Source organism: Pseudomonas sp. Pseusp9, from assembly GCF_059491265.1.
This window is the reverse complement of the sequence record NZ_CP168500.1, coordinates 4,256,292-4,313,162: the sequence shown is the minus strand read 5'-3', so window position 1 is coordinate 4,313,162 and position 56,871 is coordinate 4,256,292. Positions and strand designations below refer to the sequence as shown.

48 protein-coding genes, 3 tRNA genes, 3 rRNA genes and 6 pseudogenes (2 of these 60 running past the window's edge) are annotated in these 56,871 nt (G+C 56.4%); 31 read left to right on the top strand and 29 right to left on the bottom strand.

The window, feature by feature from the left end; all coding sequences use genetic code 11:
- Positions 1-401 (top strand): annotated as a pseudogene (locus ACEN8E_RS19440) (nucleoside hydrolase) (it extends 627 nt beyond the left edge of the window).
- A gap of 54 nt (positions 402-455) precedes the next feature.
- Here the strand turns inward: ACEN8E_RS19440 and ACEN8E_RS19435 are convergent.
- Entirely contained in the window at positions 456-647 is a 192-nt protein-coding gene (locus ACEN8E_RS19435; RefSeq protein WP_495589496.1) for a hypothetical protein, read from the bottom strand.
- 132 nt (positions 648-779) lie between these two features.
- Here ACEN8E_RS19435 and ACEN8E_RS19430 point away from each other — a divergent pair, with 132 nt between their 5' ends.
- Positions 780-1,085, top strand: a complete 306-nt coding sequence (locus tag ACEN8E_RS19430; protein WP_495589495.1) for a hypothetical protein — start codon at positions 780-782, stop codon at positions 1,083-1,085.
- Positions 1,086-1,252: 167 nt separating this feature from the next.
- The gene (locus ACEN8E_RS19425) at positions 1,253-1,573 is read left to right on the top strand and encodes an I78 family peptidase inhibitor (RefSeq protein ID WP_085716627.1); all 321 of its coding nucleotides are present in this window, start codon (positions 1,253-1,255) and stop codon (positions 1,571-1,573) included.
- Positions 1,574-1,643: 70 nt separating this feature from the next.
- Here the strand turns inward: ACEN8E_RS19425 and ACEN8E_RS19420 are convergent, their stop codons facing one another.
- Complete coding sequence (locus ACEN8E_RS19420; RefSeq protein WP_003179963.1) at positions 1,644-1,856, bottom strand: cold-shock protein; 213 nt, start codon at positions 1,854-1,856, stop codon at positions 1,644-1,646.
- Positions 1,857-2,148: 292 nt separating this feature from the next.
- On the bottom strand, positions 2,149-2,448 hold the full coding sequence (locus ACEN8E_RS19415; protein ID WP_008016384.1) for a hypothetical protein: 300 nt from the start codon (positions 2,446-2,448) through the stop codon (positions 2,149-2,151).
- Between the two features lie 383 nt (positions 2,449-2,831).
- Between ACEN8E_RS19415 and thrS the strand changes: the two genes are divergently transcribed.
- From thrS to ACEN8E_RS19370, 9 genes are all read left to right on the top strand, one after another.
- Entirely contained in the window at positions 2,832-4,754 is a 1,923-nt protein-coding gene (thrS, locus tag ACEN8E_RS19410) for a threonine--tRNA ligase (protein WP_495589494.1), read from the top strand.
- Positions 4,754-5,305 carry a translation initiation factor IF-3 gene (gene infC, locus ACEN8E_RS19405; protein WP_172435703.1) on the top strand — a complete coding sequence of 184 codons (552 nt, stop codon included), beginning with the start codon at positions 4,754-4,756 and terminating at the stop codon, positions 5,303-5,305. Before thrS ends, infC begins: the two co-directional genes overlap by 1 nt.
- A gap of 60 nt (positions 5,306-5,365) precedes the next feature.
- Positions 5,366-5,560, top strand: a complete 195-nt coding sequence (gene rpmI / locus ACEN8E_RS19400; protein WP_002553160.1) for a 50S ribosomal protein L35 — start codon at positions 5,366-5,368, stop codon at positions 5,558-5,560.
- A 28-nt stretch (positions 5,561-5,588) separates the two neighbouring features.
- Entirely contained in the window at positions 5,589-5,945 is a 357-nt protein-coding gene (gene rplT / locus ACEN8E_RS19395; RefSeq protein ID WP_007905879.1) for a 50S ribosomal protein L20, read from the top strand.
- A gap of 109 nt (positions 5,946-6,054) precedes the next feature.
- Complete coding sequence (gene pheS / locus ACEN8E_RS19390) at positions 6,055-7,071, top strand: phenylalanine--tRNA ligase subunit alpha (protein WP_007992477.1); 1,017 nt, start codon at positions 6,055-6,057, stop codon at positions 7,069-7,071.
- A 26-nt stretch (positions 7,072-7,097) separates the two neighbouring features.
- On the top strand, positions 7,098-9,476 hold the full coding sequence (gene pheT / locus ACEN8E_RS19385) for a phenylalanine--tRNA ligase subunit beta (protein ID WP_495589493.1): 2,379 nt from the start codon (positions 7,098-7,100) through the stop codon (positions 9,474-9,476).
- 3 nt (positions 9,477-9,479) lie between these two features.
- Positions 9,480-9,782 carry an integration host factor subunit alpha gene (ihfA, locus tag ACEN8E_RS19380; RefSeq protein WP_002553164.1) on the top strand — a complete coding sequence of 101 codons (303 nt, stop codon included), beginning with the start codon at positions 9,480-9,482 and terminating at the stop codon, positions 9,780-9,782.
- Positions 9,763-10,119 (top strand): MerR family transcriptional regulator, encoded by a 357-nt coding sequence (locus tag ACEN8E_RS19375; protein ID WP_003179985.1) that lies wholly within the window; start codon positions 9,763-9,765, stop codon positions 10,117-10,119. Before ihfA ends, ACEN8E_RS19375 begins: the two co-directional genes overlap by 20 nt.
- 89 nt (positions 10,120-10,208) lie before the next feature.
- A tRNA-Pro gene (locus ACEN8E_RS19370) sits at positions 10,209-10,285 on the top strand.
- Positions 10,286-10,354: 69 nt separating this feature from the next.
- On the opposite strand, the pseudogene ACEN8E_RS19365 reads toward ACEN8E_RS19370, so the two are convergent.
- The 3 genes and pseudogenes from ACEN8E_RS19365 to ACEN8E_RS19355 all read right to left on the bottom strand — a co-directional run bounded on the left by ACEN8E_RS19365 (position 10,355) and on the right by ACEN8E_RS19355 (position 14,504).
- Positions 10,355-11,532 (bottom strand): annotated as a pseudogene (locus tag ACEN8E_RS19365) (tyrosine-type recombinase/integrase).
- 515 nt (positions 11,533-12,047) lie between these two features.
- Positions 12,048-12,689, bottom strand: a complete 642-nt coding sequence (locus ACEN8E_RS19360; RefSeq protein WP_495589492.1) for a phiTE_072 family protein — start codon at positions 12,687-12,689, stop codon at positions 12,048-12,050.
- An 858-nt stretch (positions 12,690-13,547) separates the two neighbouring features.
- A complete protein-coding gene (locus ACEN8E_RS19355; protein WP_495589491.1) occupies positions 13,548-14,504 on the bottom strand; it encodes a DNA cytosine methyltransferase in 957 nt (318 codons plus the stop codon).
- A gap of 84 nt (positions 14,505-14,588) precedes the next feature.
- Here ACEN8E_RS19355 and ACEN8E_RS19350 point away from each other — a divergent pair, with 84 nt between their 5' ends.
- On the top strand, positions 14,589-14,819 hold the full coding sequence (locus ACEN8E_RS19350) for a hypothetical protein (RefSeq protein ID WP_495589490.1): 231 nt from the start codon (positions 14,589-14,591) through the stop codon (positions 14,817-14,819).
- 178 nt (positions 14,820-14,997) lie between these two features.
- Here ACEN8E_RS19350 and ACEN8E_RS19345 read toward each other — a convergent pair whose 3' ends face one another.
- The 3 genes and pseudogenes from ACEN8E_RS19345 to ACEN8E_RS19335 form a co-directional block, all read right to left on the bottom strand.
- Entirely contained in the window at positions 14,998-15,444 is a 447-nt protein-coding gene (locus ACEN8E_RS19345; protein WP_495589489.1) for a phosphate-starvation-inducible PsiE family protein, read from the bottom strand.
- Between the two features lie 180 nt (positions 15,445-15,624).
- On the bottom strand, positions 15,625-15,981 hold the full coding sequence (locus tag ACEN8E_RS19340; RefSeq protein ID WP_495589488.1) for a hypothetical protein: 357 nt from the start codon (positions 15,979-15,981) through the stop codon (positions 15,625-15,627).
- A gap of 81 nt (positions 15,982-16,062) precedes the next feature.
- Positions 16,063-16,383, bottom strand: a pseudogene (locus tag ACEN8E_RS19335) (hypothetical protein); the annotation flags it as partial.
- On the opposite strand from ACEN8E_RS19335, the pseudogene ACEN8E_RS19330 reads away from it, so the two are divergent.
- A pseudogene (locus ACEN8E_RS19330) lies at positions 16,381-16,662 on the top strand (lysis system i-spanin subunit Rz); the annotation flags it as partial. The pseudogenes ACEN8E_RS19335 and ACEN8E_RS19330 sit on opposite strands and share 3 nt — an antisense overlap.
- A gap of 345 nt (positions 16,663-17,007) precedes the next feature.
- On the opposite strand, the gene ACEN8E_RS19325 reads toward ACEN8E_RS19330, so the two are convergent.
- From ACEN8E_RS19325 to ACEN8E_RS19310, 4 genes are all read right to left on the bottom strand, one after another.
- The gene (locus ACEN8E_RS19325) at positions 17,008-19,044 is read right to left on the bottom strand and encodes an LTA synthase family protein (protein WP_495589487.1); all 2,037 of its coding nucleotides are present in this window, start codon (positions 19,042-19,044) and stop codon (positions 17,008-17,010) included.
- A gap of 32 nt (positions 19,045-19,076) precedes the next feature.
- Positions 19,077-19,688, bottom strand: coding sequence for a hypothetical protein (locus ACEN8E_RS19320; protein ID WP_495589486.1), 612 nt, complete (start codon positions 19,686-19,688; stop codon positions 19,077-19,079).
- On the bottom strand, positions 19,685-20,983 hold the full coding sequence (locus ACEN8E_RS19315) for a sialidase family protein (protein ID WP_495589485.1): 1,299 nt from the start codon (positions 20,981-20,983) through the stop codon (positions 19,685-19,687). The genes ACEN8E_RS19320 and ACEN8E_RS19315 overlap by 4 nt, the downstream gene beginning before the upstream one ends.
- A 1,338-nt stretch (positions 20,984-22,321) precedes the next feature.
- The gene (locus ACEN8E_RS19310) at positions 22,322-23,008 is read right to left on the bottom strand and encodes a tetratricopeptide repeat protein (RefSeq protein WP_495589484.1); all 687 of its coding nucleotides are present in this window, start codon (positions 23,006-23,008) and stop codon (positions 22,322-22,324) included.
- A 354-nt stretch (positions 23,009-23,362) separates the two neighbouring features.
- Between ACEN8E_RS19310 and ACEN8E_RS19305 the strand changes: the two genes are divergently transcribed.
- Entirely contained in the window at positions 23,363-23,962 is a 600-nt protein-coding gene (locus tag ACEN8E_RS19305; protein WP_495593411.1) for a hypothetical protein, read from the top strand.
- 465 nt (positions 23,963-24,427) lie between these two features.
- Here ACEN8E_RS19305 and ACEN8E_RS19300 read toward each other — a convergent pair whose 3' ends face one another.
- The 4 genes from ACEN8E_RS19300 to araD1 all read right to left on the bottom strand — a co-directional run bounded on the left by ACEN8E_RS19300 (position 24,428) and on the right by araD1 (position 30,016).
- The gene (locus tag ACEN8E_RS19300; RefSeq protein WP_495589483.1) at positions 24,428-26,008 is read right to left on the bottom strand and encodes an aldehyde dehydrogenase (NADP(+)); all 1,581 of its coding nucleotides are present in this window, start codon (positions 26,006-26,008) and stop codon (positions 24,428-24,430) included.
- 37 nt (positions 26,009-26,045) lie between these two features.
- Positions 26,046-27,602, bottom strand: coding sequence for a UxaA family hydrolase (locus tag ACEN8E_RS19295; protein WP_495589482.1), 1,557 nt, complete (start codon positions 27,600-27,602; stop codon positions 26,046-26,048).
- A gap of 28 nt (positions 27,603-27,630) precedes the next feature.
- Entirely contained in the window at positions 27,631-28,956 is a 1,326-nt protein-coding gene (locus ACEN8E_RS19290; protein ID WP_495589481.1) for an MFS transporter, read from the bottom strand.
- A gap of 61 nt (positions 28,957-29,017) precedes the next feature.
- Complete coding sequence (gene araD1, locus ACEN8E_RS19285; RefSeq protein ID WP_495589480.1) at positions 29,018-30,016, bottom strand: AraD1 family protein; 999 nt, start codon at positions 30,014-30,016, stop codon at positions 29,018-29,020.
- Between the two features lie 105 nt (positions 30,017-30,121).
- On the opposite strand from araD1, the gene ACEN8E_RS19280 reads away from it, so the two are divergent.
- On the top strand, positions 30,122-31,039 hold the full coding sequence (locus ACEN8E_RS19280; protein ID WP_495589479.1) for a LysR family transcriptional regulator: 918 nt from the start codon (positions 30,122-30,124) through the stop codon (positions 31,037-31,039).
- A 433-nt stretch (positions 31,040-31,472) separates the two neighbouring features.
- Here the strand turns inward: ACEN8E_RS19280 and ACEN8E_RS19275 are convergent, their stop codons facing one another.
- The 3 genes from ACEN8E_RS19275 to ACEN8E_RS19265 form a co-directional block, all read right to left on the bottom strand.
- Positions 31,473-33,431 (bottom strand): methyl-accepting chemotaxis protein, encoded by a 1,959-nt coding sequence (locus tag ACEN8E_RS19275; protein ID WP_495589478.1) that lies wholly within the window; start codon positions 33,429-33,431, stop codon positions 31,473-31,475.
- Between the two features lie 345 nt (positions 33,432-33,776).
- A complete protein-coding gene (locus tag ACEN8E_RS19270; protein ID WP_495589477.1) occupies positions 33,777-33,986 on the bottom strand; it encodes a hypothetical protein in 210 nt (69 codons plus the stop codon).
- A gap of 336 nt (positions 33,987-34,322) precedes the next feature.
- Entirely contained in the window at positions 34,323-34,748 is a 426-nt protein-coding gene (locus tag ACEN8E_RS19265) for a hypothetical protein (RefSeq protein ID WP_495593356.1), read from the bottom strand.
- 293 nt (positions 34,749-35,041) lie between these two features.
- On the opposite strand from ACEN8E_RS19265, the gene ACEN8E_RS19260 reads away from it, so the two are divergent.
- Together ACEN8E_RS19260 and ACEN8E_RS19255 are read left to right on the top strand one after the other, a co-directional pair.
- Positions 35,042-35,518 (top strand): hypothetical protein, encoded by a 477-nt coding sequence (locus ACEN8E_RS19260; protein ID WP_495589476.1) that lies wholly within the window; start codon positions 35,042-35,044, stop codon positions 35,516-35,518.
- 352 nt (positions 35,519-35,870) lie between these two features.
- Positions 35,871-36,125 carry a hypothetical protein gene (locus tag ACEN8E_RS19255; RefSeq protein WP_495589475.1) on the top strand — a complete coding sequence of 85 codons (255 nt, stop codon included), beginning with the start codon at positions 35,871-35,873 and terminating at the stop codon, positions 36,123-36,125.
- 118 nt (positions 36,126-36,243) lie between these two features.
- Here the strand turns inward: ACEN8E_RS19255 and ACEN8E_RS19250 are convergent.
- Positions 36,244-36,575 (bottom strand): annotated as a pseudogene (locus tag ACEN8E_RS19250) (hypothetical protein); the annotation flags it as partial.
- A 97-nt stretch (positions 36,576-36,672) separates the two neighbouring features.
- Between ACEN8E_RS19250 and ACEN8E_RS19245 the strand changes: the two are divergent.
- The gene (locus tag ACEN8E_RS19245) at positions 36,673-36,918 is read left to right on the top strand and encodes a hypothetical protein (protein WP_495589474.1); all 246 of its coding nucleotides are present in this window, start codon (positions 36,673-36,675) and stop codon (positions 36,916-36,918) included.
- 33 nt (positions 36,919-36,951) lie between these two features.
- Here the strand turns inward: ACEN8E_RS19245 and ACEN8E_RS19240 are convergent, their stop codons facing one another.
- Positions 36,952-37,209 carry a hypothetical protein gene (locus ACEN8E_RS19240; RefSeq protein ID WP_495593355.1) on the bottom strand — a complete coding sequence of 86 codons (258 nt, stop codon included), beginning with the start codon at positions 37,207-37,209 and terminating at the stop codon, positions 36,952-36,954.
- A gap of 85 nt (positions 37,210-37,294) precedes the next feature.
- On the opposite strand from ACEN8E_RS19240, the pseudogene ACEN8E_RS19235 reads away from it, so the two are divergent.
- Both ACEN8E_RS19235 and ACEN8E_RS19230 read left to right on the top strand, forming a co-directional pair.
- Positions 37,295-37,510 (top strand): annotated as a pseudogene (locus tag ACEN8E_RS19235) (hypothetical protein); the annotation flags it as partial.
- Positions 37,511-37,581: 71 nt separating this feature from the next.
- Positions 37,582-38,313: a metallophosphoesterase gene (locus tag ACEN8E_RS19230; RefSeq protein ID WP_495589473.1), complete on the top strand. Its 732-nt coding sequence runs from the start codon at positions 37,582-37,584 to the stop codon at positions 38,311-38,313.
- Positions 38,314-38,558: 245 nt separating this feature from the next.
- Here ACEN8E_RS19230 and ACEN8E_RS19225 read toward each other — a convergent pair whose 3' ends face one another.
- The gene (locus ACEN8E_RS19225) at positions 38,559-38,771 is read right to left on the bottom strand and encodes a hypothetical protein (RefSeq protein ID WP_057396413.1); all 213 of its coding nucleotides are present in this window, start codon (positions 38,769-38,771) and stop codon (positions 38,559-38,561) included.
- A 380-nt stretch (positions 38,772-39,151) separates the two neighbouring features.
- On the opposite strand from ACEN8E_RS19225, the gene ACEN8E_RS19220 reads away from it, so the two are divergent.
- Both ACEN8E_RS19220 and ACEN8E_RS19215 read left to right on the top strand, forming a co-directional pair.
- A complete protein-coding gene (locus ACEN8E_RS19220; RefSeq protein ID WP_495589472.1) occupies positions 39,152-39,673 on the top strand; it encodes a DUF3016 domain-containing protein in 522 nt (173 codons plus the stop codon).
- A gap of 1,583 nt (positions 39,674-41,256) precedes the next feature.
- Positions 41,257-41,487 carry a hypothetical protein gene (locus tag ACEN8E_RS19215; RefSeq protein WP_495589471.1) on the top strand — a complete coding sequence of 77 codons (231 nt, stop codon included), beginning with the start codon at positions 41,257-41,259 and terminating at the stop codon, positions 41,485-41,487.
- Positions 41,488-41,632: 145 nt separating this feature from the next.
- On the opposite strand, the gene ACEN8E_RS19210 is transcribed toward ACEN8E_RS19215, so the two are convergent.
- A complete protein-coding gene (locus tag ACEN8E_RS19210; RefSeq protein WP_495589470.1) occupies positions 41,633-43,024 on the bottom strand; it encodes an aldehyde dehydrogenase family protein in 1,392 nt (463 codons plus the stop codon).
- Positions 43,025-43,124: 100 nt separating this feature from the next.
- Between ACEN8E_RS19210 and ptrR the strand changes: the two genes are divergently transcribed.
- The 7 genes from ptrR to rrf all read left to right on the top strand — a co-directional run bounded on the left by ptrR (position 43,125) and on the right by rrf (position 52,194).
- Positions 43,125-44,003, top strand: a complete 879-nt coding sequence (gene ptrR, locus ACEN8E_RS19205; protein ID WP_057396399.1) for a putrescine utilization regulator PtrR — start codon at positions 43,125-43,127, stop codon at positions 44,001-44,003.
- A 77-nt stretch (positions 44,004-44,080) separates the two neighbouring features.
- A complete protein-coding gene (locus ACEN8E_RS19200; protein WP_495589469.1) occupies positions 44,081-46,285 on the top strand; it encodes an OsmC domain/YcaO domain-containing protein in 2,205 nt (734 codons plus the stop codon).
- 697 nt (positions 46,286-46,982) lie between these two features.
- A 16S ribosomal RNA gene (locus tag ACEN8E_RS19195) occupies positions 46,983-48,519 on the top strand.
- Between the two features lie 81 nt (positions 48,520-48,600).
- A tRNA-Ile gene (locus ACEN8E_RS19190) sits at positions 48,601-48,677 on the top strand.
- A gap of 30 nt (positions 48,678-48,707) precedes the next feature.
- A tRNA-Ala gene (locus ACEN8E_RS19185) sits at positions 48,708-48,783 on the top strand.
- A 245-nt stretch (positions 48,784-49,028) separates the two neighbouring features.
- Positions 49,029-51,920, top strand: a 23S ribosomal RNA gene (locus ACEN8E_RS19180).
- 158 nt (positions 51,921-52,078) lie between these two features.
- A 5S ribosomal RNA gene (gene rrf, locus ACEN8E_RS19175) occupies positions 52,079-52,194 on the top strand.
- Together the 16S, 23S and 5S rRNA genes with 2 tRNA genes alongside form the textbook arrangement of a ribosomal RNA operon.
- A 199-nt stretch (positions 52,195-52,393) precedes the next feature.
- Here the strand turns inward: rrf and ACEN8E_RS19170 are convergent.
- From ACEN8E_RS19170 to ACEN8E_RS19160, 3 genes are all read right to left on the bottom strand, one after another.
- Positions 52,394-52,807 carry a VOC family protein gene (locus tag ACEN8E_RS19170; protein ID WP_495589468.1) on the bottom strand — a complete coding sequence of 138 codons (414 nt, stop codon included), beginning with the start codon at positions 52,805-52,807 and terminating at the stop codon, positions 52,394-52,396.
- Positions 52,808-52,896: 89 nt separating this feature from the next.
- Entirely contained in the window at positions 52,897-53,556 is a 660-nt protein-coding gene (locus tag ACEN8E_RS19165) for a TetR/AcrR family transcriptional regulator (RefSeq protein WP_429372999.1), read from the bottom strand.
- Complete coding sequence (locus ACEN8E_RS19160; protein WP_495589467.1) at positions 53,543-54,394, bottom strand: 3-hydroxybutyryl-CoA dehydrogenase; 852 nt, start codon at positions 54,392-54,394, stop codon at positions 53,543-53,545. Before ACEN8E_RS19160 ends, ACEN8E_RS19165 begins: the two co-directional genes overlap by 14 nt.
- A 163-nt stretch (positions 54,395-54,557) precedes the next feature.
- On the opposite strand from ACEN8E_RS19160, the gene ACEN8E_RS19155 reads away from it, so the two are divergent.
- Complete coding sequence (locus tag ACEN8E_RS19155; RefSeq protein ID WP_495589466.1) at positions 54,558-55,610, top strand: AraC family transcriptional regulator; 1,053 nt, start codon at positions 54,558-54,560, stop codon at positions 55,608-55,610.
- Here the strand turns inward: ACEN8E_RS19155 and ACEN8E_RS19150 are convergent.
- Together ACEN8E_RS19150 and ACEN8E_RS19145 are read right to left on the bottom strand one after the other, a co-directional pair.
- Positions 55,589-56,545: an alpha/beta hydrolase gene (locus ACEN8E_RS19150; protein WP_495589465.1), complete on the bottom strand. Its 957-nt coding sequence runs from the start codon at positions 56,543-56,545 to the stop codon at positions 55,589-55,591. The genes ACEN8E_RS19155 and ACEN8E_RS19150 overlap by 22 nt on opposite strands.
- Before the next feature lie 123 nt (positions 56,546-56,668).
- Positions 56,669-56,871, bottom strand: the final stretch of a protein-coding gene (locus tag ACEN8E_RS19145; RefSeq protein WP_495589464.1) for an NAD(P)H-quinone oxidoreductase. Its footprint extends 796 nt past the window's final position; 203 of the gene's 999 nt are visible here — the last part of the coding sequence; its start codon lies beyond the right edge, outside the window — the gene reads right to left on this strand; it ends in the stop codon at positions 56,669-56,671.

Genomic DNA, 56,871 nt, shown 5'->3' with positions numbered 1-56,871 from the left:
TCAAGAGTGGTGTGAAGCTGACCTACCTGCCGCTGGATGTAACCCACAAGATCCTTACCAGCGAAGCGCGCCTCAAACAAATTGCTGCGCTGAACAACCAAGCCAGCCGGCTGGTGGGTGAGATTCTCAATGAATACATCAAAGGCGACATGGAACACTTCGGTATTCCTGGCGGCCCGGTGCATGACGCAACTGTTGTCGCTTACCTCCTCAAGCCGCAACTGTTCAGCGGTCGCTCGGTCAACGTGGTGGTCGACAGCCGCGAAGGACCGACCTTTGGACAAACCATCGTTGACTGGTATGACGGCCTGAAAGCGCCAAAGAATGCCTTCTGGGTTGAAAACGGCGATGCCCAAGGCTTCTTCGATCTGCTGGTCGAACGTCTGGCCCGACTGAAATAGGCATCATGTCCCGCAGGTGCCTGCCTGCGGGTTTCACTCCCGCCTGCTGACGGCTCAGGCCTTTGAGTCCGACAGGTGTTTCTCGAAAATCTGCTCGATGAACGATTGGGCGGCTTCGGTTCCAAGGTCCCTGACCAGCAGGTCGATACCGATAATGGCAAGCTCTTCCGTGCTGCTTGGACTGTAGGAGCTGTGGCCGTCCTGCCACTTGGCCTTGATGTCGGCGTCGATGCTTACGGTGGTCATGTTGGCACTCGTGAAGTCAGGGAAGTCTGAGTGCCGAGTTAACCATTTTGCGGGACTTTTGACACGCCGACTTAGGCAGGAAAGGAGGGCTATGCGACACTTGGTCTTTGACCGATATTCAAGGAACGTGCTGTGCAGATCGATCTGAACTCTCTGGATGGCCTGACCCTTGAGGCCGTGCGTCAGTTGCTGGCCGGCGCCAGTGACGATGAGCACACTCAGTTGCGGGTGACCAAGGGAGGCATTGCCTATATCTCCTCGGGTGTCGTGGGCGGTACCGATATCGACGGGTTGTTGTTTCGTCTCGAAACCTGGGCCAAGGGCTCCGGTTATGTTGGGCGAGTTGCGGCCAGCGATGAAGTCTGGGTCATGCAAATATTCAATGCATTGAAAGAAAACTGGCCCAATCCGCCTTACGACTATATCGACGTCTATTGAACGTCGTTCATATTCAGTCACGATTCAGTGGACAAGGGGAGGGCGTTGCTCAGGCAAAATCGCGACTCAAGCGGATTACGGGCGGGGTGCTGGCACTGCCTGTGAAACCAAACGCCAGTCTGGTGGTCGCACGATCTCTGCATAATTTTTGAAAAAAAGGAGGCTTCATGCCTTGGAAGCTCGCGTCATTGGGTACTTTGTTGGCCGTTGCCACGCTGGCCGGTTGCAGCACTGCCTCTACGGAGTCGGCAACCGCTGATGTAGCGACGACTGACACGGGACACAGCCGCTGTGAAGCGAAGGCTGCCGAGTTCACCATCGGCAAACAGGCATCGCCGCAGCTGCTTGAGCAGGCGCGTACCCGCGCCGGGGCGCAAAATGCACGGTTCCTGCTGCCAACCGACATGGTGACGCTGGAGTACCGTTCCGATCGCCTGAACCTGAACACCGATGCCAACAGGGTGGTTACCCGCGTCAACTGCGGCTGATCCTTCGGCTTTTGATTCACCCATAAAAAACCCCGTCACATGGACGGGGTTTTTTTAGTGCGCCTGGATATTACTCTGGGCGAACTTGAGCAGCTTGCATACCCTTTTGGCCTTTCTCAGCCACGAAGGAAACAGTCTGGCCTTCTTTCAGGCTTTTGAAACCGTCGCTTTCGATAGCTTTGAAGTGTACGAACAGGTCGTCACCGCCACCTTGAGGAGTGATGAAGCCGAAGCCTTTTTCATCGTTGAACCATTTAACGGTGCCGGTTTGGCGATTAGACATGGTGTATCTCCAAGAAACATATATTTTCAGTAGTACTGTGCTGCTCAGGCCAACTGGGCACACCCGGGTATCATAGTCGAAATGTTCGCTTTGGGAGCCCCCCAGACGTGCTGTTTGCTTTCATATTGCACGTCTTTCACCCTCGTGAATGGCTGTGAGCCCCGGTTTCAGGGGGTTTGCGCTACAAAAGAGGGGAGTAAAAAAACCCGTAAAAGCTGCGTAAATTATGCAAATCAGCCGATATCCGGCTGTATTGGGCCCCTGGATTCCTCAAAAAACGCCCTGCGAAGCTCTATTTCTGGACTCTGCACACCGAGATTTCTTTCAGGGCACGCTGGCCGAGTTCAGCGCTGGGCGGGTTGTTTTTGTCCATCAGTTGCGCGATCTCTTGTGTGGTGAATTTCTTTTCCAGCACGTCGGCGCCGCATGCGCAGTGTTTCTTTGCTTCGGCCGGATTGATACTTTGGCTTGCGGCTTTTGTGCAATCGCCCATGTACTGCGCTTTCACGCCCGCTGGCCAAGCGGCGTGGGCGCTCAGTGGCAGCAACAGGGCAAGTGGGGCGGCAACGGCAAAAAGACGGATAAGGCGCATGACATGAACTCCTTGGGATCGGTATCTGTGGCGATTCTCAGCCAATTTGAGGCGGCTCGTACATCTCAAGTTCACTCTGCGCCATAAAAGCGAGGAAATCTTCGCGGTCTGAATGGGGGCAAGTCGATAACCGCTCATCTGTGCTAGCATGCCTCGCTCGGGCGTTTGCAGGCTCCGGCGGACCCATGGTCCCGGTAGCGGCAGACGCGCGATTAACCCTGATTTGAATCCCAGTCACTCTGGTTCGGTTTCCCGGTTGGCCGCAAGGCTCCTGCCGCTGTAAGGCAGGCGTTCGTCATTGAATGGCCTGGACCGGATCTTGTACTGGCTCATCCCAACCCACGTGACCTTTGGTAGGGGTCACCACTAGGAGAGGAGGCGCCATGCCAACTATTACTCTTCCCGACGGCAGTCAACGTTCATTCGATCACCCGGTTTCCGTAGCCGAGGTCGCCGCATCCATCGGTGCAGGCCTGGCCAAGGCCACCGTTGCCGGCAAGGTCAATGGCAAGCTGGTCGACGCCAGCGACATCATCGACAGCGATGCGTCGCTGCAAATCATCACGCCAAAGGATGAAGAGGGGCTGGAGATCATTCGCCACTCTTGCGCCCACCTGGTTGGCCACGCGGTCAAGCAGTTGTACCCGACCGCCAAAATGGTCATCGGTCCGGTCATCGACGAAGGTTTCTATTACGACATCGCCTTCGAGCGTCCTTTCACCCCGGACGACCTGGCGGCCATCGAACAGCGCATGCAGCAGCTGATCGAGAAAGATTACGACGTGATCAAGAAAGTCACTCCGCGCGCCGAAGTGATCGAAGTGTTCACGGCCCGTGGCGAAGACTACAAGTTGCGCCTGGTCGAGGACATGCCGAACGAGCAGGCCATGGGTCTGTACTATCACGAAGAATACGTCGACATGTGCCGCGGTCCGCACGTGCCGAACACTCGCTTCCTGAAATCCTTCAAGCTGACCAAACTGTCCGGTGCCTACTGGCGCGGTGATGCCAAGAACGAGCAACTGCAGCGCGTCTACGGCACCGCATGGGCAGACAAGAAGCAACTGGCGGCTTACATCCAGCGCATTGAAGAAGCCGAAAAACGCGATCACCGCAAGATCGGCAAGCGCCTGGGCCTGTTCCATACCCAGGAAGAGTCGCCGGGCATGGTGTTCTGGCACCCCAATGGCTGGACTTTGTACCAGGTGCTCGAGCAGTACATGCGCAAGGTTCAGCGCGACAACGGCTATCTCGAAATCAAGACGCCGCAAGTCGTTGACCGCAGCCTGTGGGAGAAATCCGGGCACTGGGCCAACTACGCCGACAACATGTTCACCACGCAATCGGAAAACCGCGACTACGCGATCAAGCCAATGAACTGCCCTTGCCACGTGCAGGTGTTCAACCAGGGCCTGAAAAGCTACCGCGAGTTGCCGATGCGCCTGGCCGAGTTTGGCGCGTGCCACCGTAACGAGCCATCGGGTGCCTTGCACGGCATCATGCGCGTGCGCGCATTCACTCAGGACGACGCCCACATCTTCTGCACCGAAGAGCAGATGCAGGCCGAGTCCGCTGCGTTCATCAAGCTGACCATGGACGTCTACGCCGACTTCGGCTTTAAAGAAGTCGAAATGAAACTGTCCACTCGTCCGGAAAAACGCGTCGGTTCCGACGAGCTTTGGGATCGCGCCGAAGCGGCATTGGCTGCAGCCCTTGATAGCGCGGGCCTGCCGTACGATCTGCAGCCGGGCGAGGGTGCGTTCTACGGTCCGAAGATCGAGTTCTCGCTGAAAGATTGCCTCGGTCGCGTCTGGCAATGTGGTACCCTGCAGCTCGATTTTAACCTGCCTGTCCGTCTGGGAGCCGAATACGTCTCCGAAGATAACAGCCGCAAGCACCCGGTCATGCTGCACCGGGCGATCCTGGGGTCTTTCGAGCGTTTCGTCGGAATTCTGATCGAGAACTACGAGGGTGCATTCCCGGCGTGGCTGGCTCCGACCCAGGCAGTGGTGATGAACATCACTGATAAACAGGCAGATTTTGCCGCCGAAGTCGAAAAAACTCTCAACGAAAGCGGGTTTCGTGCCAAGTCTGACTTGAGAAATGAAAAGATCGGCTTTAAAATCCGCGAGCATACTTTGCTCAAGGTTCCTTATCTCTTGGTTATCGGAGATCGGGAAGTCGAGATGCAGACTGTCGCTGTGCGTACTCGTGAAGGTGCTGACCTGGGCTCGATGCCCGTCGCCCAGTTCGCTGAGTTCCTCGCCCAAGCGGTTTCCCGGCGTGGTCGCCAAGATTCGGAGTAATTATTATTAAGCGTGAAATGAGACAAGATAAACGAACTGCACCGAAAGCCCCGATCAACGAGAATATCTCGGCACGCGAGGTTCGGTTAATTGGGGCTGAAGGTGAACAGCTCGGGATTGTGTCAATCGAAGACGCGCTTCTTAAGGCTGAAGAGGCCAAGCTGGATCTGGTGGAGATTTCCGCCGATGCAGTACCACCTGTTTGCAAACTGATGGACTACGGCAAATCGATCTTCGAAAAGAAGAAGCAGATTGCTGCGGCCAAGAAAAACCAGAAGCAGATTCAGGTTAAAGAAATCAAGTTTCGTCCAGGGACGGAGGAAGGGGATTACCAGGTAAAACTGCGCAACCTGGTACGTTTCCTGAGTGACGGGGACAGGGCCAAGGTATCCTTGCGATTCCGCGGCCGTGAGATGGCCCACCAGGAGCTGGGGATGGAACTCCTCAAGCGAGTTGAAGGTGACTTGCTCGAGTACGGTTCGGTCGAACAGCATCCTAAGATGGAAGGACGCCAGCTGATCATGGTCATCGCCCCGAAAAAGAAGAAGTAATCAACAGGGCACGGCAGGCCTTCTGATTATGTTTATCAACTGAATGCGGAGTATCCGAACATGCCAAAAATGAAGACCAAAAGTGGTGCTGCTAAGCGGTTTCTGAAAACTGCTAACGGTATCAAGCACAAGCACGCTTTCAAGAGCCACATCCTGACCAAAATGTCGACCAAGCGTAAGCGTCAACTGCGCGGTAGCAGCTTGCTGCATCCGTCTGACGTGGCAAAAGTCGAGCGCATGCTGCGCCTTCGTTAATTTTAGTCAAGAATAGAGGAAGTAACTCATGGCTCGTGTAAAGCGTGGCGTCATTGCCCGTAAGCGTCACAAAAAAATTCTGAAACTTGCTAAAGGCTACTACGGCGCTCGCTCGCGCGTATTCCGTGTTGCCAAGCAAGCGGTAATCAAGGCAGGCCAATACGCCTACCGTGACCGTCGTCAGAAAAAACGTCAGTTCCGCGCTCTGTGGATCGCTCGTATCAACGCTGGTGCTCGTATCAACGGTCTGTCCTACAGCCGTTTCATCGCCGGCCTGAAAAAAGCGTCCATCGAGATCGACCGTAAGGTTCTGGCTGATCTGGCAGTGAACGAAAAAGCGGCGTTTGCTGCGATTGTCGAGAAAGCTAAAGCCACCTTGGCTTAAGTACCCCCGACAGTCACCCGGCCTCGCATCTGTGGGGCCAGGTGTTAAACGTCATAAATAGGGGAAGAGCCTTCAAGCTCTTCCCCTATTTTGTATCTGGAGTCTGTACATGGAAAACCTGGATGCGCTCGTCTCTCAAGCTCTAGAGGCTGTGCAAAGCGCTGAAGATATCAATGCCCTGGAGCAAATCCGGGTTCACTACCTTGGCAAGAAGGGTGAATTGACTCAGGTGATGAAGACCCTGGGGAATTTGCCGGCAGAGGAGCGTCCGCAGGTCGGTGCGCTGATCAACGTTGCCAAGGAGCGTGTCACAGAGGTCCTTAATGCGCGCAAGGCATTGTTTGAAGAAGCCGACCTGGCTGCCAAACTCTCTGCCGAGTCCATTGACGTGACCCTGCCTGGCCGTGGTCAGACCTCCGGTGGTCTGCATCCGGTCACCCGCACTCTGGAACGTGTCGAACAGTTCTTCACCCGTATTGGCTACGGCATCGCCGAAGGCCCTGAGGTCGAAGACGACTATCACAACTTCGAAGCGCTCAACATCCCAGGCCATCACCCGGCCCGGTCGATGCATGACACCTTCTATTTCAATGCGAACATGTTGTTGCGCACCCATACCTCGCCGGTACAGGTCCGTACCATGGAGTCGAAGCAGCCGCCGATCCGCATCGTCTGCCCAGGCCGCGTATACCGTAGCGACTCCGATATCACCCACTCGCCGATGTTCCATCAGGTCGAAGGCCTGCTGGTCGATCGCGACATCAATTTCGCCGACCTCAAAGGCACCATCGAAGAGTTCCTGCGGGTGTTCTTCGAAAAAGAACTGGCCGTGCGTTTCCGTCCTTCGTACTTCCCGTTCACCGAGCCATCCGCTGAAGTCGACATGGAATGCGTGATGTGCAGCGGTAAAGGCTGCCGCGTCTGCAAGCAGACCGGCTGGCTCGAAGTGATGGGCTGCGGCATGGTTCACCCGAACGTGCTGCGCATGTCCGGTATCGACCCGGAAGAGTTCTCGGGCTTTGCCTTCGGCATGGGCGTTGAGCGTCTGGCCATGCTGCGTTACGGCGTGAACGACTTGCGTCTGTTCTTCGACAACGACTTGCGGTTCCTCGCGCAATTTCGCTAGTCGTAACGAATTCTTAGGAGAGCAGGATGAAATTCAGTGAACAATGGCTGCGTGGCTGGGTCAGCCCGCAGGTAAGTCGCGACGAGCTGGTTGCTCGTCTGTCGATGGCCGGTCTTGAGGTCGATAGCGTTACGCCGGCCGCCGGTGTTTTCAGTGGCGTGGTCGTTGGCGAGGTGCTGAGCACCGAGCAGCACCCGGACGCCGACAAGCTGCGCGTGTGCCAGGTCAGCAACGGTTCGGAAACCTTCCAGGTTGTTTGCGGTGCGCCAAACGTGCGCCCGGGCCTGAAGATTCCTTTCGCCATGATCGGCGCCGAGCTGCCAGGCGACTTCAAGATCAAGAAGGCCAAGCTGCGTGGCGTTGAATCCAACGGCATGCTGTGCTCGCAAACCGAGCTACAGGTTGGTGAAGGCAATGACGGTCTGATGGAGCTGCCGGCCGATGCGCCGGTGGGTGAGGATTTCCGTGTTTACCTGGATCTGGAAGACGCCAGCATCGAGGTCGATCTGACCCCGAACCGTGGCGACTGCCTGTCCCTGGCGGGTCTGGCTCGTGAAGTAGGTGCGCTGTATGCCGCGCCAGTGGTCCGTCCGGTGGTGGCTGTGGTTCCTGCCGCGCACGACGAAGTGCGCTCGGTAGAAGTGCTGGCGCCCGCCGCGTGCCCGCGCTACCTGGGTCGTGTGATTCGTAACGTCGACCTGTCCCGGCCTACGCCGCTGTGGATGGTTGAGCGCCTGCGTCGTGCAGAGGTGCGCAGCATCGATGCTGCCGTCGATATCACCAACTACGTGATGCTGGAACTGGGTCAGCCGCTGCATGCATTCGATCTCGCCGAAATCAACGGTGGCATCCGTGTACGCATGGCCGAAGAAGGCGAGAAGCTGGTGTTGCTCGACGGTCAGGAAGTCAGCCTGCGTAGCGATACGCTGGTGATTGCCGACCATTCCCGAGCGCTGGCCATTGCCGGTGTCATGGGCGGCGAGCACAGCGGTGTTTCCGCGACCACACGTGATGTGTTCCTTGAAAGCGCCTTCTTCGACCAGATCGCCGTCGCTGGCAAGGCCCGTTCCTATGGCCTGCACACCGACGCCTCGCATCGCTACGAGCGTGGCGTGGACTGGAAGCTGGCCCGTGAAGCCATGGAGCGCGCCACTGGCCTGCTGCTGGAAATCACCGGTGGCGAAGCTGGCCCGATCGTCGAAACCGTCAGCGAACAACACCTGCCGTCGATCGCGCCGATCACCCTGCGCGCCCAACGCATCACCCAGATGCTGGGCATGGAAATGGATTCGGCCGAAGTCGAGCGTCTGCTCGGCGCTTTGGGTCTGACCATTACTGCCGATGGGGCAGGGCAGTGGCGCGTTGAAGTACCAAGCTTCCGTTTTGATATCAGCCTGGAAGTCGACCTGATCGAAGAGCTGGCCCGTCTGTACGGTTACAACCGTCTGCCGGTTCGCTACCCGCAAGCCCGCCTGGCGCCACAAGCCAAGGCTGAAGCGCGCAGCGATCTGCCTGAACTGCGCCGCCTGCTGGTTGCCCGTGGTTATCAGGAAGCGATCACCTACAGCTTCATTGATCCGAAACAGTTCGAGCTGTTTAATCCGGGTGTGGAGCCGTTGTTGCTCGCCAATCCGATCTCCAATGACATGGCTGCCATGCGTTCGTCCTTGTGGCCGGGCCTGGTCAAGGCGCTTCAGCACAACCTGAACCGTCAGCAGGATCGCGTGCGTCTGTTCGAAAGCGGCCTGCGATTCGTTGGCCAGCTCGAAGGCCTGAAGCAAGAGCCGATGCTGGCGGGTGTCGTTTGCGGTAGCCGCCTGCCGGAAGGCTGGGCGCAGGGTCGCGATACCGTCGACTTCTTCGACGTCAAGGCCGATGTCGAAGCGGTTCTGGGTTTTGCCGGTGCGCTGGATTCCTTCACTTTCGTACCGGGCAAGCACCCGGCGTTGCATCCGGGTCAAACCGCGCGCATCGAGCGTGAAGGACGTCTGGTCGGCTTCATGGGCGCTATCCATCCTGAATTGTCGAAAAACCTCGGTCTCGACCGCCCGGTCTTCGTCTTCGAGCTGGTTCTGGCGGAAGTGGCGTTGGGCAAAATGCCTGAATTCCACGAGTTATCGCGCTTTCCTGAAGTGCGTCGTGACCTTGCACTGATTGCGCACAAAGATGTTGCAGCCACGGCTGTACTGGACGTAATCCGTGAAAATGCAGGCGAATGGCTGACAGACCTCAGGCTATTTGACGTGTATCAGGGTAAAGGCATTGATCCTGATAGAAAAAGCCTCGCAGTCGGCTTGACCTGGCAGCATCCATCGCGCACTCTTAATGACGATGAGGTGAATACCGCAACGCAAAACATCCTCACCTCGCTCGAACAAAGGTTGAACGCCACGTTAAGGAAGTGACGTATGGGGGCTCTGACGAAAGCTGAGATGGCGGAACGTCTGTATGAAGAGCTGGGCCTGAACAAACGGGAGGCCAAGGAATTGGTCGAACTGTTTTTTGAAGAAATCAGGCACGCGCTCGAAGACAACGAACAAGTCAAATTGTCCGGTTTCGGCAATTTCGACCTTCGGGACAAACGCCAGCGGCCTGGCCGCAATCCGAAAACGGGGGAAGAAATCCCGATCACGGCTCGCCGTGTGGTCACCTTTCGTCCAGGGCAGAAGTTGAAGGCCCGAGTTGAGGCTTATGCTGGAACCAAGTCATAACGACGAGCTCCCCGTCATCCCGGGCAAACGCTACTTCACCATTGGTGAAGTCAGCGAGCTGTGTGCGGTCAAACCACACGTACTGCGCTACTGGGAGCAGGAGTTTCCTCAACTCAACCCTGTCAAACGCCGCGGAAACCGCCGGTATTATCAGCGCCAGGACGTGCTGATGATCCGGCAGATCCGCGCGCTTCTTTATGATCAGGGGTTCACCATCGGCGGAGCGCGCCTGCGCTTGTCCGGCGATGAAGCCAAAGACGACACAACCCAATACAAGCAAATGATCCGCCAGATGATCGCCGAGCTCGAAGATGTTCTGGTGGTGCTCAAGAAATAAATTCCTGCTTTTAAATACTTCCAGTTTTCAAAAGCTTGCGATATATTCTTGAGCGTTCCTCGAGATGAGGAACAGGTTTCACGCCTAGTCGGGGCGTAGCGCAGTCCGGTAGCGCACTAGCATGGGGTGCTAGGGGTCGAGTGTTCGAATCACTCCGTCCCGACCATATTATTCAATGACTTAGCCCAATCTTTTCAGGTTGGGCTTTTTCATTGGTGGGGAGTTTTTCGGGACTTCATCCAGTTTTCCTCTTCAAGATCGTCAGCACCGGCCCCCGAGAGTCAGTTGCTGATACCATATTTGCAGCCTCAATCAGCTGCCCGAGCTCAGCGCCCGAGTAGTGACTGGTGATACTGCCATTCTTGTGGCCCAGAAGTGCCTTGCGGTCCTCCTGTGTGACACCTGCCGCCCGAAGGCGACGGCCAAACGTGTGTTTCAAGTCGTGCACCCTGATGGATGCATACCCAGGGTGAGCGGGGCGAAGGTTTTCCTCCTGCCAGAGTTTCGCCGCTCTCACCCGCGCCTTCTTCCAGGCCGAGTCGTTCATTCGATGCATAGCGTTTCCGTTGTAAGGAAAACCCAGTCCTTACACATGCCACGCTGCTTGTCGATGATCGACTTGGCCACGCTGTTCAGCACGACCAGTCGCTCATCGCCATTTTTCACACCTGAACGCTCGTTTTGGCCGCCAAAGTCGGACGGGATCAGGAACACGCTGGTGCCCAGTTCAGGTACCGAGATTTCCCAGTCCCACCTCAATTTGCAGACCTCCTGCTCGCGGCAGCCCGTATTCACTTTGAACAGGGCCATCGTTTGCAGGTGCGCCGGCAATTCTCCGAAAAGGATCGATTGCTCTTCCCATGTCATAGGGTCGGGCTCGCGAACCTTCTTCTTCAGGTCCAGCTTGGCCAGCATTGGCACCGAATCAAGCCAGGGCCTGCGCTCTTCATCCCGCCACTTCCTTGCACAAAGCGATAGAACCCGAATTACCCGCTCGATCGAGATGTTGATCGTGCGAGGCGCCACCGGCTTCAACTGCTTCCCGTCCGGCAACACCATTCCTTTCAAGCGATCTTTTACGAACGGCTCAAGTGCCTGGTCATCGATATGCGTCAATGGCAGGTCCTTGAGGTAAGGGTGAAGCTGCTTCAGGTGATGCGCCGTCAACTTGATCGAGGGCTGGTCCTTGCTCTCGATCAGAAACCTTGTCGCCGCTTCCTCCCAGGTTCTGGTGCGGCGTACGCCATATACCTTCTGCTGTCGAATCTGCTCCAGCCGGTGAATCAGGTACTGCTCGGCCTCTTGCCGGTCACTAGTTCCAGTGCTCTCTCGAAGGCGCTCGCCTCGGAACACTTTGTCGATTTGCCAGACTCCACCTTTCTGGTAGAGGCCAGAGATCGCTTTTCTCGCCATGGTTTACCTCCTGTGGCCTCACCCTGGCGCTCGCTGCGAGGGCGATTGTTGTCCTGATTCACGGTCTTTTCAATCGACTTGCTCTCGATGCAGGCGTCTGCCCATTCGTCGAGCTCGATACGATCAAACGCAACACCCTGTTTCCCGATAGGAAATTCACGAACGTTTGGCCTGACTGTTTTGTTGAATTCGTCCCGGCACATGCCGAGATAGCCTGGTGTATCCATGAATCGGATGAACCTCGGCGGGATGCTTGAAGCTTTTGCTGCTGTTGCGTTACCCATGGTGGGATTCCTTAGACGAATGCCACCGTCGCTCCCCGTTCATTGGCAGGCCGGTAGGTGGATTGTGAAATCAGATGAGGGGCCTCAGGCGAGCTGAGCGGGTGAGCTACGGTTTATTGGTTCGCCTCGCCAGTTGCGTACACGCTCTCTCCCCTGAGGTGACTGGTGGGGTGAGCCCTTAGCGCCGCGGCCCCTTGTAGCTGTACACGTAGGCGAACCAGGCGAGGGCGATCATGGCGTCACCTGCTGCTGTTCTTGACGTAGCGCCTGTTGCACTGCATCGACAACCCGGCGTAGGTACGTGAACTTGTGGTTTTCTTCGACAGCCTTACCATCGATGGGGTAATGCCATTCCTCGCCGAACAGCTCGGTCAACAGCCTGCTGTGGTGCCAGCATTCGTTTGCGTTCCCGATGCTGCGCAAATCATCGACCTCATGCCAAAGCTCGCGGGCTTCGTCCTGGCTCAATTCGCCAAGCTCCCAGTCGTGGCGCCCGGTTTGTTGCCGCCGGCGTTGGACGATGCACTTCTTGGCCAGGGTATGCAGCGCGTCTCCGCTGAACACGGTGGAGCTGATCCCGCGATCCAGGCAGTTCAGGACATAGTCCCAACCGCATTTCGCGACGAACTCCGCAACGGTGCGCGGGCCCAAACCGCCCCAATAAACATTCCAGCTCTTGTCCCAGCAGTTGATCGTGATCTTGCCCTGGGCGGTCTGGTAGTTCAGATCGGATTCGGTGGGGCAGTCCCGGCGACCGAAGTCCTCGAGGAACACCGTGATCGGGTCGAGCCGTGGCGCGCCGGTGATCACCAGCTTCGTGACAGTCGAGCGCTCAACCTTCAGCGGATCGGCCGGTTTGTTTTCTGTGGGCATGGGGCGTCCTATGCCGGGGCATGCCCGGGCGGTGGATGATGAGGGATCAGCTAGAATCCACCGCTCAGCCAACCAGAGCGGTGCAACGAACATGAAGTTCGAAGAGACACAGAAGGGAAATCCTCACAGACTGACTATCAATCAGCATGTATTTCCAAAGGCAAGCATCAATAGGTTCACAAATGCCGATGGAGTAATAAAGGTCTTTAGTTACAGCGCTGGAAAAGTGCTAGCCATAAATTCCAACAATAATCTGTTTTGCGCTAAGCGTGTATGGGATCAAAAAACTGAAACCGGAATCGGCAAGCAAATTGAAGACAGATTTCAAAATTTGGTCGATGGTATTCAGAGTGGATCCGTTAGTGTCATTGGATACTTCGAAAAATAAGTCGTTGAAGAACTTTTCTCGTTATGGAGGAGTCGTCAGAGGTTTAAGATTGATGGGCTTCCAGATTTGAAGGTAAATGGTAGATCGGGGGACACGCTGACCAAGGATCAGCAGGAGGTTTTGGAGTGTAAACATACGATCTTCCTAAGAGAAGGGGTCATGCCTGGAAGGTTCGCCGCGGGAATTCACGTCGTTGGTTACCTGGATGCCTTTCGCCAAGATAATCGCTACATGGAGTGGGGTATCGTTCGTGCAGGTGAAGGCGAATTCATAGTGCCAGATTGCTTTGAAGATATGATGATAATTCCCGTGTCACCGACGCTGTCTATTGTTGCGGATCAGCCAAACTCTATTCTTACCCGCAGCGAGGTGGCAGTTATTAACCAAGTAGCTATCGATCGCTCAACTAACTACTACTTTGCGAGAAACCTATCGGCATGCCCTGTTTACCGCGATAGGCCGCCTAGTCTTCAGCGGATGTTTGCGCAATAGATGAAAGAGGGGCAGGCGGCTGCTTTCAGTGCTTCAATGATTCGCTGCCCGGCTAGCGGCGGAACCGCATTACCAGCCATGTGCATGGTCAGTCGATGGTTGTCAGGGCGCTTCGTGTTAGCCGGGAACGACATGGCGGCAAGGGCCTCGTTCGCTGAGAGCATTCGTATCTCATCGCCACGCACAAGGGCCCACCGGTCAAGCGTGGTGATGGTTCCGATCGGGCGGTTGATGTCGCGCCCAGTTAGGCCCGAGCCTTTACCGTAGTAAGGCATGATGAAGTGTTCGCCGAAGCGGTCTCGGCCGTTGCGCACTCGATCAAGGGTTGCCTGAGCACGGCCAGGCTTCTCGATGGGTGACCAGCGGCCGCCGTCGAAGTCTAGGAAACTGGCGGCTGGCACATGTTGGCGCCGGTGCAGCTGGAGCATCAGCGGCGCCTTGCTTCGGGTGCGCACCAGAAACAGGCGCACGCGGTGCTGGGGCACGCCGAGATCGGCGCAATTTACGACATGGGGCGCGATCATGTACCCCAGCGCGGCCATGGCCTGCGACCAAGCTGGGTACAAAGTCCAGTCCGTGAACTCTTCGACGTTTTCGACCAGCACCACTTCCGGCCGGTGAAACTCTGCGGCCGATACCACGGCCCAGGCTGTCGACCGAGACGCATCATGCTGGGCATTGCCGGACTTCTTGCCGTGTGGCTTCGAGTGGCCCTGGCAACAGGGCGAGGCGAGCATGATGTCGTGGGACGGGACCTTAGGCCAATCCGCCTGGTGCAGGTCTTGGCAGATGTGGATAGCTTCGGGGTGGTTGGCGCTATGCCACTCAACCGCGACCGGCCAGTGGTTTGCGGCCCAGATAACGTCGATGCCGGCATCGCGGGTACCGGTAGACCATCCGCCGAGACCGGCGAACAAATCGATTGCTGTGGGCATTGTTGATCCTCGCCGGCTGGCGTGATTCGTCGAAGTGGGCTATTGGTTGATGACCCGGCATGTCGCTGGATCAGGGAGGAAAAAATGGTCAAAAAACCAAGCAATAAGTTGATTGCAGAAGTTTCGGGCTTGACTGAGGGCGAGGTGGGAACCTACCTGTGTCAGCTAGATCAACAGCCGAGCGGCGATTGGTTGGCTTATTTCGGTAATGAGATAGAAAAAGCTTCTGCAGTTTGTCAAAAACTCAATAAGGCAAAGACGGTCACGATCCCCTTACAGCTGGCCAACAATTGGTACGACAGAGGCAATGGCTAACCTCCTGAGCATGGCGTGATTCGTTGAAGTTGGGGGGAGGCGTTGGCGGCCGGCGTCGGAGGGTCAGATGTCGACGCACTCCGCATCGATGAAAGCCATCTGCTTCATCGGGAAATTTGTGCAACGGAATCGATGTATTTCACCAGAAAGGGAAAGCCTTTTCAGGATCTCTCCAGAGTTAATCCCTCGTCGATGGCGTCGTCTTGCATCGAACCAAAAAGTAACCACCCGTTAATGCCAGAACCACTGAGGCGACGCCGATGAGCGTACTTCCCTCCATGTGCTCTACGTCCAAATTAATTACGTGGCGGCCTACGGCGATGACGGCTACGGCCAAAATAGTCTCTAACCGAATGCGATGCGATTTGAAATAAACACGCAGTGTTTCCATAAGCTCAAGCCCGAGAATGATGAGCAGGACGCCTGAAAAGGCGGTCTGTACCGACTTCACAAGCTCAGGGACGGTCTCGATGTTGTTGATGCGCTCGACGATATCGGACCCGAACATAACCCAAAGCTGAATGACCATCGCTAAAATCACCACCATCAGCAGGATCTGAGCGGCCACCAATATACTTTGTTCGAACCAGTAGGTGATTTTGGAAGCTAGGTTTCCAATTTGCATGGTCGATAAGATTCCTAATTAGGGCGTGTCCAGGACAACCGGCCAATTACTCGGGCGCTTAATTGCGTTCTCCCAAGCGATGGATAACACTGGGAGTGTAGTCAATATCGAAAAATCATTTCGAAGAGCGACGGTCTCAAGGAGCAGGCCATCACCTGATTCATTTTGATCAGGAGTTCATCAGATCGGCGTGATGACCTCATCCCCCGGCTCGCGCTTCAACTCGGCCACGCTCTGCTCGTGAAATGCCCGCGATACTTTTGCGATTGGCTCGTAAGGTGTCGTGACACAGCGAAGCATCCGGGCCTGCGTCTCGAAATCGGCATTGATCAGGTTGATCAGCAGACGCTGGTGGATGTCTTGCTGGTTGTTGATGCCATGGACCTTCATGACCTTTTTCAGGTCGGGCTTGAACACACCGGCCACCTCAACCGTGAACTTCTCGATGCCTGGCGCGGCATTCCTGGCCGATTCCTTCTCGCGCTTCTTGCGCTGCTTGATGGCTTCCGCCGTCAGCTCCTGCTGTTCCTCGGCCATGGCCTTCTTCTTCAATTCCGTGGGCCGGTAGATCCAGCCATGTCTGTCGTCGGCGCTGGCGCACCTGGTTACTGATGCTTCTCATGCTGCCCTCTGCTGACTCCAGACACCCACGGCGTCGAACACCCGTGCGGCCTGCTCTTCAGTCAGCGATATCTCGGCGGGGATGGCGATCCAGCCCGAAGCGACTCGATGATTCGGATTGCTCTCGGCGATCAAGTCTTTGTAGGTTTCCTCGATCACGTCTTCGAGGTGCGCGGCCAGATAGTTGCCTTGGGGAGCAACCTCTACTGATTTAGTGTAGCGGTGCCCTAATTGATCGCGACACTGGACGCTGAGATAGATCGTCCAGTGGTGAGCAAAGTCGCAGACAGCATCGGCGATGCGCTGGCCGGGCGGTATGAGGCTTTGACCAATGCACAAAAAGATCAGGCTCGCCTGCGCGATCGCCTTGCCACTGCTGATGTGCGGCTGTCAGTCCTCCTGAATGCAAGTTCAGCCGGTGGCTGTGCAGTGCCTTCCGATACCGGCGCCGGCAGCGTGGTTCATGGAGGAACGCGCGCCCGACTTGCCCCAGCGCATGCTCAACGAATTATCGGAATCACCGACGTCGTCGATCGAGGATTGATTGCCCTAGCGGCCTGTCAGGCCTACGCCAAAGAAGCCGCAACACCGAAGTGAAAAGAGCGGCCGGGTCGGATGCATCAGCATCCGCCCCGGCCGCCGTCCCCGCAGATTGTTCCTGATGGCAGGGAGGGAGTAGATCAGAGCTTGGTGTCGCGAGCCTCCATGGTGAATCCAGCATGCTAGCGTGCGCGCTTGGAGGAAGATGGTGTGCGGTCTGCGGGATGTCGAAGAAAAGGGGTTATGCACATTCGGCTTGGGGGAATGAAGTCGCCGCTGGGACCAGTTCCGGAACCAGCGGGTTCATTTCTGTGCGTTACTAGTGATTACTCAAGCCAACTTACCCCAGCAAACACGGATCACAAGCAATCATGAAGATGCATTTCATACCGCATCGTGATGCTACTTGCGCACGTTTTGGTACAGCATCAACCGTGAGGTTTCATGCATGGCGCGGGTCAACGCTGACAGCCGCTTGAACTCTTCAGGGTGTTGCTCGGCGACGTTGTCCAGCGGTGTCGGCGAGGCGAGGTCATGGAGAGTTGGTGAGCTGCCGTCGTGTTCCATCTGTACCAAGTAGTGCTGAGTCACGCCGGCAATCAGCGGGAACGTGCCTTCACGCAACACCAATGGCACCACGCGTTCGCCTTCGGGCGCAGGCTGCTGAATATCACGGCCCATGCCACTGTTGCGAAACCCAAGGCCGGCCATACCCGCCACGGTTGGTAGCAAGTCCACCAGGCCGACGGCTTCCTCGACCTTGCGCGTCCCGATCATGCCTGGCGCGTGGATGATCATCGGCACCGCGTTGCTTTCCAGACCCAGTTGCTCGTAAGCCGGTGCCAAGAAGGGGATCTGGGCGATACGGGTGTTGTGGTCACCGAACAGCACGAAAATGGTGTTTTCGTACCAGCCGCCGGCCTTGGCAATTTCTATCAAGCGTCCGATGTTGAAGTCGAGCAAACGCACGGCGTTGTATTGTTCGACACTGCGCGAGCCTGCGGCCTGGACTTCCTCCAGGGTAGGGTGCTTAACCTCGAATCCGTCGTTGCTCTTTGGAATCGTAAAGGGGCGATGGTTGCCAGCCGTTTGTATATAGGCGAAGAACGGTTTGTCCTTGGGCAGCGCTTGCAGGATCTGGTCGGTCTCCTTGAACAGGTCCAGATCCGAGATCCCCCAGACATCCACTACTGGGGATTTCCAGTCCCGCTCTTCGTACAGGCGAACTCCGTCGATACTTTGCTTGATCAACGCATTCATGTTGGCCCAACCGGAGTTTCCGCCAATGGTGTAGATTTTCTCGTAGCCGGTGAAGGCATTTATCAGCGTGTTTTGATTGGTGATCAGTGGATTACGCGTCGCGGTATCCTGTCGAGTAACGTCTGGCACCCCGCTAATGCTGGCCCACACTGTTTTTGCGGTCCCCGTCACAGGCACGTAGAAGTGCTTGAAGAACCAGCTTTGCGTGGCTAGGCGATCGATATTTGGCGTCGGATTAATCGGGTTGCCATAGGCCCCGACGGCGCTGGTACCCAACGACTCAAGCATGACGAACACTACGTTCGGTGGCCGCGATCCCGATACTTTGTAGGGCTGTGGCGCCTGGTGGCGGACGAGGTTCAGGGTCTGTGGGTCGGGTTGGTCGACGCCCAGATAGTTGGCCATGACCGCGTAAAGTTCGCGCACTTTCGCTTCGTCATAACGCGACTGGCCGACCTTGATGGTGTCGTAGAGGAAAATCACCGGGTTCAGGCCCAATGCGGCGATCTGGTTATTGCCCGAGAAGAACGCATCGCTCCAGCGCAACGGCACCGGGTTTTCAAGATTCAAGTGTTCGACTCGACCCAAAATACCCAGCAGCACCAGCACGACCATCAACGCACTGCCCCATGTTACGGAGAGCGGGTGAATGACTTTGCCGGGGCGGTCTAGCGTGACGCGCTCCAAACGCACCAGGGCCAATGTCACGAGCGCGATGGTTGCCAGCCAACCCAATGAAATCCAGACAACCGGGTAGGTTTGCCAGACCATATCACGGGATATTTGCGCATCCTCGATGAAGCGCAATACCGTGGCGTTGATCCTCACGCCGAGGTACGCGTAATGGCCAAAATCGATGATGTAGATCAGCAGCAGAGCGCCGAGGGCGACGACCAGATACACCCGGGCAATGCAACGAAGGAGGCGGCTGCCGATCAGGTTCCAGCGAGGGAACCAGGCCAACAACGCCAATGGCAGCATGACCAGAATGGCCAGGCGAAAGTCGAAACGAAAGCCGATGCCCAAGGTTTCCAGGATGGCATTTTCGTCGCTCAGGGCTTTGGCTTCGAAACCGGAAAAGCCGAAAAAGAACACCACCCGCAGGAGTGCAAACAGCACAAATGCGATCGCTGTTGCGCCCAGCCAGTATTGCAACCGTCTCGATTTCAGCCAGCCCATCGACGTTTCCCTATTAAGAATTTCGTTAAATTTCAAGCTGGTCTGGTTCGCGTTGGGCCGCGCAGCGTGATGAGTCGGCGATACCCCCATCGCGTCGCAACAATCAGCAGTGCCAGACAGCAATACAGGCCCAGCAGCGGATCAATCAAGTAATCCCAATAATTGTGGGAAGGTTTGATCCCCGCGATAAAGGCCAGGGTCGCACTGGTCAACAACACGACGCCCAGGTAATTGCGCAGGTAAAACAGACTTAATGTCAGCAGTGCGACGACAAATAACAGAGGGCGCGGGCTGAAACCCCGCCGGTAGGGATCCAGATCGCTCAAGCCCAGCGTTGCCGGGTATAGCACCAGGGCCATTACGGCGAAGAGGATCAGCACGCCGGTTTGATCATGCTGCACTGGTGGCAACACATTCAGTCGACGTAAACAGCCCCACCCCATGAACACCAATGAGGTGATCGCAAGGTCATCCATGTGGCTGCGTAAGTAAGCGGCCAGCGAAATCCCGTCCAGGGGTATAAAGCTGGCGGCCAACAATGCAATCAACAGCACAATGCGCCAGACCCTGCTCAGGCCAAAAGACGGCAGGACCAGGAAGATGATCATTGCAAAGCTGACATGGGCTTGCCACAGACTAATCATTTGAGACGCTCTGACAGCCACGCATCGTTAAAGGTAACGTGTTTGATGAAGGTGTTGTTCCAGGTATAAACCAAGTGATACATCCCGTCGGGGCTGCGGATGAAGTACGGGTATTCATACTCAAACTCACACCCTTCGCTTTTGCAGACGCGTTTGTCCAGGTTGCCGAGGAATTGCGCCTCCAGCGGTTGGCGGAGCTTGCCACTGGAATTGCGGAACTCTTTGCCAATGAGTTCCTTGTAGGCGAGAGGCGAATACGGATCGCCTTCGGGATCCGGTGACTTGTCCAGATCGTGCACCGAGCGCCAAACGCCCATTTTTGCATCGGTGGCATAAAGGCTGAGCTTGAAGCGCCCCTCTTGCAGGTCATTGAGCGCTACCAGTAGTTCGTGTTCAGGCGTCGCAACGGCCGCCAACGAGGAATTAGGGTTGGAAGGCGCGAGCGGATGAGGCTCGCTCCAGGTTTGCCCGGCATCCTCGGTGCTGCTCGCCAGGACTCGGTGGTGTGTGTCGCCGGCATAGCGCAACAAGGCGATAGCGCGCTGGCCGTCCAGCGGAACGACTGCGGGTTGCAATGAATTATTACCATGGCTGATTCGGTATTTATCGATCACTTCACCGTCTGCGCTCAAGTACAGGTACTCGGCAAACTTACCCAGAAATTCGTGGTAGACCGGCAAGCCAATGGAACCGTCGACATGGAACACCGGTGCTGAACGGACCAGGGTGCTGATGTTCAGGAAGGGTGAAGTTATCAATTGACGCGGTGCTGACCAATTCACACCAAAGTCGTCTGAAACCATCACATTGACCGCACTACCGGCCCAGCCGCCCATGGAGACAGAGACGAAGAACAGCCACAGGCGGTTGTCCGGCGCTAGTGCTACGACCGGGTTGCCCAGTTTGCGGATGTATTTTCGAGTGCTTTGCTGGGTTGATTCCCGGGTCGCCATGACCTGCTCTTCACCCCATTCGCCGGTGCTCACGTTGAAGCGGGCGGAGCGCACCTGCACATCGGCGGCGCCTTCGCGAGTGCCCGCAAACCAGACCGCCATCAGGCTACCGTCAGGCAAGGCAGTAATCGCCGAGGAATGCACAAAGTCCACTAGCCCGGAGGAAGCGAAACGGCTGGTATAAATGGGCTTGGCTGTTTCATCTGCCTTAGGTAAAACCGGACTTGTCAGGGCAAAGGAAGAATGCTTGGGGGGAGGGTGGGTGAGCCATGCACCCGCAAAGAGGCAAGTAAGGGCCAGGTAAACACCTAGGGCAGGAATGCTGGGGAGCTTTATGCGCATAATTTGGGCGTTGGCATCTCATGGCCAGATAAAGTGCAACAAGCTAACACTCGGTAGTACAAGATCGGACTTTATGAATTTCTATTCTGTAAGCAGTTGTTTTAAAGGTGCTGCCCTGGCGGCGAACAAGGACTGATTGAGTCGCTGACACTACCGGGTTAGATGGCTTGCGCATTTATCCAAGATACTCGTCAGCCATCTCTACCGCTGGTCGCAAAGCTGGGCTTGAACAAGGGGAATCAGAAAAAAGCAGAATGAACGCTTAGCTCGGTTGGTACTGATAATCGTTTCTCTAACCTCTATGCAGTTGAGCGCAATGGTATCTGTAAGATTGGCAACGTGATCGTGTCACTCTAGGTGGTGGGCCGGGCGTAGCAAATTTGTGGTGCAGACGATGGTGGCGCTGGCGTTTGGGGGCCGCCGGGCACGGCAGGCGTCGATGTCGCGCTGTTCCGACAGTAAATGGATTGTCTCAGTTCGCCGACATCGTAGTGAAAATTTTGACGCCTAGGCATTACCGTCTTCGAGGAGTTGGATTCCGAAGACCTGTCGTCGGCGTGGCTAGTGAGGCGAACGCTTCTCCTGCTCTTGGTTTCGGTCGAAAACGCCCCCCACTCTTTGTCCCTGACCGCTTCCATTTGATGAAGGCAGCCGCAGCCCACTAATTGGGGACTCAGTACTATGTGTAAGGACAGTTGCCCCCCACTTATGGGGAGTTCTCCCTGAGGTTACCGGGCCGAAGTAGCGGTTTTTGTCGCCTTTGACATGAGGTCTACAGCTGCCCTACCCACTGGCTTGGTTATTGCTCCGATGCGCGTATTCAACAATCGCTGAATGATCGATTGGAGGTTAGAACCTTGTGGAAACATCCTCTACTTCTAGGCATAACTTGTGGGGTTGCGATCCTTTTTTTCGGTATGGCTGTGAGCATTATCCTTATGCAGTGTCAGCTGAGATAACTATTCGAGCCAAAGCAATATCGTCGACGGCGTAACCGGTTGCGAGCTGAAAGGCATCTCAAACGTCCGTTTTTGGCCGATTTCTGCCTGTCACGACCGACCGAAATCGACCCTTATCTGCTGATTGGAAAAGGCAGAAACCGGCCATTTTCTGGTCAGTTGTGACAGGTACAACCTTGCCCACGTGCCTCTCTGCGGAGCCTCCTTCCCAATGCCAAATCTATCGCATTTCATGTCGCAGATTATTGCGCACCTACGACACCGTCGCGCGACATCGCAATGCCTTTACCGCCAAGTCGGAGTAAGTCGTCGTATGAGTTAGGAGTTACGCAACGATATATCAGAAATTCCAAACTAATTTTTGGGGCGTCCGCTTTACTCAGTGCCTTGGCTGGTATTTTTCAAAATACTGACCCGCTAGCTTTTGCATTGCTTCAAGTTGGGATTTGGATAGTTGTTTAGCCTCCAAATCTCGATAGTTACTGGCGGTGGAAAATCCGTTTGCAGTAGCAACCGAAAACCAGACGTACGCCAGGCTATGATCTTGGGGGACGCCTGAGCCCTTGGCGTAGCTGAGGCCGAGAAAATACTGGGCATCGGTATAGCCCTGCTCAGCGGCCTTACGGTACCAAGCCACTGCCTGTTGATCGTCCTTTGCCACGCCTATGCCGTCGGCGTAGCTATGGCCCAGGGTGTCCTGGGCAATGGCCAGGCCCTGTTCAGCGGCCTTACGGTACCAAGCCACTGCCTGCTTGGTATCCTGCGCCACGCCCTTGCCCAGACGGTAGCTGATGCCGAGCATAAACTGGGCATCGGTATATCCCTGCTCAGCGGCCTTACGGTACCAGTCCACCGACTGCTTAGTATCCCGTGCTACCCCCCAGCCGTCGGCGTAGCTGTTGCCAAGGTTGTACTGGGCAGCGGCATCGCCCTGTTCAGCTCTTTGCTTAATTGCAGTGAGTTCCTCGGCGGAATGCACAGTGCTGGCCGACTGAAGCAAGCACAGTGCCAGGAAGAACGAGCGTGCACAGTGCCTGTAAGGGGAGGGGGCGTCCGACTGGTTCACGTCTAAGCTCTCACTGAATAACAAAAAAGCCAGTTAATGGATCGTCGCGGAGTGCACTCGAGTGAGCGCACTGTGCGCTGAATCGCGTCCACGTATAGGAACCAGAAATTTATCATAAGCGCCGATATGCGCAGTCTCGTTTGCTGACCTTAGCTCGGTTTACCAGTCGATTTCGCCCCTTGACCACAGGCAGAAAACGACCCATTGCAGACGTTCGCTAACGACTGCAAATTGCCGATTTCGGCCTATCACGACGAGCCACAATCGATCCAAATCAGGTAGTCGGGGCGTAGTGACAGCGGCCCAACCGTTGATGGTGATCGTGCCCAAGGATCACCGGTTGAAATTGAAGCTATGCTGGAAAAAAACATCGGATTTGTACATGCCGGACAGCCAGTTACGGTGAAAGTCGAAACATTCTTACTTTTGGTGGCGGAGAAAAGAATGGGTACTAATGCATCAAATCGTTCTAGGGAAGCCTCTAGAAATTTTGCAATAATTAGTTTTGTTGGTTATTTGGGGATTGTGGCTGTTATGTTGTGGTATCAGTCCTCGGCACAGATTCCTAATAAGTTGAATGAGTCGTCAGGTGTGCTTGCGGAGGAAAGGGTTGGACGTAAGCTTATGACGAAAATCACCGATGGTGAGGATGTGTATTGGTTTACCTGTGCTTCGACTTACGGTGGGTTTTCTACATGTATCACGAAGCAAAAAAGCAATGACTTGTTGGGCAAGTATGCAAGTGTTTTCTGGTATGACCAAAAAATACTTCCTGCAATAGAGCAGCGGAAATTGGTCGTTTTGGTAGTGGAAGGGAAAGAAATTATCAGTAGGGCGATGTCCGAGGAACGGCTGGCTAGAGGTAAGATTCTTAGTTTTTGGGTGCTCGGTATCGTCGGTCTTTTTGCGTTTTGCGTTTCTGCTTTCTTTTTAAAGAGGGCAAGGAGGAGTTAAAGTGGATAAGAATACAGTAGAGGCTCTTTCCAGTGTCTTGTCTTACCTAAGTACCCCAGAGGGTTCGGCGCCAGTTATTAACGAGGATTGATTTTGGCATAGGATATCTAACTATTAAGCTAAGGGGCGGCAGCACGCTGATCAGTTCCGACAACCATCCAAGCATAGCTGCTCATTTGCTGATAGCTCCGCTCACCGTCTGCTTTTGGCCGTTTTCTGCCCGTCGCGAGCGGCAGAAAGCGACCCATTGCGGACGGTCGCGGTAAGTGAAGCGAAGGCCCCAAAAATAAAGCCAGACCATCAATGATAGTCTGGCTTTGTTGTTGACCTCGTGAGCTATAGGTTCGGAATGCCCCCGAAACTACTTTGCAAATGGTTTAACGCATCGTTCTTTAACGCCAGTGCGTCTTATGTCGCTTGGCTTTGCGGGTATTCCATCATACACACACAAACCAAGGCACGAACCTATAGCGGCTCGGAAGTCGCAATTCCATTCACAAGACGTTGAATCCCCAGCGGATTGGTATTCTTCAGCGCCTCTGGCAGCAACGAATCCGGATAATTCTGATAGCACACCGGCCGCAGAAACCGATCGATCGCCAGTGTGCCGACTGAGGTACCACGCGCATCAGAGGTTGCAGGATAAGGGCCGCCGTGGACCATGGCATCACAGACTTCGACACCAGTCGGATAGCCGTTGAGTAGCAGTCGTCCGGCCTTTTGCTCCAGTAACGGCACCAGTGAGGCAAAGTGTTCCAAGTCAGCAGGTTCAGCAATCAGGGTCGCAGTCAGTTGCCCATTCAGGCTGGCCAGGGCCTGCTGAAGCTCGGCCTGGTCGCGCACCTGGACCACCACTGTAGTCGGTCCGAAAATTTCTTCCTGTAGCACATGGCTACCTTCAAGCAGCAATGACACGTCGGCCTGGAACAGCTGTGCGCTGGCTTGGCTGTCAGTTTGCGCCCGTCCGGCCAGGTGTCTAATACCCTTGGTATTGCCCAGAGCAGCCAAGCCTCGACAATAGCTGTGCAAACCGCCGGCATTGAGCAGGGTTTGAGCTGGCTGTGCGTCGATAAATTGTCCCAACTTGTCCAGGAATGCCGAAAACTCTGGCGAAGCAATTCCCAGCACCATACCGGGGTTGGTGCAGAACTGGCCGGCGCCCAACACCACTGAGGCACCCAGCTCGACGGCGATTTGATTGCCGCGCTCGGCCAGCGCCTGCGGTAGCACTATGATCGGGTTGATGCTCGACATCTCGGCAAACACCGGGATAGGCTGTGGGCGGGCAGCGGCCATGTCGCACAGCGCTCGTCCACCGGCGAGTGAACCGGTAAATCCCACCGCACTAATGGCCGGGTGCTTGACCAGGCGGGCACCGACACTTGCGCCATAGATCATGTTGAACACACCGGCAGGCATTCCGGTGGCCTCGGCAGCGCGAATGATGGCCTGAGCGACCACTTCAGCGGTGGCCATATGGCCGCTGTGGGCCTTGAGCACAACCGGGCAGCCGGCCGCAAGTGCCGCAGCGGTATCGCCACCGGCCGTGGAAAACGCCAACGGGAAGTTACTGGCACCAAACACGGCCACTGGGCCTACACCGATGCGCGTTTGTCGCACGTCCGGTCGCGGCAGCGGTTGGCGCGCGGGCAAGGCGAGGTCAATACGAGCACCATGAAAATCGCCACGCCGCAGCACTTGGGCAAACAAGCGCATCTGCCCGCTGGTGCGACCACGCTCACCCTGTATGCGGGCAGCCGGCAATGCCGTTTCGCGGCAGACGATAGCTACGAAACCATCATCCAGCGCGTCGATCTGGTCGGCGATGGCCTCCAGGAATTCAGCGCGGCGCAGCGCCGAAATGTTGCGATAGTCCGGGTAGGCATCTGTTGCAGCCTGAGCGGCAGCATCGGCCTCAGCATCGGTGGCTTGATAGAAAGTGTACGGCAGCGCTTCGCTGGTCTGCGCGTCCAGGCTCTGCAAGGTGGCGTCACCTGCGGCGCTACGCTCGCCTGCGATAAATTGGTGGCCAAGAATGTCCGTCATTTACGGCTCCTGTCGAGAAAATAGAGGGAGATCGGTGTCAGGTGATGGCCCCGATTTGCCATGGCACGAATTCGTTCTGCCCATAACCGTGGTCTTCGCTTTTGCTGCGTTCACCGGAGGCAATGCGCAGCATCATCTGGTAGATATGCTCGCCACGCTCTTCGATGGTCATCGAGCCATCGGCAATGCCGCCACAGTTGACGTCCATATCATCCTCCTGGGTCTCCCACAGGCGGGTGTTGGTGGCCAGCTTGATAGAAGGCGAAGGCGCACAGCCGTAAGCCGAACCTCTCCCGGTGGTGAAGGCGATCAGGTTGGCGCCGCCGGCCACCTGGCCGGTGGCCGAGATCGGGTCATAGCCTGGGGTATCCATGAAAACCAGGCCGTGGGCACGCACCGCTTCGGCGTACTCATATACGTCGACCAGGTCACTGGAACCGGCCTTGGCCACGGCACCTAGGGATTTTTCCAGGATAGTGGTCAGACCACCGGCCTTGTTGCCCGCCGACGGGTTGTTGTTCAGCTCGGCGTTCATGCGCTCGCAGTAGGCCTCCCACCAGTTGATGCGGGCGATCAGTTTTTCACCCACTTCGCGGCTGATGGCGCGACGCGTCAGCAAGTGTTCGGCGCCGTATATTTCCGGAGTTTCGGAGAGGATTGCTGTACCACCAGCGGCCACCAAGCGGTCCACGGCGTTGCCTAATGCCGGGTTGGCAGTGATGCCAGAATAGCCATCCGAGCCGCCGCATTGCAGGCCGACAGTGATGTGGCGCGCGCTGACCGGCTCTCGCTGCACCTGGTTGGCCTCATTCAGCAGGGCTTTCACCTGCGCGATGCCATTGGCAATGGTCTTGGTGGTACCACCGATGTCCTGAATGGTGAAGGTGCGCAGCTTTTCCCCTGCCGACAGCCCCTGCCCCGCCAGCAGTTCGGGAATCTGATTGGTTTCGCAGCCCAGTCCGATCATCAGTACCGCGGCGAAGTTGGGATGGACCGCATAGCCGCCCAAGGTCCGTCGCAGCATGGCTAGCGCTTCGCCACTCGGGTCGACCGCGCAGCCGACGCCGTGAGTGAGGGCGACCACACCATCGACGTTGGGAAAATCGGCCAGTACCTGCGGGTGGATATCGCGGCGAAAATAGTCCGCGATGGCCCTGGCCACAGTTGCCGAGCAATTGACCGAAGTGAGGATGCCTATGTAGTTGCGGGTCGCCACCCGACCATCCGCGCGTACGATGCCCATAAAAGTGTCACCGTTGGGCTCGCTACGACCTTTGACTCCGACACCGAACGCGTAGTCACGGGCAAAGTCACCCATGGCCAAGTTGTGAACGTGCACATGCTCGCCGGCACCAATGGCCTTGCTGGCAAAGCCGATGATCTGGCCATAGCGACGCAGCGGCTCACCCTCGGCGATGTCCCGGGCAGCCACTTTGTGCCCGGCCGGTACCGGTTGCCGCACCCGGATGCCTTCCTTGGCCAGGATCAGACCTTCGGGAAGAGGCTGGCGGGCGATCAGCACATCATCCAGCGGGTTGAGTCGGATCACTGCATTGGCGGCGCTCTGGTCGCCTGTTGTAGTAATGATTTGCATCTTGAATGTCCTGGTTGAATGGCGAGGCTCAGGCCAGGCCGCGTTCGCGATAGTCGATCATGGCGGAGAACAGCATCAGGCCGAAGGCCATGACCACAAAGAAGATCAACGCCAAGAAATAGGAACCGGTGAACTGCACGATCAGGCCGATCAGGATCGGCACGATGACGCCCACCATGTTGCCGCAGAAGTTCATGCTGCCACCCAGGATGCCTGCCTTGGACTGACCGCCGAGGATCGCAGGCAAGCACCAGTACATGCCGCACCAGCGGATAAAGAACAGGGCCACGCACAGCAACGAAATCACCACTATCGCATCAGGGCTGTAGGCCACGGCCAGGATGCAGATCGCGGCAATGGCGGCGGAGCCTGCAAACATACTGCGCATCACGGTGTTGGGTTGGCCGCCTGAAGCTTTCCATTTATCGGCAAGCCAACCGCCGAACAATTCACCGACAAAACCGCACATGAAGATCAGGAAAGTTGCGCCGCCCATGGCCTTAATATCCAGGTTGTGGGCCTTGTGAAGGTAGCTCGGCATCCAGGTCAACAGGCCGTAGAACACGCTGTTGTAGCAGGCGTAGCCTGCAAACATGGCCAGCACCGAGCGACTTTTCAGCAGCTCCTTGAGTACCGCCTTTTTCCCACCAGTAGCCTTGCGTGCCGCTTCGTTGGCATCGGCAATGTAGGCAAGTTCGGCAGCATTGACCTTCGGGTGCTCGCTGGGATGGTTGCGGATATACCACCAGGCCCAGATGCCCACCACCATGGTGCCAACACCGGCAATGATGAACGCCATGCGCCAGGAGTCGAACCAGGTGATCAGGCCCGTAATGATAATCGCGCCCAAGGCAGTGCCCAACGGCGCGCCGCCGTCTACCAAGGTGGCTCCGCGGCCACGCTCGTTGGGGGTCAGCCAGGCGCCGTTGAGCTTGGCACCAGCGGGCATGATCGGCGACTCGGCCACACCCAGACCGATGCGGGTGATGAGCAGGGTGATCCAGTTGTGCGCGCCACCGGCCAGCGCCTGGAACAAGCCCCAGCCGATCGTGGCGATGCCGACGATGTTGCGGGTCTGGAAACGGTCAAGGAGCATACCGCCAGGGATCTGCATCAACGCGTAAGACCAGAAGAATGCACTGAGCATCAGGCCTTCGAGCGCCGGGGTCATGTTGAAGTCGGCGGAAATTAGCGGCAAGGCCACCGACAGTGACGCCCGGTCGATGTAGTTGATGGCGGCCAACAACAGCAGAATCAGAAAGATCCGCCAGCGAACGGTGGTCGGCCGGGCAGTGCCGGCAGCCATTTCGGCGGCCACGGGGGCGGCCTGTGCGTTGCCATTGCTCATGTTCATCTCTCTTATGGTTGTTATGAAATGCATCCGTTCATGCGGGCCCGTCAAGTGCACGCGGAGGTCAAAGCGCCTTGACCTTGCCGATGGTGAACGCCGCTTCTGCGACGTCAATGGCATTGCTCAGCGGTGCGCCAAACTCGGGCATGCTGATCTCGAAGCGGTCTCCGGGCTTGGTCTTGATGTTGTCGGCCACCGACAGAGTGGCCGTACCAAAGAAGTGCACGTGTACATCGCCGGCCCGCAGGAACTGGCGATACTTGAAGTGGTGGTACTCCAGGTTGTCCAGGCTGTGACACATGTTGTCCTCGCCACTGAGGAATTCCTTTTCCCAGAGCACCTGGCCGTCGCGCCAGATCCGGCTGGTTCCTACCAGATGGCGAGGCAGATCGCCCACTCGCAGTTCTGGGCCATAGGAGCAGTTACGCAATTTGGAGTGCGCCAGGTACAGGTAGTTGCGACGCTCCATCACATGGTCGGAAAACTCGTTGCCCAAGGCAAAGCCCAGGCGATAGGGCGCGCCGTCTTCACCGATCACATAAAGGCCGGTCAGCTCGGGCTCTTCGCCGGCGTCTTCGGCAAACTCGGGGGACAGGAACGGCTGGTTGGGACGAACCACGATAGAGCCATCGCCCTTGTAAAACCATTCCGGCTGCGCACCTACGGCCCCCGCTTCAGGGCGGCCTCCATCGATACCCCACTGAAACATGCGCGCGGTGTCGGTGAGGGCGGCACTGTCGTCGATCTTCAGTTGGTGCATCTTGTCGCGAGTCGAGGCGCTGCCCAAATGAGTTAGGCCCGTGCCGCTGATCAGGCAGTGGGCCGGGTCCTCATGATCCAGCGGCGGCAGGAGACGGGCAGCTTCCAGCAGCTGGGTATAACTTTCGGTAGCAGGGCTGTAGCCACGCTTCTCGACTTCGCTTACCAGGTTGCGGCCATTGGCAATGGCGGCCAGGGCCAAGGTACGAGTGCTGGTTACCTGGTTGACAATCAAAACCTTGTCGCCCTCGACAACACCGACGCGGCGCTGGCCTTGGAAATCTTCGAACTGGATCAAACGCATGAAGGCTGGCCTCGGATTGTTGTTATTGATGGCCTCACTTTAATTTCCACGCCCAATACTGCCTAATGAGAGTTATGAACTGAGTGATAACTTTCAGGTATACCCATGCTGCCATCCTTTACCACCATCGTTTCGCGCCTGCGCCTGAAGCAGTTGCGCCTGTTGATTGCCCTGGATGAACACGGGTCGGTGCGCAAGGCGTCCGATGCCATGGCGCTGTCGCAACCGGGCGCGACCAAGGCGCTACATGAAATTGAATCGATTTTTGGATCGAGTCTGTTCGAACGGACTAGCAAGGGCCTGGAAGCGAATGACCTGGGCCGTTGTGTGATTCGTTATGCACGACTGATCCATACTGACCTTGAGCACTTGCGTGAGGAAATGGTCGGTATTCTCCAGGGCCATGGCGGGCGCCTGGCGGTGGGCACGATCATGGGCGCGGTGCCGGTGCTAGTGAACAGCTTGGCGCGGCTGCGGGAGAAACAACCGGAGCTATCGGTGGCAATTGTCGAGGACACCAGCGCACGACTTTTGAGCTTGCTGGATCAGGGCCGGCTGGACGTTGCCATTTGCCGGACCAGTGTCAGCCAGCGCCCGACTGCTTACCAAACCCGATCCCGCGCCCAGGAACCGCTGGTGGTGGTGGCCAATCCGTCCCACGCATTTGCCGGGCAAGCGGCGCTGCAGTTGGCTGACCTGATGGCCAGCCGTTGGGTGGTGTTCCCGGTCAACATGCCCATGCGCCTGACCCTGGAGCGTGAGTTTCGGCAGGCAGGTTTGAGTTTCCCTCTATATGCGATTGAAACGTCATCGACCTTTACGACTCTATCGCTGCTTTTGCAGGACCAAAACTTGGTCGCGGTTATGCCGGCCGATGTTGCTCAGATGACGCTGGATCACGGCATGTTGGTGAAACTCGACTTGACGATTAACTCGGTGAGTGAACCCTATGAAATCGTCACTCGTGCGGATGTGGAATTAACGGCGCCGATGGCTCTATTGATTGATGAGTTGACGGCCTGACGGTGAAATCTGCCTGACCACAGAATTATCCTTAGAACAATGCCAAGCCCCAGTGCCGATGGCAACTACTGGCCGAGCGTTTGAAAAAAATCTAGATTCCGTTTCGCTCTTCGAGGCTGAGAGGCAGGCGACACATCTGTAGTGGGAGAGACCGCTTATGGCCGTTAACTGCCTGTTAAGAGCTGCCATAAGCGCCCCAATCATAGCTTGAAGGTCGCCTGTTGCTCACGTCCCCAGTGCCTGATCGGCGCTTTTTCGCCCTACCTGCCACCTCCGCCACAATCGGCGTGGATCTAAAGTCAGGGGTGCACCTTCAGGGGACTTCCAGTCATGTACAGCTCGCTTGCCATACCGAGCACCGCTCGCCAATTGCATGACCGGACCTATGCTGGCTAGATCATTCGCTTCACTGACCTGCAGGGGGCTCCGGCGGCTAAAGGCGAAAGCGCAGCACCAAGGCTTGCTGGTTGTTGGCCACTTGCTGCAGGCGCTCGCCGCTGCTGCGGGTATGAGCAGCATTCTGCCGGTTGTCGCGGGTCATGTCGTGCAGGCGGTGCATGTGCTGATTCACTTCCTGTGTGGTTCCGGCCTGTTCGTCCGCGGCGACTGCTATTTGCACGGCGAGGGTATGCACGCTTTGCAGCGAGTTGTCCAACTGGTTGAGCGAGGTCAGCACAATCTGGGTTTCACGTTCCAGCGTATGTGCCTGTTCGGCCGAGGCCTGCATTGCTTGCAGGGCTTCGGTGGAAGAGCCTTGCAAGGTGTTGGTGATAGCGACGATTTCTTCGGTGGCGCTGCGGGTGCGTTGGGCAAGGTTGCGCACCTCGTCGGCGACTACAGCAAAGCCACGGCCTGTTTCACCGGCGCGCGCAGCTTCGATAGCGGCGTTGAGTGCCAGCAGATTGGTTTGTTCGGCAATGCCGCGGATCACTGCGAGCACGGTACCGATTTGCAGGGCGTCACTGGTCAGGGTGTCGACCACTTTGCCGGCCCGGCCGATGTCGTTCAGCAAGCGTCCCTGCTGGCCGATCATTTGTTGTAGCGTGCCTTGCATCTCGCCAAAGGCTCCACGAGCAGCCGTGCTGCCGTGCGCACTGTCGGTGGCGTTGCGGGCGATCTCCTGGACGGTGCAGGACATTTGCTCGACGGCGCTGACGACCATTTCCAGCGACTCTTGCTGCAGGTCGAGGCGTTCGCTGGTTTGCCCGGCGGCGCTTAGAATATCGCTGCTGACCTGACCGACGTCCTGGCTCGATTGGCGCAAACGCTCAATCACATCGCGCCAGGCCACGGCCATTTCATTCAGGGCCAACATCAGGCCGGCCTGTTGTCGTTGTTCGGTCGGCAGTTTCAGTTCGCCTGCGGCCAGGCGACGGGCCAGTCCGGTCATATTGCTCGGTTCGCCGCCCAGCGGGCGCATCACACTGCGGCTGACCAGCCAGGTGGCGATGGCGACGGCGGCAACGGTCAGCAGGCCGAGCAGCAAGATTTGCCACATCAGCTGACGTACCGGGGCAAATGCCTGGGTCTGATCCATTTCGGCAATCAGGGCCCAGTGGTTGTCATCGAAAGTGACGGGAACAAACACCTTCAACGCACCATTGCCGTCCAGCCCCGGTTCGGCAATGCGTCCCTGTTGTCCCGCCAGGGCATTGCTGACGGCACGGCCAGTGAGGCCGACTTGTGCATTGAGGCTGCGGTTGACCTGGTGTTCAGGGAAGCGTGCCGAGTCCGAGCGCAGGCCGGCATCGCTGCCGACCAGGTAGGTTTCGCCTTTTTCTCCCAGGCCCTGACGGGTTTGCATCACGTTATTGAGCGGCGCGATGGGTAACTCCATCACCAGGGTCATCAGCTGCGTGCCGTTCGACATGACGGGAGTGGCCAGGTACTGGGACGGCTCCTTGCTCTCGGGGTTGTACTGCAAGTCGCTGATCACGGGTTTGCCGCTGTCGCGGCTTTGCTTGACCAGGCGCGCAAGTGAAGTGTCGCGCAGACTGTCTTCGCTGAGCTTGTGCTGGTAGTCACTGCCACGCTGCAGACTGAGCATGACGGTGCCATCGGGCATGATCAGTTTCAGATCGCGGTAACCATAGGTGCTGATGAAGTTTTCAAACACCGGGCGGTCGTAGTTGGCGTTGCTGATCAGCGCAGTGCTGTCCAGCCCCTGGTAGCTGTTACTCATGTTACTGGCCAGGGTGCTGATCTGGTTGCGCCGTTCCTGCCATTTGTCCAGCAATTGCTTTTGTTTGATGTGGGCAACCGCCTCGAGGGCGTTCAGCGTCTGCTCGCGCAAGGCAGTGCTGGCTTGTTGATAGACCGTAAAGGCCATGCCCAGAACCGGAATCAAGCCGATCAACAGATAGCTTAGGGCTAACTTCAAGCGTAAAGGCATGTTTAACGGCTCCGCGGGTAGAAGAGTGACAGATCAGGGTGTTTGTTAATTATTCTGCAAGAACTGTGCAAAATTATTTAACACAATGAGTTTGTTTTGGCTTCCGGGTCGCAGATTGAGCAGGATTGCAGGGTGCATGCCTGGTTGGTGAACGCTACAGGTGGGCGCTTACGACCTGAAACGGCCGGCACGCCGCAGGCCTGTGGGAGCGGGTTTGCCCGTGATCCAGGCGAGGTGATTGACTGAAGCTGCGCGGTGAAGCCATTGCGGCGGTCCGCCGATCCGGTAAGTCCGCTCCCACAGAACTGCGGTGTTATTCCAACGACAGCTTCTGGCCGATAACCGTCACTCCGGGGCCATCATCACCGCGAGCGTCATCTTGATGAATTCTTCATTCTTGTCGATGGCTTCAAGGGCGCCACGCACGTTGTCGGTAACATCGGCCGCTCCACGCTGCTCGACCCAGTTCGTGAGTTCCATGATGGCGGCTTCCAGGGCGAGCTGGTTTTCGTTGAGCTTGAACAGCAGGGAAGGGGGCAGATCAGAGTTTGGCATCGCGAATCCTCGGTTATGAGGTCAGCGTAGCAGGGCGTTTTAGGTCGGCAGAACGCCGGGGATGATCCCAAAAGAGTGTGGGGACTTTTTCGGGGATTCGCTATTTCCTGTTCAACTCTGTAAGGCACCGTTTGCAGCGTGCGCCGGAAGAAGAGCCAGTAAATGCTGGGCCTTGTGCCCATTTTCAAGCATGGGGTGTTAGGGGTCGAGTGTTCGAATCACTCCGTCCCGACCATATTTTTCAATGACTTGGCCCAACCTGAAGAGATTGGGCTTTTTCATTTCTGAAAAATACCCCACCAGCCTTCACTGTGCGTATCCCTCACTTCGCGTGATTCACGCCAGCAGTGGGACATCTTCTGTATCCCGTGAGGCTTTTTGCAGGTCTTGCTGCTTTCTCATACGTTTGCGATTGGGCTCATCGCCCAAATGCCGCTGACCTGCTGTTAGTCCCAGCGCCCGCATAAACTTCACCGCCTGGCGCTTGAGGTTGCCGCAATGGGTCGCTCGGGGGTTGATAATTGGTGTACCGAGGCGAGTGGTCAGCACATCACCTTCGACCGCTAATACCTCTTGAGTCCACTCGATCCGGGCATTGATCTCGGCCAAGTCCGTCGCCAATTGCAGGTCATACGTTCCCCGCACGGTCACCGGCCGCATGCTCACGATCATCTCGAAAATTTGTCGTGCGCGGGGCTGAAGCATGCGCGTCGGCATCAGAACCATTAGCGTCGCCTGCATCGCCTCGACTTTGGAGGTGATCGAGGTATCAGGTCCCTTTCGTGTTTCCGCTTGTTACCTGGCTATTTTTGGGCTTCGAAATCACTCTAATCAGCATTGAACATAGGCTCGGTGGCCGCTGGGTGTCTTTCCGCTTTTTCGAATTATGCTCCCCTTGGTCAACATCCAACCATGTACCAAAAAGTCTAGGTTTATGAATAAGGCCTCATCTCGTCAGATGGATAGTCCGCCCAACGATTTTCTTTGACCTGGAACAAGCTTTAGGGCACTAGCCGGCGATACGGTTGTGTCTGAATAATCCGAGGCACTGCTCCATGAAACACGTTGTCCTTACTGCTTTCGTTCTGGTCTTCACATCGCTTGTTGGCTGCGCGCAGGTGCCACTGAACTACAGTACGCCATCAGGTCAGCCAGAAATCACCATCGCTAACACAAAGGTTGCAGATGTGCGCGGCTACATCATCGGCAAGGCGGCGGCCAAAGGCATGCAAATCATCACGGCCGACGATAGCCGGATAGTGGTCAGCAAAACGATGGAGGGCAACCAGGCCGTGCTAACCCAACTGGCTATAGGTAACGCCTACAGCACGACGCCAACGCGAAACATGCAATTTGTTCTCGTGCAGAATGATTCAGATGTAACGATCTATGCCTCGGGTTGGGTTGAATCGCAAATGGCTTTCGGTCAAGTCAACCGGCTTGAGGCAGATTCCAATGCCGCCAAGAACGAACTGCAAGCGGACCTGATCAAGCTAAAGACCGGATATGACAGTAAGCGACGTGATAGCTGACTCCCACGTAACGCGTGATGGTCAAAACATGTAGATCAATTGCTTGAGTCGGTTTCGGGGTCAATTTGACATAGTGGTGGGCTAAGCGACCGGCACCCAAGGATCAGGTTTCGGCAGACATTGCAATTACTTGCTTTCTGGAGGCCAATTGCTGCGGGCGCCGCCAGATTTTCCCTGTGGCGCTGGGTCCATTCATGAGGTCAGGGGCTTTGGCTCCGCCTGCTTCCAACACACTATACTGACTGCAATACCCTTAATCCCTGACCGCCCTCAGGGATTATCCTTTCAAAGGAGCATGATCGTGAAACAGCTCCTGGCCTTAATCCTCGCAACCTCCATCAGCCTGCCTCCGATGGCTGCCGAGACCGCCCCTGCGGCCAGCGCCGCAGTGCCCGACGCTACCTCAAGCCTGACGCTGTCGACTCCACTCGTCGGTGGCGTAACGGTTGGCACTGGCCTGGCAATTAGCGCCGGTCTTATCGCTGCTGGTGTCGCCATCTCCAGCGGCGGCGGTAGTGGTGGCAACGACGCCACCCCGGGCGCCGCCGGCACTTCAGGTTCCAGCGGAACGACTGGCACGACTGGCACGACCGGCACCACCCGGTAACCGCCCCCTTGTTGATGTCGCAGGGCGTTAATTGACTCGGCCAGTTGCAATTGGGGGTTCCAAAGGTCTGTATCAGTGGCGCGCAGAGCACATCGCAGGTGGCGAGGGGGATCGCGATCAGCCCGGCGCCCGAGTAGTGACTGGTGATGCTGCCGTTCTTGTGGCTCAGAAGAGCCTTGCGATCTTCCTCAGTGACATCTGCTGCTCGATGATCGACTTCTCCACGCTGTTGAGCACGACCAGTCGCTCATCACCGTTTTTCACGCCACGCCGTTCGTGTCTGCCGCCAAAATCAGCCGGAATCAGAACTACGCTGGTCCCGAGTTCCGGTACCGCAATCCCCCAATCCCACCTCAGCTCGCAGACTTCCTGCCCCCGGGTACCGGTGTTCACCTTGAACAACGCAATGGTTTGCAGGTGGGCCGGCAATCCCCTGAAGAGAATCGACTCAGGCGCCGCTCTCCGTGAACGCAAGCGATAGGTGGAGATTCCAGGATTTGCTGTTCAGCTATGCTTTCAGCACTTTGTTCAAGAAATGGATTTCACTATGAGCAGCGTAAGAAAGCCGACACAGCGAGAAATCTCCGATGCCTTGGAACTTAGCGAAAGCGAGGTCGCGTTGTACGTTGCGGACGTAGAGGAAAAGGCTGATGGGGCGGGGCACTGGATCTTTTTCAGTGTATCAACGCCTAACGACATACTGTTCTGGCTCAGGGTCGGTAACAACCTGACGCTTGAAACAGATGCGATAAACATCCTCTGGACAAAACAATCACCGAGTATCGCTCGTTAGGTCTCCGGGGTCGCGCGCCGGTTCGGCCAAACTCTACTCGTGAACCGACCGCGATACTTTTTCTGGAGTCTCACAGGGTGTGGTGACACAGCGAATCATGCGCGCAGCGGTATCGAAGTCGGCGTTGATCAGGCTGATCAGCAGTCGCTGGTGAATGCCCTGTTGGTTGTTGATGCCGTGCTGTTGCATAACCCGCTTGAGGTCCGGCTTGAATACTCCGGCGACCTCAACCGTGAGCTTTTCGATGCCCTGCACGATGTTCACCAGCGCAACGTGGTGGGTGCTGAGCAGCGCCCGGCAGGACCGCTCGTTCCGTACCGCATGTTGTTGGGCTTGCGTTTGCTCATAATGAAGTGGAAGAGAAACGGGCGGCGCACTGACTGATAAAATCAGTGTCAACAGCCAAGCCAGGCTCACTGAAGCTATCACGAAGCTGAACACCATGTTCCGGGACATGCAGTACGTCGTGGTCTCTCTGCGTCCGGGCACGGACCGCACCCTCGACCAGAACGCCCTCTGGTTTGCCCTTTTCCAGCGTGTTGCCGAGATGACGCAGATCGGCGATACCGAGGACGCGCGCCGCTATTGCAAGCCGGACCCCATTTTGGCCGGCTTCACTGCGCGCGGTGGGGTGTTCACCGGCCTGCTTGGCGAGGTGGCGACATGAATCGGATTGATCGCTTCAGAATCAACGAAAGCGGCCGGGACTTTGCGGTTGGTGATATCCATGGTTGCTTCTCCAGTCTGCAAGCCGCCTTGGACGCAGTCCGGTTCAATCCTGATGCTGACCGGCTTTTCAGCGTCGGCGATCTAGTCGATCGCGGGCCGGAGTCGGAGCAGGTCGACTCTTGGCTGGCCAAGCCATGGTTTCACGCCGTGCGCGGAAATCATGAGCAGATGGCTGTAGATGCCTACCGTGCAGACCCTGAGGGCCGTATGAAGGTCATGCACCTCATCAACGGTGGCTCTTGGCTCTATGCGCGTTCGTCAGTTGAGCAGGCTTGTTATTCCGAGCTGTTGGCCGACTTGCCACTGGTGATCGAAGTGTGGACGCCAGCGGGCCTTGTCGGGATCGTTCATGCCGACTGCCCGTATGACCACTGGAATGAATTCGTATGGGCGATCGAGCAGGGAAGCCCCGTGGAAGCAGCTCACGTTGCAGCGATTGCCCAATGGTCGAGGAAGCGTATTTTTGAAGAAAGCTCACAGGTTGTCAGTGGGGTCAGGGCTGTTGTGGTTGGTCATACGCCAGTGCGCCAGCCAGCCGTTCTCGGCAATGTCTACCACATAGACACTGGCGGCTGGATGGGCGGCCACTTCACCCTGCTGAATCTGCATACCCTCCAAGCCTATCCGGCCTTTGATCCAAAGCTGAGCTGTGATTGGGACGAATAGCCTGCAGGGTGCCGCCCGCAGAGCCAGAGTTTGTCGCGCCGGTGGCGCACAAATCGAACGCTGGCTAAAAAATATGATCCTCGTCATCACGTAGGTGGCGAAACCAGCCATACAACGTTACTGCAAGGGTGGCGAAGATGATGGTTATGAGGATGGCGGCTTCCAGGGCGAGCTGGCTTTCGTTGGCATGGCGGGCCCTCCAGTTAAAAGATGAGCATGGCGAGGTGGGAAGGGCCCCAATAGAGCTATCGATCATTCAACAACTCGGCGACCCCGCGTGTGATGAATTCCAGGTTTTCATCCAGCTTGGTCAGGGAGTTGCGGATTCTGGTTCCGTCTTCAGCGGGGCCATGCAGCTGTTCAATCCATACGGACAGATCTTCCACAGCCGCAGCTATGGCGAGTTGGTTTTCGTTGAGTTTGTAGATCAGGGAAGGGACGAGGTCGTTGGTTGGCATGGCTTGATCCTCCTTTAAGTGAGGCAAAGCTTAGCAGGCAGCAAAAAGCCCGCGCAGTGGCGGGCTTTTTGTGTGGGGTCAAATCCTTTTGTCCGTTTAATCTGCGCTCCATTCTGTGAGCGTTTCGTGAAAAGCATGTCGCTGGAATGAAAAAAACTGCTTAGTGGCCGCCTGTCTGCGATGTAGCGCTGACCGATCAGCTGAGGTCGCGTAAATCGGGGGCCGTACGTCCAATGCGGTGAGTTTCTTGAAGTGTACTGGCCTCTACCAAAACACCTGGGAGAAGGACCTTGGATCATGTCAGTGCCCTGACATGCACCTCAGGCGTAAACTAAACACGGTGCAGCATGCACTGAAAGCGCTGCACGTGGAGGTGAGCCGTGCGCTCAATACCCGTTTGCACCTCGATCGCGCTGCTGGCGCTGTTTATGGTGCCACTTGCCACCGCAGCGTCTTCGGTCGAAGTCGTTTTCAAGAACCCCGAAAAATTCAGCGATGCCAGCCTGGATAGTCCAGGTTATGAACGTGGTGCCGATGCTTATGTCATGAAAGAGCTGCGCAGCTACATCCAGAAGCTTGGCGAGCGGTACCTGCCAGACGGCCAGCAGCTGCAAATTGAAATACGTAACATCGATCTGGCCGGTCGTTACGAACCCTGGAGGCCAAATGCCTATGAAGTGCGCTTCATGCGCGACATTACCTGGCCGAGCATCGATCTACATTACGTGCTCAAACAAAACGGCCAGATCATGAGTCAGGCCGACGCCAGGGTCATGGATCAGCTCTACCTCCAACGTCCGGGGCGCGCTAACAGAAGTGACAGACTCTACTCCGAGAAGGCCATGCTCTCGGACTGGTTCCGCAGACAATTCGCCGAGCAACATCAGATCGGGCTGAACTGAACCACTCTGCACTCTGAATCCCCCGCCCGGCACTGGGCCGGGCAGGCTATCTACAAGAAACGCTTATGAAGCGCCATTGCCTTGCTGTGAGGGCTTGAAGGGAGCCTTGGAGCCCCAGCCTTTGGGTGAATCAGCCCCAAATGTAGTGCGCGCGCCCCCTTGTTGGGGAATTTCTCACCACTCGAATTGACCGTTTTCGTGCAATTGCTGGGCCCGGGCTTTGCCTATGTCAAATGGCCTGGATTTTGCTCAGGTGCTCATACTCGAGCATTCATTGAATGCGGTATCCGGAGATTCGAGCCATGTGGGCAAAAACTCTGCTTCTCTGCGTGATTTTTGGAGTCGGGATCGTTACTAGCGGCTTGGCTACGAGCATGATCCTGTTTTGGTGCGAGTTGTGTTAACCACCATCCCTTGTGTCTTACCTGAGTGGCACCAGGCAGAGCCCGTTCCGTGAACTCGCAGGCACGGATTTCCGCTGACCAGGTGATCGATGGAAAGGTGGCGGATCCCACCGAGAACGCTATTGCATTGCCCCAGGCGTTCACCTCAGAAATGGACAATAGCTATTTGCTAAAGCTGCCTTTCTACAGGCGCTGTGATTTTCATATAAATGCCGGAGCTATAATGCCAATAACTATCAACTACGGAGTTCGCCGATAACAAGTAGACGATTTGCTTTTTTACCGGGCTCGTCACAGCCCTCCAAAGGTCAACTCCATCGCCAGTACAGTGGACACTGCCAGTGCAAACAGCAGCGCTATAAACATCAGACTCAACTGAGCGACCTGCTTATAAAGGGCTATCGGTCTGTACGTGATTCGAGCAATTGATTTATTAGTGGAGGCCATCACCAATCCTCACTTTTCCTGGAACACGTAATAGCTGCAGAAGGTGTACATCAGAGTCACCGGCAGGTTGAACACAAACGGCCAGTGCGTATGACGTTGGCGTGGCCTGTGTCGGGTCGGGTTTTTTCGTGCCGAAATCTTTGAACGACAGCATTTGCCGGGTGTACGGCTGGGCTCCGAACAATGGGCTGGGCATGGCGTAGGCGGTGGTCAGGGTAACGCGCAAGGGGCAGGGCAGGCTTGACCTGAGCAGCAGGGCGGCGGAGCGGCATGGTGGTGTCGCGCATTTCATTTTTCACCCCTGGCGTCATGCCGAGTCTGGCGAGCCCCGTCGTCTCCATGATGTCCAGGGCGACAGCTGTTGCGGGTACCAGGGTACGGTGCAACTAATGAGCCATTTCAATAAGGCGAAAAAAGTTCAGCTTAATTAATAAACTGCTTCTGGGCGTTTCGAGTTAGAGAAAGGGGGAGTGGGGAATATTCCTCAAATCAGGTGGTAAACGCCCGGTTGGGTGGGTGTAATGCCCCATTTATGGCGGTGGTAGCGGCCTTGTTTTACCGACCGCACTGGGTAGGGCTGCTTGACCTGAGGCAACAGTTTTTGGATTGTTGTATTTCAAGAATGAATCATTGTGTTACTGAGTGGTCATAATTACGGTTGAATACTACCCCGGATGAAATTCTCGGAGGGTGACAACCGTCTCTGTAGCTCTGACCATTCAGGACGTTCAAATGAAACGCGCAGTAATGATGATCTTGACCATTTCAGGTTCGCTCCTTCTGGGGGGCTGCGGCCCTCACTGGGAAGACGGAGGGCGGTACGGCCGGGATTATGATCATGATTATCGTCGTGGATACGACCAGGGTAATGACGATGATCAAGGTTATAACCGTCGATATGATCGCCGTGACTATGATCGCTACCACCGTCAGTATCGCGATCGTGACGACAGGGACGATTGATACTTTTATCCCTCCAGCTCATTGAGCTGTCGCTGTTACTGTAGGAGCGAGCATGCTCGCGATGGTCATTAACGATACCGCGTGTTTACGGACTAAACACAGCGCTCTTGAGTCCATCGCGAGCCAGCTTGCTCCTGCAGAACCCTTAGCGTCGATCCAGCCAGACCGTTTGTGCATTACAGAATTCGCGCACCCCGAAATGCGAGAGCTCCCGGCCAAAGCCACTCTTCTTCACCCCACCAAAGCTGACACGCGGATCGCTGGCGCTATAGCCGTTGATGAACACGCCGCCGGTTTCAAGTTCGCCGGCCATCTGCCGGGCGAGTTCGACATTGCGCGTGTAGAGGGTGGCGGTGAGGCCGAATTCGCTGTCATTGGCCAGCTCCAGCGCATGGGCTGCGTCTCGGGCCGTGATGATTGAGGCCACAGGACCAAACAATTCCTGTTTGAATGATGTCATCTGATCGGTCACGTCGCCGAGTACCGTGGGCTCATAGTAATTGCCGGGGCCTTCAGCCTTCTTGCCTCCCATCAGTAACGTCGCGCCTTCTTCCAGTGTGTCGCGCACCTGTTGATCCAGTTCGTCGCGCAGATCGAAGCGAGCCATCGGGCCGATGTAAGTGTTGGCGGCGAGAGGATCACCGACGACCAGTTGTCGGGTAGCTTCGACAAACCTGCGGGTAAATTCCCGGGCAATGCCTTGCTCGACAATCAGGCGTTTGGCGGCGGCGCAGACTTGTCCAGTGTTCTGATAGCGTCCGATCACGGCGGCTTTTACCGCCTCATCGAGGTCCGCGTCGTCGAGCACGATAAACGGGTCGGAGCCGCCCAGCTCCAATACGCATTTCTTCAGCGCTGCTCCAGCCTGAGCACCGATGGCCATGCCCGCACGGACGCTACCGGTGAGGGTGACAGCTGCAATCCGTGGATCGGCGATCGCCTTGGATACCCCCTCTGGTGTGACATTGATGACCTCGAAAACACCTTCGGGAAAGCCCGCTTGCTTGACGGCTTCCAGCAGCAGGTAGGCGCTGCCCATGACGTTCGGCGCGTGCTTGAGCACGTAGGTATTGCCGGCGAGCAGGGTGGGGACCGCACCGCGCAGGACTTGCCAGATGGGGAAGTTCCACGGCATGACGGCGAGGATCGGGCCGAGCGGGCGATATTCAATGCGTGCCTTGCCGCCTTCAACCTGGGTCGGTTCCGGGTTCAGCATGGCGGGGCCGTGCTCGGCGTACCACTCGCAGAGCTGCGCGCACTTTTCAATTTCACCGCAGGCCTGGGTAATCGGCTTGCCCATTTCCCGGGTGATCATGTTCGCCATGGCCTCTGCATTGTTGCGCAAGGCCTGGCCGAGGTTGATCAAAAGCTGCGCGCGTTGTTCAACGGGTTTGCTGCGCCAGCTGCGAAACCCGGTAGCGGCCCGCGTCAGCGTGGCCTGCAATGCTGTATCGGATTCGAATGGGTACTGACCGATCTGTTCGCCCGTGGTCGGGTTGATCGAAATGGCATGGGTAAGGCTGGAAACGTTGGTCATGGCACCGTCCTGCGAGGTGGGGATGTGCTCAGGTTATGGGGCTATATGTTTTATGGAAACTGAATAATACTGAGCATAACGTTCACGTTTGGAGAAAGACTTGGATCTGGTTCAGCTCGAAATTTTCAAGGCTGTCGCCGAGCACGGCAGCATCAGCGTCGCCGCCCAGCATATTCATCGGGTGCCATCGAATCTCACGACCAGAATCAAGCAACTTGAGCTGGACCTGGGCGTGGACCTGTTTATCCGCGAGAAGAGTCGCCTGCGCCTGTCGCCCGCCGGCTGGAGTTTTCTGGATTACGCTCGACGCATTCTCGACCTGGTTCAGGAAGCTCGCGCCACAGTGGCGGGTGAAGAGCCACAAGGAGCCTTCGCCCTGGGTTCGCTGGAAAGTACTGCGGCGGTACGTATTCCAGAGCTATTGGCCGCCTATAACCAGAAGCACGCCAAGGTCGAGCTGGACCTGTCCACCGGGCCCTCCGGGACCATGATCGATGGCGTGCTGTCAGGGCGGCTGGCCGCTGCTTTTGTCGATGGTCCGGTGTTGCATCCGGCGTTGGAGGGGGTGCCGGCATTCGAGGAGGAAATGGTTTTGATCGCGCCTCTCAATCATGACCCGATCCATCGGGCGAAGGATGTGAATGGCGAAAACATCTATGCATTCCGCTCCAACTGCTCCTATCGCCATCATTTCGAAAGCTGGTTCGCCAATGGCGCAGCGGTGCCCGGCAAGATTTTCGAAATGGAGTCCTATCACGGCATGCTGGCCTGCGTCAGTGCCGGTGCCGGTCTGGCGCTGATGCCCCGCAGCATGCTCGAAAGCATGCCTGGATGCACGACGGTCAGCGTCTGGCCGTTGTCGGAGTCGTTCCGCTATTTGCGCACCTGGCTGGTGTGGCGCAGGGGGACGGTGTCGCAGAGCCTGACGATGTTTGTGCGCTTGCTCGAGGAGCGCGGGGTGGTGTTGGTCGAAAAATAGTGGAAAGTTAACGGTCTGGGCTGAAAAACCGGATAATGGCGGCCAAATCGTATAGCTCGTTATTCTGGTAAGCACGCATGGAAATCAAGGTCAACTTTCTCGACAACCTTCGACTTGAGGCCAAGTTCGACGACTTCACGGTGATTGCCGATCAACCCATTCGCTACAAGGGCGATGGCTCGGCACCGGGGCCGTTCGATTACTTCCTGGCTTCGTCGGCGTTGTGTGCGGCGTACTTCGTGAAGTTGTATTGCGAAACCCGCAATATCCCCACCGACAATATCCGCCTGTCGCAGAACAACATTGTTGACCCGGAAAACCGCTACAACCAGATTTTCAAGATTCAGGTCGAATTGCCGGCGGACATCTCTGCCAAGGATCGGCAGGGGATCTTGCGCTCCATCGACCGTTGTACCGTAAAGAAGGTGGTGCAAACCGGGCCGGAGTTCGTGATTGAAGAGGTCGAAAACCTCGACGCCGATGCCCAGGCCTTGTTGATGCCGCACTCGACTGGCGAAGCGGGCACCTACATTGTGGGCAAGGACCTGCCGCTGGAGCAAACCATCGCCAACATGTCGGGCATCCTGGCCGACCTGGGCATGAAGATCGAAATCGCTTCGTGGCGCAACATCGTTCCCAACGTGTGGTCGCTGCACATCCGCGATGCGCATTCGCCGATGTGTTTTACCAACGGCAAAGGCGCGACCAAAGAGGGCGCACTGGCATCGGCACTGGGCGAGTTCATCGAGCGGCTCAACTGCAACTTCTTCTATAACGATCAGTTCTGGGGGGAGGACATCGCCAATGCGACGTTTGTGCATTACCCGGACGAGCGCTGGTTCAAGCCTGGCCCGAAGGATGAGCTGCCGACCGAAATCCTCGACGAGTACTGCCTGAAGGTTTACGACCGGGACGGCGAGTTGCGTGGTTCGCACCTGTACGACACCAACTCCGGCAACACCCAGCGCGGTATTTGTTCGCTGCCGTTTGTGCGCCAGTCGGACAATGAGGTGGTGTATTTCCCCTCCAATCTGATCGAAAACCTGTTCCTGAGTAATGGCATGAGCGCCGGCAACACGCTGGTAGAAGCGCAGGTGCAATGCCTGTCCGAGATCTTCGAGCGCGCGGTGAAGCGCGAAATCCTCGAAGGCGAAATGGCCCTGCCGGATGTGCCACAGGAAGTGCTGGCCAAGTACCCGGGCATTCTGGCGGGTATCCAGGCCCTGGAAGAGCAGGGCTTCCCGGTGCTGGTCAAGGATGCGTCGCTGGGCGGGGAGTTCCCGGTGATGTGTGTCACCTTGATGAACCCGCGTACCGGTGGCGTGTTTGCCTCGTTCGGCGCGCACCCAAGCCTGGAAGTGGCGCTGGAGCGCAGCCTGACGGAGCTGCTGCAAGGCCGCAGTTTTGAAGGCTTGAACGATCTGCCTCAACCGACCTTCGAAGGTCAGGCGGTGACTGAGCCAAACAACTTCGTGGAACACTTTATCGATTCCAGCGGTGTGGTCTCGTGGCGTTTCTTCAGTGCCAAACCGGATTTCGAATTCGTTGAGTGGGATTTCTCCGGTCAGGGCGAAAACTCCAATGCTGAGGAAGCCGCAACCTTGTTCGGCATTCTCGAAGACATGGGCAAAGAAGTGTACATGGCGGTCTATGAGCATATCGGTGCCAAAGCCTGCCGCATTCTGGTGCCGGACTACTCGGAGATTTATCCGGTAGAAGATCTGATCTGGGATAACACCAACAAGGCGCTGCAGTTCCGCGCCGACATCCTCAATCTGCACAGCCTGAGCAAAGTCGGTCTGAGAACGCTGGCCAAAGGTTTGGAAAACAGCGAGCTGGATGACTACACCGACATCACCACCCTGATCGGCATCGAGTTTGATGACAACACGCCCTGGGGCAAATTGACGATCCTGGAGCTGAGGCTGCTGATTTATCTGGCCTTGCAGAAGTTTGATCAGGCGAAAGATCTGGTGGAAGCCTTCTTGCAATACAACGACAACACCGTCGAGCGCGGCTTGTTTTATCAAGCCGTGAACGTCGTGCTGGAAATGCAACTGGACGATGATCTGGAACTGAGCGATTACGAAGCCAACTTCCGCCGGATGTTCGGCAACGAGCGGATGGACGCGGCGATAGGGTCCGTGGATGGCAGCGTACGCTTCTACGGTCTGACACCGACGAGCATGAAACTGGAAGGGCTCGACAGGCACCTGCGGCTGATCGACAGCTACAAGAAGTTGCATATGGCGCGGGCCAGGGTGGCGGCTTTATCCAGCTGATGGCAGCAACAAAAAAGCACCTTGGGTGCTTTTTTGCTTTTTGGCGGCCGGCCAGTCGTCGGTATGCGATGGTCTCGTTTTTGGGTTATGTCACGGGCAGCGGCTGCCTACGAGGAAGTCCTTCTATATAGAAGGAGCGTTATGGCTCCTCTATCGAGCTCGGAAAGGGGTGTTCCGGCGCTTTCTGCAAGTTATTGATAGAAAACCATAATCAGTGCTTGACGGCAGATTCTGGAAGCCTATAATTCGCCCCACTTCCGGCGCAGTCGAAACGGAAAACTCCTTGTAAAACAATGAGTTATGCAGTTTTCGGCAGCAAGTTGCTTCAGGTCATCGGAGCACAAAGGAAGTTGAAAAAGAGGTGTTGACAGCAGCGTGTAACGCTGTAGAATTCGCCTCCCGCTGACGAGAGATCTGAAGCGCAAGTGGTTGAAGTTGTTAAGGATTCCTTGAAAACTTCTGAAAAAAATCACTTGACAGCAAATGAGGCTGCTGTAGAATGCGCGCCTCGGTTGAGATGAAAGCTCTTAACCAACCGCTCTTTAACAACTGAATCAAGCAATTCGTGTGGGTGCTTGTGGAGTCAGACTGCTAGTCAACAGATTATCAGCATCACAAGTTACTCCGCGAGAAATCAAAGATGTAACCAACGATTGCTGAGCCAAGTTTAGGGTTTTCTCAAAACCCAAAGATGTTTGAACTGAAGAGTTTGATCATGGCTCAGATTGAACGCTGGCGGCAGGCCTAACACATGCAAGTCGAGCGGATGGCGGGAGCTTGCTCCCTGATTCAGCGGCGGACGGGTGAGTAATGCCTAGGAATCTGCCTGGTAGTGGGGGACAACGTCTCGAAAGGGACGCTAATACCGCATACGTCCTACGGGAGAAAGCAGGGGACCTTCGGGCCTTGCGCTATCAGATGAGCCTAGGTCGGATTAGCTAGTTGGTGAGGTAATGGCTCACCAAGGCGACGATCCGTAACTGGTCTGAGAGGATGATCAGTCACACTGGAACTGAGACACGGTCCAGACTCCTACGGGAGGCAGCAGTGGGGAATATTGGACAATGGGCGAAAGCCTGATCCAGCCATGCCGCGTGTGTGAAGAAGGTCTTCGGATTGTAAAGCACTTTAAGTTGGGAGGAAGGGCATTAACCTAATACGTTAGTGTTTTGACGTTACCGACAGAATAAGCACCGGCTAACTCTGTGCCAGCAGCCGCGGTAATACAGAGGGTGCAAGCGTTAATCGGAATTACTGGGCGTAAAGCGCGCGTAGGTGGTTTGTTAAGTTGGATGTGAAAGCCCCGGGCTCAACCTGGGAACTGCATTCAAAACTGACAAGCTAGAGTATGGTAGAGGGTGGTGGAATTTCCTGTGTAGCGGTGAAATGCGTAGATATAGGAAGGAACACCAGTGGCGAAGGCGACCACCTGGACTGATACTGACACTGAGGTGCGAAAGCGTGGGGAGCAAACAGGATTAGATACCCTGGTAGTCCACGCCGTAAACGATGTCAACTAGCCGTTGGGAGCCTTGAGCTCTTAGTGGCGCAGCTAACGCATTAAGTTGACCGCCTGGGGAGTACGGCCGCAAGGTTAAAACTCAAATGAATTGACGGGGGCCCGCACAAGCGGTGGAGCATGTGGTTTAATTCGAAGCAACGCGAAGAACCTTACCAGGCCTTGACATCCAATGAACTTTCCAGAGATGGATCGGTGCCTTCGGGAACATTGAGACAGGTGCTGCATGGCTGTCGTCAGCTCGTGTCGTGAGATGTTGGGTTAAGTCCCGTAACGAGCGCAACCCTTGTCCTTAGTTACCAGCACGTCATGGTGGGCACTCTAAGGAGACTGCCGGTGACAAACCGGAGGAAGGTGGGGATGACGTCAAGTCATCATGGCCCTTACGGCCTGGGCTACACACGTGCTACAATGGTCGGTACAGAGGGTTGCCAAGCCGCGAGGTGGAGCTAATCCCACAAAACCGATCGTAGTCCGGATCGCAGTCTGCAACTCGACTGCGTGAAGTCGGAATCGCTAGTAATCGCGAATCAGAATGTCGCGGTGAATACGTTCCCGGGCCTTGTACACACCGCCCGTCACACCATGGGAGTGGGTTGCACCAGAAGTAGCTAGTCTAACCTTCGGGGGGACGGTTACCACGGTGTGATTCATGACTGGGGTGAAGTCGTAACAAGGTAGCCGTAGGGGAACCTGCGGCTGGATCACCTCCTTAATCGACGACTCAGCGGCTCCATAAGTTCCCACACGAATTGCTTGATTCATTGAAGAAGACGATAAGAAGCAGCCCGAAATTGGGTCTGTAGCTCAGTTGGTTAGAGCGCACCCCTGATAAGGGTGAGGTCGGCAGTTCGAATCTGCCCAGACCCACCAATTTTGTGTGGGAAACGCCTGTAGAAATACGGGGCCATAGCTCAGCTGGGAGAGCGCCTGCCTTGCACGCAGGAGGTCAACGGTTCGATCCCGTTTGGCTCCACCACTACTGCTTCTGATTGTGTAAAGCTTAGAAATGAGCATTCCATCGATGATGGTGAATGTTGATTTCTAGTCTTTGACTAGTTCGTTCTTTAAAAATTTGGGTATGTGATAGAAAGATAGACTGAACGTTACTTTCACTGGTAACGGATCAGGCTAAGGTAAAATTTGTGAGTTCTCTTAATTGAGAAATTCGAATTTTCGGCGAATGTCGTCTTCATAGTATAACCAGATTGCTTGGGGTTATATGGTCAAGTGAAGAAGCGCATACGGTGGATGCCTTGGCAGTCAGAGGCGATGAAAGACGTGGTAGCCTGCGAAAAGCTTCGGGGAGTCGGCAAACAGACTTTGATCCGGAGATGTCTGAATGGGGGAACCCAGCCATCATAAGATGGTTATCTTGTACTGAATACATAGGTGCAAGAGGCGAACCAGGGGAACTGAAACATCTAAGTACCCTGAGGAAAAGAAATCAACCGAGATTCCCTTAGTAGTGGCGAGCGAACGGGGACTAGCCCTTAAGTGGCTTTGAGATTAGCGGAACGCTCTGGAAAGTGCGGCCATAGTGGGTGATAGCCCTGTACGCGAAAATCTCTTAGTCATGAAATCGAGTAGGACGGAGCACGAGAAACTTTGTCTGAATATGGGGGGACCATCCTCCAAGGCTAAATACTACTGACTGACCGATAGTGAACTAGTACCGTGAGGGAAAGGCGAAAAGAACCCCGGAGAGGGGAGTGAAATAGATCCTGAAACCGTATGCGTACAAGCAGTGGGAGCCCACTTTGTTGGGTGACTGCGTACCTTTTGTATAATGGGTCAGCGACTTATTTTCAGTGGCGAGCTTAACCGAATAGGGGAGGCGTAGCGAAAGCGAGTCTTAATAGGGCGTCTAGTCGCTGGGAATAGACCCGAAACCGGGCGATCTATCCATGGGCAGGTTGAAGGTTAGGTAACACTGACTGGAGGACCGAACCGACTACCGTTGAAAAGTTAGCGGATGACCTGTGGATCGGAGTGAAAGGCTAATCAAGCTCGGAGATAGCTGGTTCTCCTCGAAAGCTATTTAGGTAGCGCCTCATGTATCACTGTAGGGGGTAGAGCACTGTTTCGGCTAGGGGGTCATCCCGACTTACCAAACCGATGCAAACTCCGAATACCTACAAGTGCCGAGCATGGGAGACACACGGCGGGTGCTAACGTCCGTCGTGAAAAGGGAAACAACCCAGACCGTCAGCTAAGGTCCCAAAGTTATGGTTAAGTGGGAAACGATGTGGGAAGGCTTAGACAGCTAGGAGGTTGGCTTAGAAGCAGCCACCCTTTAAAGAAAGCGTAATAGCTCACTAGTCGAGTCGGCCTGCGCGGAAGATGTAACGGGGCTCAAACCATACACCGAAGCTACGGGTATCACGTAAGTGATGCGGTAGAGGAGCGTTCTGTAAGCCTGTGAAGGTGAGTTGAGAAGCTTGCTGGAGGTATCAGAAGTGCGAATGCTGACATGAGTAACGACAATGGGTGTGAAAAACACCCACGCCGAAAGACCAAGGTTTCCTGCGCAACGTTAATCGACGCAGGGTTAGTCGGTCCCTAAGGCGAGGCTGAAAAGCGTAGTCGATGGAAAACAGGTTAATATTCCTGTACTTCTGGTTATTGCGATGGAGGGACGGAGAAGGCTAGGCCAGCTTGGCGTTGGTTGTCCAAGTTTAAGGTGGTAGGCTGAGATCTTAGGTAAATCCGGGATCTTAAGGCCGAGAGCTGATGACGAGTTACCCTTTGGGTGACGAAGTGGTTGATGCCATGCTTCCAAGAAAAGCTTCTAAGCTTCAGATAACCAGGAACCGTACCCCAAACCGACACAGGTGGTTGGGTAGAGAATACCAAGGCGCTTGAGAGAACTCGGGTGAAGGAACTAGGCAAAATGGCACCGTAACTTCGGGAGAAGGTGCGCCGGTGAGGGTGAAGCATTTACTGCGTAAGCCCACGCCGGTCGAAGATACCAGGCCGCTGCGACTGTTTATTAAAAACACAGCACTCTGCAAACACGAAAGTGGACGTATAGGGTGTGACGCCTGCCCGGTGCCGGAAGGTTAATTGATGGGGTTAGCTAACGCGAAGCTCTTGATCGAAGCCCCGGTAAACGGCGGCCGTAACTATAACGGTCCTAAGGTAGCGAAATTCCTTGTCGGGTAAGTTCCGACCTGCACGAATGGCGTAACGATGGCGGCGCTGTCTCCACCCGAGACTCAGTGAAATTGAAATCGCTGTGAAGATGCAGTGTATCCGCGGCTAGACGGAAAGACCCCGTGAACCTTTACTATAGCTTTGCACTGGACTTTGAATTTGCTTGTGTAGGATAGGTGGGAGGCTTTGAAGCGTGGACGCCAGTTCGCGTGGAGCCATCCTTGAAATACCACCCTGGCAACTTTGAGGTTCTAACTCAGGTCCGTTATCCGGATCGAGGACAGTGTATGGTGGGTAGTTTGACTGGGGCGGTCTCCTCCTAAAGAGTAACGGAGGAGTACGAAGGTGCGCTCAGACCGGTCGGAAATCGGTCGTAGAGTATAAAGGCAAAAGCGCGCTTGACTGCGAGACAGACACGTCGAGCAGGTACGAAAGTAGGTCTTAGTGATCCGGTGGTTCTGTATGGAAGGGCCATCGCTCAACGGATAAAAGGTACTCCGGGGATAACAGGCTGATACCGCCCAAGAGTTCATATCGACGGCGGTGTTTGGCACCTCGATGTCGGCTCATCACATCCTGGGGCTGAAGCCGGTCCCAAGGGTATGGCTGTTCGCCATTTAAAGTGGTACGCGAGCTGGGTTTAGAACGTCGTGAGACAGTTCGGTCCCTATCTGCCGTGGACGTTTGAGATTTGAGAGGGGCTGCTCCTAGTACGAGAGGACCGGAGTGGACGAACCTCTGGTGTTCCGGTTGTCACGCCAGTGGCATTGCCGGGTAGCTATGTTCGGAAAAGATAACCGCTGAAAGCATCTAAGCGGGAAACTTGCCTCAAGATGAGATCTCACTGGGACCTTGAGTCCCCTGAAGGGCCGTCGAAGACTACGACGTTGATAGGTTGGGTGTGTAAGCGCTGTGAGGCGTTGAGCTAACCAATACTAATTGCCCGTGAGGCTTGACCATATAACACCCAAGCAATTTGACTACTTCGAAAGAAGCATCAGATTGCGGTGTGTGAAGACGCAAGAACCGAAAGTTCGACGCTCACAAAACACCGATTTCCATCACATACCCAATTTGCTGAAGCGCGGCCAGCCGGCCACGACTCGGTACCCGAATTTCTTGACGACCATAGAGCGTTGGAACCACCTGATCCCATCCCGAACTCAGCAGTGAAACGATGCATCGCCGATGGTAGTGTGGGGTTTCCCCATGTGAGAGTAGGTCATCGTCAAGATTAAATTCCGAAACCCCTATCTGCGTATGCAGGTAGGGGTTTTGTTTTTCTGGCACCTGTAGGGGCGAGCCCGCTCGCGATGGTCTGTAACGATGACACTGGCTGCCTGAAGCCACCGGGTGTCGGGAGTTACAAAAAAGCCCAACCTTTTCAGGTTGGGCTTTTTTGTGCCTGGAAGACGGTCAATCGACTGAGTCTTTCACTGATCCTTTTCGCAGTTGACCATCCACGACACACCAAATCGGTCGACCAGCATGCCGAAGCGCGCCGCCCAGAACGTGGCCTCCAGTGGCATTTGCACGGTGCCGCCGCCTGCCAGCGCATTGAAGACCCGTTCGGCCTCGACAATGCTGTCGACGTTGAGTGAGATCGAGCAGGCGCTCATTTTATCGACGGGGCGATCAGGTGTGGTGTCTGAACCCATGATCGCCTGGTCGCCCACGATCAGGCGGGTATGAATGATCAGATTGTGCAGATCCTTGGGGAAATGCTCACCGGCCGGCGTTTCACCGAAGGTCAACATGGCTTCGAGCTGGCCTTGCAGGCACTGCGCATAGAAGGTGAAGGCGTCTTTGCAGTCGCCGTTGAAGATAAGGTAGGGATTGATTTTCATGGTCGGCTCCGGGTGCTCAAGTACATACATCGGTTTGGACGCCGGTTTTTTCGGCGAATTCCGATTGTGTCGAGCCCATAAGCAAAGCGCTAAATCTTTGTCGGAACTTGTGTTTCTTTAGATGTTTTTTCAATAGGGCGCGCGATGCTTATCGCCTCAGGCACACGCCTTGGCGCCAGCACACGTTCGATGGCGCCGCTGACCATGCTTTCCAGCAGCTCATCACGTTCCTGCTCGTCGAGCACATGGGGCGTCAGCCAGCTGGGGGCGCTGTTGAGCAGGGCGCCGATGGCATGTCCGGCGGCCAGCAGGCCTTGCTCGCTGAAACGGGACTTCGCGCCCAGCATCTTCAGCAACGTGCGTTCGTATTGCTCGCGCAATTGCCGGACCCGAGCCTGTTGCTCTTCGTTCAGGCAACCGCTGTCGCGCTCCACCAGGCGGAAATGCCAAGGCATCTCCCGATGCAGATTCAGGTGCGCGCGGATCAGGCTGTTGAGCTTGTCGCGTTTGGCCGGGGCCTTTTGCTGAATACGCCCCAGGGTGGCCAGCAGCTCCTCGTAGAACTCCTCGATCAGGTCGAGCAGCAGATGCTGTTTGCTGGGGTAGTGGTGATACAGCGAGCCTGGGGAGAGCCCCAGGCACGTCGCGAGCTCACGCATGCCGACCTGGCCGAACCCCTTGCAGGCAAACAGCTCCAGGACCTTGTCCCGGTACTCGGCAAAGCGCGAGCAACGCTCAGGCATAGGCATGGAAGCCGCGCCCCGTTTTGCGCCCCAGGTAACCGGCCGCGACCATTTCCTTGAGCAGCGGTGCCGGGCGATATTTGCTGTCGTTGAAACCGTCATAGAAGGCTTCGAGGATCGACAACAGGGTATCCAGACCAATCAGGTCCGCCAGGGCCAACGGACCGATAGGCTGATTGCAGCCCAGGCGCATGCCGGCGTCGATGTCTTCGGCGCTGGCCAGGCCTTCCTGGAACACCAGGATCGCTTCGTTGATCATCGGCACCAGGATCCGGTTGACCACGAATCCCGGGCGGTTGCCGGCGGTAATCGCGGTTTTGCCCAGAGTGGTCGCCATGTCCAGTGCCAGTTTGTGGGTGGCGTCACTGGTTTGCAGGCCGCGGATGACTTCGATCAGACCCATCACCGGCACCGGATTGAAGAAGTGCAGGCCGATGAAGCGCTCAGGCTGACTGACGCTGGCCGCGAGCTGGGTGATCGACAGCGATGAGGTATTGGAGGCAATCACGCATTCGCTGCTGACTTGCGCGGCGATCTGTTGCAGTACACGCAATTTCAGGTCGAGATTTTCCGTCGCCGCTTCAATGACCAGCTGCGCATTTTGCAGGCTGCTGTAGTCGGTGCTGGTGCGGATCTTGTCGAGGGTGGCCTGTTTCTGCTCCGCCGTCAGGGTTTCCTTGGCGATCTGCCGGTCAAGGTTTTTACCGACCGTTGCGACGGCTTTTTGCAAAGCGCTTTCGGAAATGTCGAGCAAGGTCACGTTGAAACCGGCCATGGCGCAGACTTGTGCAATGCCATTGCCCATGGTGCCCGCACCAATCACTCCGATGTTTTGCAGATTCATCTTCCCATCCTTCGATCAAACCCTGCGATACCTTGGCCGCGACTACGGCCGAAGGCGTACTATTGCCGCGAGTCTAGAGCCGGCAGGGCGGTTGTCCTATGCCAAAACTGTTCAACGGCAATGATGTTTTTTGCCATTCGGGTGATGAGAGAGAAGCGAACCAATGCGGGAAAAGGACTCGGTTGCCGCCTATTTCGTGCAGGCAATGATTCATGGGCTGAGGGATGATCCGCAGCGTGTGACGGCGGTGCTCGAACAGGCGGGCATTGATCCGGCAGTCATGAACCAACCCACGGCGCGGGTGCCGGCCAATGCGTTTGCCGCGTTGTGGCTGATTCAGATCCGCGAACTCGACGACGAGTTTTTCGGGCTTGACTCCCATGGCATGCCGCCCGGCAGTTTCGCCCTGATTTGCCGAGCCTTGATTCAGGAACCCGATCTGCACAAGGCCATGCGTCAGTGCCTGGCCAACTTCGGGTTGTTCCTGCGCGACTTTCGCGGCTCGCTGGCCGTGCGGGGCAAACGCGCGGTCATCAGCCTGGAAACCCGTTCGACGGACAACGATGCCAGCCGGTTTGGTGAAGAAACGTTCCTGGTGTTGATGATCAGTCTGCTGTGCTGGCTGGGCGGTCGGCGCATTCCCATAGACCGCGCAGACTTCCGCCATTCACGCCTGTCGCTTGGCGACGACCGCCTGCTGTGGGGTCCCAACCTGACCTTTGGTGCCGAACGCACCGAAATCGAATTTGCCAGCCACTACTTGCGCCTGCCGGTGGTTCAGGATCTGGCCTCGCTGAAAGTGTTTCTGCGTACCGCGCCGCAATGGCTGGTGATCCGCTTCCGTAACCAGCATGGCCTGGCATCGCAGGTTCATCAGCGCTTGCGCGGCAACCATTACAGTGAATGGCCGACGTTGCAGGCCTTTGCCCTCGAACAGCACCTGAGCCCCAGCACCTTCCGCCGCAAACTGGAGCGTGAAGGCTGCTCCTATCAGGAGATCAAGGACGAAGTGCGGCGCGGTGTGGCCTTTGAGCAATTGCGTGAGAGCGATGCGAGCATCAGCGATATCGCCGAGCGACTGGGATTCCAGGAACCCAGCGCCTTCCATCGGGCATTCAAGAAGTGGACCGGGGAAAGTCCGGGGCGCTATAGGGCACGTTATCAGGGGGAGCGGGGCGCAGAAGCGACCAGCCTTCAAGAGTCCTGCGAGCCCTGAACCACCGCCTGCCCGGCCACCTGATGGGGGCTTGCTTTCATCAAGCCATCAATTGCCTGGCGATACTGGTTGCCACCCAGGCTCATGCTGTTGTTGTGCGTACCGCCGGGTATCAGCAGCAGGCGCTTGGGTTCATGGGCAGCATTGAACAGTTGCTGGCTGAATCGTGACGGCATGAACGGATCGGCCAGGCCGTGCACCACCAGCAGCGGCATGTCGATGTCGACGATCTTGTCGATGGAGTCGAACTTCTGCGACAACAGCCAGCGCACTGGCAACCCGCTCACCGGCAGGTTGTTGTTGGCCACCTCCGCGACCGCATCGCCCAACGAGGTGAAAGAAGACTCGATGACCAGACCGCGCACCGGCACGGCGACCTGCTGCTGTTTAGCCTGTGCGGCCAGGCCGGCCGCGAGTTCGATGGCCACTGCACTGCCCAGTGAGTGTCCATAGATCAGACGCTTGCTGGCGTCCGGCTGCATTGCGGTAAAGCGCTCCCAGGCGACGTGTGCGTCTTCATACACACTGGCTTCCGAGGGCAAATCGCCTTTGCTCTGACCGAAACCACGGTAATCGATGGCCAGTACCGAATAGCCCATGGCCCGCAATTGCTCGATGCGAAACGCCTGGCCCGTGAGGTTCCAGCGCACGCCATGCAGGTAGAGAATTGACGGCGCATCGCGGCGTGCGGCCGGCCACCACCAGGCATGCAGGTTTTGCCCGGCCTTGAAGCTGGCGGGCTTGATATCGAACTCCTGAACGTCCTGCGGCAAGCCGCGATACCAGCCTGCCGTGCCCGGTTCGATGCGGAACAGCAACTCGCGCTCTTTGTATTTGAGCGCCCCACAGCTCACCGGCAAGCCGACGACCAGCACGGCCATGCACAGCAACGATAGCCAGCGTCGGCGCAAGTGAGCGAGGAGGGGAGCGGGCATCGGACGGTCCAACAGAATGTGAAGCACGGGTTTTAACAGATGAACCTGTGCGCCAGGAGATTTTTCCGACCATCGTTGAGGCCCAGCGGTTAAAAGTCGCTGCCTGCAGAAGTTGGCGTCGGATCAGTCCACCCGCAGGACTATCTTGCCGATGTGCTCTCCCGCTTCCATCCGGGCGTGGGCCTGTGCCGCTTCAGCGAGCGGGTAAACCCGGTCGATCATCGGCAGGCAGCGTCCGGCACTCAGCACCGGCCATAGGTGTTCGTGCAATTGACGGGCGATGGCGGCTTTTTCGTCCCCGGTTCTCGAGCGCAGCAGGGAGCCGG

Coding starts and splice junctions, on each gene's coding strand:
- ACEN8E_RS19435 (WP_495589496.1), bottom strand. CDS start 647: ATGACCACCGTAAGCATCGACGCCGACATCAAGGCCAAGTGGCAGGAC.
- ACEN8E_RS19425 (WP_085716627.1), top strand. CDS start 1,253: ATGCCTTGGAAGCTCGCGTCATTGGGTACTTTGTTGGCCGTTGCCACG.
- ACEN8E_RS19420 (WP_003179963.1), bottom strand. CDS start 1,856: ATGTCTAATCGCCAAACCGGCACCGTTAAATGGTTCAACGATGAAAAA.
- ACEN8E_RS19415 (WP_008016384.1), bottom strand. CDS start 2,448: ATGCGCCTTATCCGTCTTTTTGCCGTTGCCGCCCCACTTGCCCTGTTG.
- thrS (WP_495589494.1), top strand. CDS start 2,832: ATGCCAACTATTACTCTTCCCGACGGCAGTCAACGTTCATTCGATCAC.
- rpmI (WP_002553160.1), top strand. CDS start 5,366: ATGCCAAAAATGAAGACCAAAAGTGGTGCTGCTAAGCGGTTTCTGAAA.
- rplT (WP_007905879.1), top strand. CDS start 5,589: ATGGCTCGTGTAAAGCGTGGCGTCATTGCCCGTAAGCGTCACAAAAAA.
- pheS (WP_007992477.1), top strand. CDS start 6,055: ATGGAAAACCTGGATGCGCTCGTCTCTCAAGCTCTAGAGGCTGTGCAA.
- pheT (WP_495589493.1), top strand. CDS start 7,098: ATGAAATTCAGTGAACAATGGCTGCGTGGCTGGGTCAGCCCGCAGGTA.
- ihfA (WP_002553164.1), top strand. CDS start 9,480: ATGGGGGCTCTGACGAAAGCTGAGATGGCGGAACGTCTGTATGAAGAG.
- ACEN8E_RS19375 (WP_003179985.1), top strand. CDS start 9,763: ATGCTGGAACCAAGTCATAACGACGAGCTCCCCGTCATCCCGGGCAAA.
- ACEN8E_RS19360 (WP_495589492.1), bottom strand. CDS start 12,689: ATGCCCACAGAAAACAAACCGGCCGATCCGCTGAAGGTTGAGCGCTCG.
- ACEN8E_RS19355 (WP_495589491.1), bottom strand. CDS start 14,504: ATGCCCACAGCAATCGATTTGTTCGCCGGTCTCGGCGGATGGTCTACC.
- ACEN8E_RS19350 (WP_495589490.1), top strand. CDS start 14,589: ATGGTCAAAAAACCAAGCAATAAGTTGATTGCAGAAGTTTCGGGCTTG.
- ACEN8E_RS19345 (WP_495589489.1), bottom strand. CDS start 15,444: ATGCAAATTGGAAACCTAGCTTCCAAAATCACCTACTGGTTCGAACAA.
- ACEN8E_RS19340 (WP_495589488.1), bottom strand. CDS start 15,981: ATGGCCGAGGAACAGCAGGAGCTGACGGCGGAAGCCATCAAGCAGCGC.
- ACEN8E_RS19325 (WP_495589487.1), bottom strand. CDS start 19,044: ATGGGCTGGCTGAAATCGAGACGGTTGCAATACTGGCTGGGCGCAACA.
- ACEN8E_RS19320 (WP_495589486.1), bottom strand. CDS start 19,688: ATGATTAGTCTGTGGCAAGCCCATGTCAGCTTTGCAATGATCATCTTC.
- ACEN8E_RS19315 (WP_495589485.1), bottom strand. CDS start 20,983: ATGCGCATAAAGCTCCCCAGCATTCCTGCCCTAGGTGTTTACCTGGCC.
- ACEN8E_RS19305 (WP_495593411.1), top strand. CDS start 23,363: ATGCTGGAAAAAAACATCGGATTTGTACATGCCGGACAGCCAGTTACG.
- ACEN8E_RS19300 (WP_495589483.1), bottom strand. CDS start 26,008: ATGACGGACATTCTTGGCCACCAATTTATCGCAGGCGAGCGTAGCGCC.
- ACEN8E_RS19295 (WP_495589482.1), bottom strand. CDS start 27,602: ATGCAAATCATTACTACAACAGGCGACCAGAGCGCCGCCAATGCAGTG.
- ACEN8E_RS19290 (WP_495589481.1), bottom strand. CDS start 28,956: ATGAACATGAGCAATGGCAACGCACAGGCCGCCCCCGTGGCCGCCGAA.
- araD1 (WP_495589480.1), bottom strand. CDS start 30,016: ATGCGTTTGATCCAGTTCGAAGATTTCCAAGGCCAGCGCCGCGTCGGT.
- ACEN8E_RS19280 (WP_495589479.1), top strand. CDS start 30,122: ATGCTGCCATCCTTTACCACCATCGTTTCGCGCCTGCGCCTGAAGCAG.
- ACEN8E_RS19275 (WP_495589478.1), bottom strand. CDS start 33,431: ATGCCTTTACGCTTGAAGTTAGCCCTAAGCTATCTGTTGATCGGCTTG.
- ACEN8E_RS19270 (WP_495589477.1), bottom strand. CDS start 33,986: ATGCCAAACTCTGATCTGCCCCCTTCCCTGCTGTTCAAGCTCAACGAA.
- ACEN8E_RS19260 (WP_495589476.1), top strand. CDS start 35,042: ATGAAACACGTTGTCCTTACTGCTTTCGTTCTGGTCTTCACATCGCTT.
- ACEN8E_RS19255 (WP_495589475.1), top strand. CDS start 35,871: ATGGCTGCCGAGACCGCCCCTGCGGCCAGCGCCGCAGTGCCCGACGCT.
- ACEN8E_RS19245 (WP_495589474.1), top strand. CDS start 36,673: ATGAGCAGCGTAAGAAAGCCGACACAGCGAGAAATCTCCGATGCCTTG.
- ACEN8E_RS19230 (WP_495589473.1), top strand. CDS start 37,582: ATGAATCGGATTGATCGCTTCAGAATCAACGAAAGCGGCCGGGACTTT.
- ACEN8E_RS19225 (WP_057396413.1), bottom strand. CDS start 38,771: ATGCCAACCAACGACCTCGTCCCTTCCCTGATCTACAAACTCAACGAA.
- ACEN8E_RS19215 (WP_495589471.1), top strand. CDS start 41,257: ATGAAACGCGCAGTAATGATGATCTTGACCATTTCAGGTTCGCTCCTT.
- ACEN8E_RS19210 (WP_495589470.1), bottom strand. CDS start 43,024: ATGACCAACGTTTCCAGCCTTACCCATGCCATTTCGATCAACCCGACC.
- ACEN8E_RS19200 (WP_495589469.1), top strand. CDS start 44,081: ATGGAAATCAAGGTCAACTTTCTCGACAACCTTCGACTTGAGGCCAAG.
- ACEN8E_RS19170 (WP_495589468.1), bottom strand. CDS start 52,807: ATGAAAATCAATCCCTACCTTATCTTCAACGGCGACTGCAAAGACGCC.
- ACEN8E_RS19165 (WP_429372999.1), bottom strand. CDS start 53,556: ATGCCTATGCCTGAGCGTTGCTCGCGCTTTGCCGAGTACCGGGACAAG.
- ACEN8E_RS19160 (WP_495589467.1), bottom strand. CDS start 54,394: ATGAATCTGCAAAACATCGGAGTGATTGGTGCGGGCACCATGGGCAAT.
- ACEN8E_RS19155 (WP_495589466.1), top strand. CDS start 54,558: ATGCGGGAAAAGGACTCGGTTGCCGCCTATTTCGTGCAGGCAATGATT.
- ACEN8E_RS19150 (WP_495589465.1), bottom strand. CDS start 56,545: ATGCCCGCTCCCCTCCTCGCTCACTTGCGCCGACGCTGGCTATCGTTG.